Genomic DNA, 57671 nt, shown 5'->3' with positions numbered 1-57671 from the left:
CCCAAGCCGCCTCCGCTTTTCATTGTCTAGCTCCGGCGGCTAGAGGCTCGAGGTCATAAGCCAAACATCCCAAAAAGGCAAAGATCGCCTTTGTGGGATGTTCGACTTATGCTTGTCGCCTCAACCCAAGCCGCCTCCGCTTTTCATTGTCCAGCTCCAGGGGCTTGGGGCTCGAGGTCATAAGCCAAGTCACCCAAAAAGGCTAAAGAGCGCCTTTTAGTGTGACTCGTCTTATGCTTGTCGCCCCAGTGCGAGCCCCTTCCGCTTTTCTTTTGTCTAGCTCCGGCGGCTAGTCCCTCGAGGTCATAAGCTAAATCGACCAAAAAGGCCAAGGACGCCTTTCTGGTCGATTCATCTTATGCTTGTCGGGCCTGCCCAAGCCGCCTCCGCTTTTCTTTTTTATTGTACTTCCCAACAAAATAGGCTAACATAAGCGTAGAGGTATATTTATACAGGATTTAATCCAATGTAAGAGGTGTATGTTCTATGATGAACAAAGGGCAAAGACATATTAAAATCAGGGAAATCATTACGAATAGAGATGTGGAAACGCAGGATGAGCTGGTGGAAAGCCTGAAGAATGCGGGGTTTAATGTGACGCAGGCAACCGTATCCAGGGATATCAAGGAGCTCCATCTTGTAAAGGTTCCGCTGATGGATGGCAGATACAAATACAGCTTGCCGGCTGATCAGCGCTTTAATCCACTTCAGAAATTGAAACGTACACTGACGGATGCGTTCGTGAAAGTGGATCAGGCTGGGCATATGCTGGTGATGAAAACGTTACCCGGAAATGCAAATGCCATTGGGGCTTTAATCGATAATCTGGACTGGGAAGAGATTCTTGGGACCATTTGCGGGGATGACACCTGTTTGATCATTTGCCGCACGGAAGAAGAAACGAAAGTCGTTTCAGAACGATTCTTAGATATGCTGTAAACGATTAACTACGATCATTGGGCTATTATATGCCCTTCATACAAAATCCAATAGGAAGCTTTTCTTTTTCATAATTTTGAGGGGAAAGTTCCTTTTTATTTGAGGTGAATGTTTTGCTACAAGAACTATCAATCAAAAATTTCGCCATTATCGATTCCCTTTCCCTTTCGTTTGAAGAAGGTTTGACTGTATTATCAGGTGAGACGGGTGCGGGTAAGTCGATCATCATCGACGCCATCCATTTGCTCGTTGGCGGCAGAGGGTCCTCTGAGTATGTGCGGCATGGGGAGAAGAAGGCAGAAATTGAAGGGTTATTTATTCTTGATAATGAAACGCACCCCTGCTTTCAGAAAGCGGCAGACTTCGGGATCGAGATCGAGGAAGGTATGATCGTCCTAAGAAGGGATATCTCGAGCACGGGGAAAAGTGTTTGCAGAATTAATGGCAAGCTGGTGACGATCGCCATCATGAGGGAAGTCGGGGCATCTCTTATTGATATCCACGGACAGCACGAACATCAGGAACTCATGAATGAAAGCCTTCATCTTTCCTTATTAGATCAATTCGGAGGGAAGGATATTGCATCCGGTTTATCCAGTTACGGACAAGTCTATAAAGAGTATCTGTCCATCTATAAGCAGCTGAAAAGATTGAATGAAAATGAACAGGAAATGGCTCATCGACTGGATCTCATTCAATTTCAGCTTAAAGAAATCCAGGATGCGAATCTGCAGCTCAATGAAGATGAACAGTTGCAGGAAGAGAAACGGAAACTGATGAACTTTGAAAGGCTTTTTGAAGCGCTTCAGACCTCCTATGACAGCATACAAGGGGAAAGAAAGGGGATGGACTGGGCAGGACTTGCCATGAGCCATCTTGAAACCGCTGCCGAAGTCGATTCACAGTATGAAAAGACGCTTGAATCCGTATCGAATGCGTATTATATTCTTGAAGATGCCGCCCATCAAGTCAGGGGAGGGCTGGATATGCTTGAATTCGAGCCGAATCGTCTGGACCTGATTGAGGCGAGGTTGAATGAAATAAATGGGCTTAAGAGAAAATATGGCTCATCGGTGGAAGAGATTCTGACCTATAGTTCCAAGATCGAAGAAGAAATTGAAACAATCGTGAATAAAGATTCCCATGTTGAACAATTACAAAGTAAATTACAGTCACTTGAAAAAGATTTATCCCTCGAGGCGAAAAATCTTTCCGATACGAGAAAACTTTGGGCGAAGAAATTGACCGCAAGTATTCATGCGCAGTTAAAGCAGCTGTATATGGATAAGACGAAATTCGAAGTCCGATTTGTCAAAAGCGGAGAAAACGAATCCTTCTCTTTTCAACATTTCAAGAAAGATGGTTGGGATACGGTGGAGTTTTATATCTCCACCAATCCTGGAGAACCGTTGAAGCAGCTGTCTAAGGTGGCTTCAGGCGGGGAACTGTCACGGATCATGCTTGCCCTTAAAACCATTTTTTCAAAGCATCAAGGGATTACATCGATCATTTTTGATGAGGTTGATACAGGTGTTAGCGGCAGGGTCGCCCAGGCCATCGCTGAAAAGATTTATCAGGTTGCTGTCCATTCGCAAGTGATGTGCATCTCTCACTTGCCTCAGGTGGCCGCCATGGCCGATTGTCACTTGTTCATTTCGAAAAAAATGTCAGGTGGCAGGACGAGCACAATGGTGAAACGTCTTCAGGAAAAAGATAAGATCAGGGAAATTTCCCGTATGATTTCGGGTGTGGAAATAACTGATCTGACTTTGGAACATGCAAAGGAATTACTTCAATTGGCAGGTTCAATCAAAGAGACATGAAAAGCTATCCATTTCGGGTAGCTTTTTTTTCATGATTACCAGTTATAAATGTAGTCTTTAAAGGCAAAATTAAAACTGTAGCCAATAATAAGTGTTTGTGGATTAGAAGCGAGGAGAGTGAATATATTGAGTTTAGATTGGTTAAGGAAATGTATAGGTGGAATTCTCCTTGTTTCGCTTTGTCTTATTGGTTTTTACAAACCGGTTCAACAGTTTATCGATACTCCGAACTCTGTAAGGATGATGGCAGGGGATCAAGTTGCTCTCCCTAAGGCTGCATCCGTTACAACCATGGGTTCGTCGCATAATGAGCATGTTCAAGTAAGAGAAGGGAAAGGTCAGCTCTCCATCCAGGGGAATTCTGTAGGTAAGGACGAAGTGGTCTTCGAGCTTGCCGGCCTGCCCATTAAAAAGGTCGATGTAGAAGTACTGAAAGATTTCAAAGTGATTCCCGGTGGACAATCCATTGGAGTCAAATTAAATACTGTTGGGGTGTTAGTCGTTGGTCATCATCTGGTGGAAACGGATGGAGGGAAAATGTCTCCCGGAGAAAAAGCCGGCATTCAGGTAGGGGACATGATTACTGAAATTAATGGAACGAAAATTGAAGAACTTGCCGATGTTGCTCCTTTTGTTCAGAAAGCAGGAGAAGAAGCAAAATCTCTAGATGTCGTGATCAAGCGAGATCAAAAGACCGTAAAGACACAATTGCTTCCATTGAAAGAAAAAGGGGACAAAAATTATAAATTGGGCCTGTACATCCGTGATTCAGCAGCAGGTATCGGTACGATGACATTTTATGATCCTAAGTCCAAGAAATACGGTGCCCTCGGCCATGTGATTTCAGATATGGATACAAAAAAACCAATCGTCGTCGAAAACGGGGAAATCGTGAATTCCGAAGTCACTTCGATTCAAAAAGGCACGGATGGAAAACCAGGAGAGAAACTGGCACGCTTTTCATCTGACCGGAACATCATCGGTAACATTAAGCGGAACAGTCCTTTTGGGATTTTTGGTGAATTAAATCAGTCCATTAAAAATGAACTGATGGATAAGCCGATGCCTATCGCGCTGTCTCACCAAGTAAAAGAAGGTCCGGCACAAATCTTAACTGTCGTGGATGGAAAAGAAGTGGAAATGTACGATATTGAAATCGTCAGTACCATCCCACAGAAATATCCCGCAACAAAAGGGATGGTATTGAAAGTGACGGATCCCGAGCTGCTTAAGAAAACAGGTGGAATCGTACAGGGGATGAGCGGGAGCCCGATTATCCAAAATGGGAAGGTCATCGGAGCGGTCACCCATGTGTTTGTCAATGATCCGACCAGCGGATACGGGGTACACATTGAATGGATGCTGAGTGAAGCAGGAATAGATATTTATAAAAAAGATCATAACCGGGCAAGCTGAAAGTGGAAAACCCTTACGAAAGTACCGAAATCGGGTACTTATAAGGGTTCTTTTTTTTGTAGAGCTAGGGGATATCACAGAATTCTTACTCACATCCGTTTGCCAAAGAGAGCTGGTCCTTGATAAAATAAAGAATATTCGACAAACCGAATCAAAAATATCGAATAGGGTCGAAATATAAAGAAATCGTTAGAAAATCAAAGAAAATATAATAATTTTCAAGTTTTTTTCAAAAATAAAAGGAATTTAGGTTGCATTGTCGAAAAAGTAATTTAGAATAAAATTACAGAGATGAATTAATTAGGATTGAGGAGGAAACCTGTAGTGAAATCGATTAAAGTATGTGTTGTGGATGATAACCGTGAGCTGACGTCTTTATTGGAGGACTACATTGCTTCGCAAAATGATATGGAAGTGGTAGGGATTGCCCATAATGGTCAAGATTGTTTAGAATTATTGGATGAAGTCGATCCGGATGTCCTGGTCCTTGATATCATCATGCCCCATTTGGACGGTCTGGCAGTGCTGGAGCGACTTCGTGAAAAGAAGGGCATTCCCAATGTCATCATGCTTACGGCCTTCGGACAGGAAGATGTGACGAAGAAAGCTGTCGACCTTGGAGCTTCTTATTTTATTTTAAAACCATTCGATATGGAAAATCTAGTGAGCCATATAAGACAAGTCAGCGGTAAATCAAACTCAATCATCAAAAAACCTTCCTCATCCAGAATGAATACAGAGCAAAAACCTAGAAACCTGGATGCAAGTATCACGAGCATCATCCACGAAATCGGCGTGCCGGCACATATTAAAGGATACTTGTATTTACGTGAAGCGATTTCTATGGTGTATAACGATATCGAATTGCTCGGATCCATCACAAAGGTCCTTTACCCGGATATTGCCAAGAAATACAATACCACCGCATCAAGGGTGGAACGGGCGATCCGTCATGCGATTGAAGTGGCCTGGAGCAGAGGGAATATTGATTCCATTTCCTCTTTATTCGGATACACCGTCAGCATGTCCAAGGCAAAGCCGACCAACTCGGAGTTCATTGCCATGGTAGCGGACAAACTTCGTCTGGAGCATATGGCTTCTTGAAAGAGTTAGGAATAGGCTGAACACCATTCAAACTGAATGTACAATCGAGCGACCCTGTGAGCCCTTATTCACGGGGTTTTATTATATCAGCGTAATCGACTCCCGGCATTGGCTCCCGCGTCAGTCCCCACAGTAACAAACGCCTTTTTTCGAAAAAAATGGTGGTTTGCCCTTACAGCCTGTCCCTTTACACATAAGATAAAGTGTAGTGCAAAACAACTAAAGGGGGAGGTGAGACCATGGGATGTTATCGTAATAACGATAATGTAGGTGGAGCTTCTGACCGTTGCAGAAACAATAATGTAGCTGGTACTTCCGACAACAACTTCAGAGTTCCTGTCAAAGCTTATATCAGAGGAGAAGATTTCTGTAGAGCCGTTCGCCGTTGCAGAGAGAACGATGTTGCTGGTGAAATGGACAACCGCCGCAGATGCGGATGCCGTTGGTTCTAATCAGGTGCGACCATTAATTCGGAAAAACCCTGAGTTTCTCAGGGTTTTTTGATGATGTTTTTAAAAAGGTTCATCCTTTGAGAAGAGATCAAATAAGTATATAATGAAGTCAGTCATTGGATTCTATAAGTGAAAGAATGTACATATATACAAACGAGGGAAGTGAACTCATGACGCTGATTTTTGCTCACCGTGGATCTGCAGGTACCCATCCAGAAAACACAATGGAAGCTTTTTATGAAGCTGAAAGGGTGAAGGCTGATGGAATCGAATTGGACGTTCAGCTGACCAAAGACGGAGAAGTAGTCGTCATACATGATGAAACCGTTGACCGGACGACAAACGGAAAAGGGTTCGTCAAAGATTATACAATAAACGAAATTCAAAAGCTCCAAGCGAACTTTAAATTTAAGAGTAAATTATTCAAGAAAAACCGTGTCCCCTCATTAAGGGAGGTGTTTCTGTGGTTGAAAGGGAATGAACTCCTTTGTAACATCGAGTTGAAAAACAGTATCATGGATTATCAAGGCCTGGAAGAAAAGGTGATCGGATTGATCAGGGAGTTCAGGTTCGAGGAACGGATCATCATCTCTTCGTTTAATCATTATTCGATTGTGGCATGTTACCGTTTTGAGCCTTCCGTGGAAATCGCGCCGCTCTACTCATCACGCTTATTCATGCCCTGGATCTATGCCCAATCATTAAGGGCGAAAGCGATACACCCCAACCTGAAAGCGGTCAGGGATGAGATGATCATTGAAGCGATGAATAACGGAATCGGTGTCAGACCATACACGGTAAATAAGGTGGATCAAATGGAGAGATTATTGAGTTTGGGCTGCACTGCATTTGTCACGGACTATCCTGAAAAGGCATGGAAGCTGAGGGAAAGTAAAAAAGGCTAGCGCATTTGCAGCGCTAGCCTTTCTTGTTGAATCGGGACTGAACTTTATTGCGTTTACGATCACGGTGCAGTACGAACCCTGCAATGAACCCCAATCCGCAAACAAAAAAGACTAACCCGATAATGAACTGGAGCCAAAGATAAGGGATCGGAGGCTGCAGGATTCCAAACAGCATATCTCTCATCAGCTTAATCCCAAGAGCTGCTAATGCTCCGGGGATCAACATGATAATCAGGGCAATAAAACGGACCATGAGATGCATAACTCCTTTTCGTTTCCATACTAAAATTCTAACTCCAAGCAGAGAATTGTCAAGTTTCGAAAAGTAGTGTAACATTATGGATGTGAAAAAAATTGCACGTCTCGGGGTGAAGAAAGTTGCAAGAGGTTCTAATTGTCGGCGGTGGAAAGGGTGGAACAGCCATCCTGCAAATCCTCCACGAAGTTTCCGTCATGAAAGTGATTGCCGTAGTAGATTTAAATGAAAACGCTTCAGGTATTAAGCTCTCAAAGGAACTTGGTATCCCTGTTGGTACAGATTGGAGACCATTCCTCAGTGACTCTCTGGATATCGTCATCGAGGTGACCGGTGAACAGGAAGTGTTTGAACAGATAAGGGATCATCGTGGAAAGAATACAGTTTTAATCCCTGGAAGTGTGGCTTTCCTTATTTCGAAGCTCCTTGAAGAAAAAGAGGAGCTTATCCATCAATTGACGAGCGAGTCCTTTAAAAGGGATCTTATCTTTAATTCAACGGATGATGGCATGGTCGGGATCGATGATCAAGGCATCGTTATGCTATTTAATAAAAGTGCAGAGCGAATGATCGGAAAGAGTCAGGAAGATGTGATGGGCCTTCATATTTCGGAAGTGATACCTGAGAGTAAGCTGACCAGAACGATCGAAACAAGACGGACAGAAATCAATCAGGAAGTTATCCTTGGGAACGGATTGAAGATCATCTCCAATCGGATTCCGATGATCACAGAGCAGGACGAAATCATCGGTGCCTTTTCGGTGTTTAAAGATATTACCGAAGTGGTGAATCTGGCAGAGGAGATAACCAATCTTAAAGAAATTCAGACGATGCTCGAAGCCATCATCCATTCCAGCGATGACGCGATTTCAGTCGTCGATGAAGAGGGTAAGGGGATCATGATCAACCCTGCTTACACGAGAATCACGGGACTTACCCGGGAGGAAGTGATCGGGAAGCCTGCGACGGCGGATATTTCAGAAGGCGAGAGTATTCATTTGAAAGTGCTTCAAACACGGAGAGCGATCCGTGGGACAAGAATGCGGGTAGGACCGAACCGTAAAGAAGTCATCGTGAATGTGGCCCCCATCATTGTAAACAATAAGCTTAAGGGAAGTGTCGGTGTCATTCATGACATGTCGGAAATACAATCTCTTACCCAGGAATTGGACCGGGCGAGGAGAATCATCCGCACCCTTGAAGCGAAGTATATGTTCGAGGATATCATTGGTGACTCAGAGGAAATGATGATTGCCATCGAGCAAGCCAAGCTGGGTGCGAAAACCCCTGCTACCGTTCTTCTTCGCGGAGAATCAGGGACTGGGAAGGAATTATTTGCCCACGCCATACATAATGCTAGTGACCGTAAATTCAATAAATTCCTCAGGGTCAACTGCGCCGCATTATCGGAGAGCCTTTTGGAAAGCGAATTATTCGGGTATGAAGAAGGTGCATTCTCCGGTGCCAAGCGTGGTGGAAAACGCGGCTTGTTCGAAGAGGCGAATAATGGGAGTATCTTCCTTGACGAAATAGGGGAATTGAGTGCCAATACTCAAGCGAAATTATTGAGGGTCCTGCAGGAAAATGAAATCGTGAGGGTCGGAGGGACGAAATCGATCCAAATCAATGTCCGTGTCATTGCTGCAACCAACGTCAACCTTGAAAAGGGAATAGCCGATGGATCTTTCAGGGAAGATCTGTACTATCGCCTCAACCGGATGCCGATTCAAATTCCTCCGTTAAGGCAGCGTAAATCCGATATTCCACTCATTTCCGAAGCCCTGATTACAAAGATCAACCAGGACTATGGAAGAAACGTCGAGGGATTGTCGGCTACTGCTGTGAACAAGCTGATGAATTATCATTGGCCGGGGAATGTGCGGGAGCTTGAGAACGTGCTGGGGAGAGCCATCATCTTCATGAACTACAATGAAGTCCAAATCGATGGAAAACATTTACCTCAATTAGAAAATACATCAAAACCCCTCGTCAACGCAGCTGAACTTCCGTTTCAAGGAGCGGAAGATCTTGCAACCCAAATTGAAAAGTATGAAAAAAATATAATTCAAACCGTTTTAGAGCAGAATAATGGTAATAAAACGGCTACTGCTAAAGTATTGAATGTATCGGTGAGAAACTTATATTATAAAATTGAAAAATATAACATTGAAATAAATAGCATGAAATAATTTGCAGGGTGCGAAATAATTTGCAGGGTCTATTTCTGACTTTATAAAGCGTTTTCAGGCTTTTGAAGTTGGCACGCTTCTTGCATGTAGTTAAATGGGAACATAATAACAGAAAAAAGGGGTTGAAACGACATACATGAATCTACAATCTTTAGTGGAAAAAGCAACCCGAATTGAAAACTCCACTGTAGCAGTCGCTGCTGCAGAAGATAAAGAAGTCCTTGTGGCTGTTTCCATGGCAGTTGAAAAGAAGATGGCTGACTTTTTACTGTTTGGGGATAAAGAAGAAATCATCTCCATTTTGGATGAGGTTGCCCCACAGCTGATCTCTCACAGCAGTATAAAAATCAAGCATGCTTTCTCTCCTCAAAAAGCAGCGGAACTTGCCGTGAAAGCAGTAAAGGAAAATGAAGCAGGCACTCTTATGAAGGGGAACATCCCTACTGCTGTCATCTTGAAAGCAGTCTTGAATAAAGAATGGGGACTTCGTACAGGGAATGTTTTATCACATGTTGCAGCATTTGAGGTGGCTGGGTTTGAAAGGCTTACTTTCATTACGGATGCAGCAATGAATATCTCTCCTGACCTGCAGCAAAAAGCGCAAATCATCGAAAATGCCGTCGGGGTTGCCCGTTCAATCGGTGTGGAAATGCCGAAAGTAGCTCCTATTGCCGCCGTGGAAGTGGTGAATCCAGCGATGCCGGCTACAGTCGATGCGGCTTCACTCACCATGATGAATCAGCGGGGGCAGATTCGAGATTGCACCGTCGATGGCCCACTGGCACTTGATAATGCCGTTTCCCACCATGCAGCAGAACATAAAGGAATCGAAAGTGAGGTTGCGGGACAAGCGGATATCCTGCTCGTGCCGACGATCGAAACAGGAAATGCCCTGTACAAATCCTTGATCTATTTTGCCAAGGCAAAAGTAGGGGCAGTCATAGCCGGAGCAAAAGCACCAATCGTTTTAACATCCAGAGCAGACAGCGCAGAAAGTAAATTATATTCATTGGCACTGGCTATATGCTCTGCTTCTAATAAATAATCATCAATTCCTAAAAATATAAACCTACAGGGGGAAATAATAATGAAAATTTTCAGCTATATGGAACAATATGACTATGAGCAATTGGTATTCTGTCAAGACGAAGCTTCAGGATTAAAAGCAATCATCGCCATTCACGATACGACACTTGGACCTGCCCTTGGCGGGACCCGTATGTGGACGTACGAATCGGAAGAAGCGGCAATTGAAGATGCACTGCGCCTTGCCAAAGGGATGACCTATAAGAATGCAGCTGCCGGTCTGAATCTTGGTGGAGGGAAGACGGTTATCATCGGTGACCCCCGTAAAGATAAGAACGAAGAAATGTTCCGTGCCTTCGGTCGTTATATCCAAGGTTTAAATGGCCGCTATATCACTGCGGAAGATGTTGGTACGACGGTTGCCGATATGGACTTGATCCACGAAGAAACAGATTATGTAACAGGGATTTCACCCGCGTTCGGTTCATCCGGTAACCCTTCTCCTGTGACTGCTTATGGAGTATATCGTGGAATCAAAGCGGCAGCGAAAGAAGCGTTCGGTACAGATTCACTGGAAGGGAAAACAATCGCTGTTCAGGGGATCGGAAATGTTGCGTACAACATGTGCCGCCACCTTCACGAAGAAGGAGCAAACCTGATCGTGACTGATATCAACAAAGAAGCCGTTCAACGTGCCGTTGATGAATTTGGTGCGAAAGCAGTGGACATCAATGATATCTACGGAGTGGATTGTGACATCTTTGCACCATGTGCACTTGGTGCGATCATCAATGATGAAACGATTCCACAGCTTAAGGCGAAAGTCATTGCTGGAGCTGCAAATAACCAGTTGAAAGAAACTCGTCACGGTGATGCTATCCATGAGATGGGTATCGTTTATGCTCCTGACTACGTGATCAACGCAGGTGGAGTCATCAACGTAGCTGACGAATTATACGGCTATAACAGCGAAAGAGCGATGAAGAAAGTGGAGCAGGTATATAACAACGTAGAACGCGTGATCGAAATCGCTAAACGGGATAATGTCCCAACATACGTTGCTGCTGACCGTATGGCAGAAGAGCGCATCGAAAAAATGCACCGTTCAAGAAGTCAGTTCCTTCAAAATGGACACCATATTCTAAGCAGACGTGGATAAATAGAAAAAAGAACGCTTTGCTTTGTGAAAAAGTGAAGCGTTTCTTCCCGGTTAAGGGAAACATCGAACAGAGTAAGGGGTTATCTATCATAGGGGGAAATTCTTTCATGCAAACATTACAATACAGCTGCCCAAATGGAGGTAACAACAGTGCAGGAAAATAAACATCGAATACTTGTCATTAATCCTGGATCGACATCAACCAAAATTGGTGTCTTTGATGATGATCGCTCTATATTTGAAAAGACGATCCGTCATGAATCAGAGAAGATTAATGAATTTGCAACGATTATCGATCAATATGAATTCAGGAAGAACACCATTCTTCAGACATTGGATGAAGAAGGGATCAATATTTCAAAGCTGAGTGCCGTATGCGGCCGCGGGGGGCTCCTAAGACCGATAGAAGGTGGCACCTATTTAGTGAATGATGACATGCTGAAGGATCTGAAAGAAGGGTTTTCAGGGCAGCATGCATCCAATCTTGGGGGGATCCTGGCATTTGAAATTGCCTCAGGGCTGAATATCCCATCTTATATCGTCGATCCCGTTGTCGTGGACGAGCTGCAGCCCCTTGCCAGAGTTTCAGGATTCTCACTCATTGAAAGAAAGAGTATTTTCCATGCGTTGAATCAGAAAGCAGTGGCAAGAAGAGTGGCGAAGCAAATCGGGAAGAAATATGAAGACCTTAATTTGATCATCACGCATATGGGTGGCGGTATCACGGTAGGGGCACATCGGAATGGGAAAGTGGTGGATGTGAATAATGGGCTGCACGGAGACGGACCATTCAGCCCTGAAAGAGCAGGAACCGTTCCAGCTGGTGATCTGGTTGACCTTTGCTTCTCAGGAGACTATTACCGTGATGAAATCATGAAGAAACTTGTCGGGCAAGGCGGCCTGGTCGGTTATCTTGATACAAATGATGCCGTGAAAGTAGAGAAAATGATAGAAAATGGCGACGAAAAAGCCAAAGCCGTCTATGATGCCATGGCGTATCAAATTGCGAAAGAAATCGGGTCAGCAAGTGCGGTCCTGAATGGCAAAGTCGATGCCATTGTGTTAACAGGTGGACTTGCGTATGGCAAGGACTTTGTCAAAGCGATAAGCGAACGGATTAACTGGATAGCGGATGTCGTTATTCAACCAGGAGAAAATGAACTTCAAGCTCTTGCTGAAGGGGCTTTAAGAGTCTTACGGAACGAAGAAGACTATAAAGTATACCCGGGAAATGTAAAAACAGAAGCGAGAGTATAAGATAGAAGGGGGACTTAAGATTGGCAGAAGAATATGATTTAGTCATTCTCGGGGGAGGTACAGGTGGTTATGTTGCTGCCATCCGTGCTTCTCAACTTGGGTTAAAAACAGCAATCGTTGAAAAAGGAAAGCTTGGTGGGACATGCCTGCACAAAGGATGTATTCCAAGTAAAGCCCTTCTTCGCAGTGCTGAAGTATATGCAACAGCGAAACACAGTGAGAATTTCGGTGTGAAAATCAATGGAGTGGAACTTGATTTCCCTAAGGTTCAGGAAAGAAAAGATGGAATCGTCGAACAACTTCATAAGGGCGTCCAACATCTCATGAAACAGGGTAAAATTGATGTATTTGAAGGCCTTGGACGGATTCTCGGACCTTCCATCTTCTCTCCGATGCCTGGAACCATTTCCGTGGAAATGAACAATGGGGAAGATAACGCGATGCTTATTCCGAAAAATGTCATCGTGGCAACAGGTTCAAGACCACGTTCACTGCCCGGTCTTGATATTGATGGTGAATATGTTTTATCTTCTGATGAAGCGCTTTCACTCGAAGCACTTCCAAAATCGATCATCATCGTTGGCGGCGGCGTCATCGGAATCGAATGGGCTTCCATGCTTTCTGACTTTGATGTGGATGTGACCGTTGTTGAATACGCTGAAAGAATCGTTCCAACGGAAGATCACGAAATTTCTAAAGAAATGCAGCGCCTGATGAAGAAAAAAGGCGTGAAAATCGTAACAAGTGCAAAGGTGCTTCCTGAATCCTTAAAAAAAGAGGACGGAGAAGTTTCAATAAATGCCGAGCATAAAGGAGAAGAAAAATCCTTTACTGCAGAGAAGATTCTCGTATCTGTAGGCAGACAAGCGAACGTTGAGGGCATTGGCATAGAGAACACAGATATTAAAGTGGAAAAAGGCTTTATTGAGGTGAATGATTTCTTCCAGACAAAGGAATCTCATATTTACGCCATCGGCGATGTCATCGGTGGTCTTCAATTGGCTCATGTTGCATCTCACGAAGGGATCACAGCAGTGGAACATATGGCAAACGAAAAGCCTCATCCGATTGACTATTCATTGATTTCAAAATGCATCTACAGTAACCCTGAGGTTGCAAGCGTAGGGATTACAGAGCAGGAAGCGAAGGAAAAGGGATACAATCTTAAGGTCGGTAAGTTCAGCTTCAGAGCTATCGGAAAGGCACTTGTTTACGGAGAATCCGATGGTTTTGTGAAGATCATTGCGGACGAAGATACAGAAGATATCCTAGGGGTTCATATGATCGGTCCTCACGTTACGGATATGATTTCTGAAGCTGGACTCGCTAAAGTACTAGATGCAACACCGTGGGAAATAGCCCACACCGTTCACCCTCATCCATCCCTATCCGAAGCAATCGGAGAAGCAGCACTGGCTGTAGATGGAAAGGCAATTCACTCATAATAAGACAATTCAGGAAAGGTAGGAACCTGTCTATCTTTCCAACATTAGATTATGTAGGAGGTAAACAAAATGGCAGAAAATCGTCATGAAGCGTTAGGACTTTCCAATGAGAAAGTATTAGAAATGTATGAAACCATGCTGCTTGCCAGAAAAATCGATGAGCGCATGTGGTTACTGAACCGTTCGGGTAAAATCCCATTTGTTATTTCATGTCAGGGGCAGGAAGCGGCTCAAGTTGGTGCTGCATTCGCCCTGGACCGTGAAAAAGATTACGTGCTGCCGTACTATCGTGACATGGGGGTTGTATTGACATTCGGAATGACGGCACAGGAATTAATGCTATCAGGTTTTGCGAAAGCAGAAGACCCGAACTCAGGTGGTCGACAAATGCCTGGTCACTTTGGTCAAAAGAAGAATAATATCGTAACGGGTTCATCACCTGTAACGACCCAAGTGCCGCATGCCGTTGGTCTCGCTCTTGCCGGAAAAATGGAGAAGAAAGATGTTGTGACGTTTGTAACGTTCGGAGAAGGGTCTTCCAACCAGGGAGATTTCCATGAAGGGGCAAACTTTGCAGGTGTACATAAACTTCCTGTTATTTTCATGTGTGAAAACAATAAATATGCGATTTCGGTTCCGATTGAAAAACAATTGGCGTGTGAGAAAGTTTCAGACCGGGCCATCGGGTACGGAATGCCTGGAATCACAGTGGATGGAAATGATCCGATCGAAGTATATAAAGCCGTGAAGGAAGCCGCTGATCGTGGACGTCGCGGAGAAGGTCCAACGCTTGTTGAGACGGTTTCTTATCGTTTGACTCCTCACTCCTCCGATGATGATGACAGAAGCTACCGCTCACCGGATGAAGTGGCAAAAGCGAAAACGAACGATCCGATCATCACATTTGGCGCTTATCTGAAAGAGACAGGCGTTATGAATGATGACATTGAGAAAGAAATCAATGATCGTATTATGAAGCTTGTAAACGAAGCAACGGATTATGCAGAAAACGCTCCATATGCTGAAGCAGAATCAGCGATGAAGTATGTTTACGCAGAAGAGAAGTAAGGGGGAATTCAATCATGCCAGTAATTTCATACATTGATGCCGTAACCATGGCAATAAGAGAAGAAATGGAACGTGATGAAAAAGTATTCGTTCTTGGTGAAGACGTAGGGAAAAAAGGTGGAGTATTTAAAGCGACTCACGGTCTGTATGATCAATTTGGTGAGGACCGTGTCATTGATACGCCACTTGCTGAATCAGCCATTGCCGGAGTCGGAATCGGGGCTGCCATGTATGGTATGAGACCAATCGCAGAAATGCAGTTCGCTGATTTTATCATGCCTGCCGTAAACCAAATCATCTCTGAAGCGGCAAAAATTCGTTACCGTTCGAATAATGATTGGAGCTGTCCGATGGTCATTCGTGCTCCTTACGGTGGTGGAGTGCACGGAGCGCTTTATCACTCGCAATCCGTCGAAGCCGTCTTTGCCAATCAACCCGGATTGAAAATTGTGATGCCTTCGACTCCATATGATGTGAAAGGCTTATTGAAAGCGGCCATCCGTGACGAAGATCCGGTATTATTCTTTGAACATAAACGAGCTTATCGTCTGATCAAAGGAGAAGTGCCTGAGGATGATTATACGCTTCCAATTGGAAAAGCTGACGTGAAGCGTGAGGGAGAAGACATCACTGTCATCACATACGGCTTATGTGTTCACTTTGCCCTTCAAGCGGCTGAGAAACTTGCTCAGGACGGAATTGAGGCACATGTCCTGGATTTACGCACCATTTACCCGTTAGATAAAGAGGCAATCATTGAAGCAGCGTCTAAAACAGGTAAAGTACTTCTTGTGACAGAAGACAATAAAGAAGGAAGCATCATGGGTGAAGTTTCTGCGATTATCGCTGAAAATTGCTTGTTCGAGCTTGATGCCCCGGTAAAACGCCTTGCAGGTCCGGACGTTCCGGCTATGCCGTATGCACCGACAATGGAAAAATATTTCATGATTAACCCGGACAAAGTAGAAAAAGCAATGCGTGAACTTGCAGAATTTTAATCACAGTCAACACCAATTAAGCGAAAGCAGTAGGGAGGGTTCCTCATTGGGTATTGAAAATATGAAAATGCCTCAGCTAGGGGAAAGTGTTACAGAAGGTACAATTAGTAAATGGTTGGTGTCACCTGGTGATACCGTTAATAAATACGATCCGATTGCAGAAGTTCAAACAGATAAAGTAAATGCAGAAGTGCCATCTTCCTTTTCGGGTACCATTAAAGAATTAATTGCCGAAGAAGGAGACACACTTGAAGTCGGGGAAATCATTTGCTCCATCGAAATTGAAGGTGGAGGCGCGGCCCCTGCTGAAGAAACTCCGAAAGAGGAGCCGAAAGAAGAAGTTAAAGGATCTGCTCCAGTTAAACCAAAAGCTTCAACAAAAGATAGTGGAAATAAGGCCAGGTATTCGCCAGCCGTATTAAAACTGTCTCAAGAGCATGACATTGACCTGAATCAGGTTGAGGGAACCGGAAACGGCGGCCGGATCACTCGTAAAGATTTAAAGAAGATCATCGAATCAGGCTCAATTCCGAAAGCGGGAGATACACCTGCACCTAAGAATGAAGATCAGGCTCCACAACAAGCGCCGGTGAAAGAATCTGCACCAGAGCAACCAGCTAAACAACAAGCACCTGTAACGAATGTCCCTGTAGTCCCTGGTGATATCGAGATTCCGGTTTCAGGCATCCGCAAAGCGATTGCCTCCAACATGGTACGCAGTAAACATGAAGCGCCTCATGCCTGGACGATGATGGAAGTGGATGTAACCAACCTGGTTGACTATAGAAATTCACTTAAGACAGAATTCAAACAGCGTGAAGGATTCAATCTGACATTCTTCGCATTTTTCGTGAAAGCTGTCGCCCAGGCTCTTAAAGAATACCCGCAAATCAATTCCATGTGGGCAGGGGACAAGATCGTTCAGAAGAAAGACATCAATCTTTCCATTGCAGTAGCTACAGATGATGCACTATATGTTCCTGTGATTAAGAATGCTGACGAAAAAACAATCAAAGGAATCGCCAGGGAGATCACCGAGCTTGCAGGAAAAGTCCGCAGCGGTAAATTGACCTCTCAAGATATGCAGGGCGGAACATTTACGGTGAATAACACAGGGTCATTTGGCTCGGTACAATCGATGGGTATCATCAATTATCCACAGGCCGCGATTCTCCAAGTAGAATCAATCGTAAAACGTCCTGTCGTCATGAATAATGGAATGATTGCCGTTCGTGATATGGTGAACCTCTGTATGTCACTCGATCACCGCGTACTTGACGGTTTGGTATGCGGAAGATTCCTGCAACGCGTAAAAGAAATATTAGAAAATACTTCCAAAGAAAACACATCTGTCTATTAATAGTGATAAGGACCAGCCCTGGGAGGTTGGTCCTTGTTTTTTTTATGTGTGTAGATAAATGGACTTATGACACAAAGGTTTATTATGAGAATATTCGGGAAAAACAAGAAAATTATAACTGGAAGAATATTCTAGATAGTATTTCCTATGACTGTTTAGGTCGTATTTCTATTTTCTCATTCAGGTATCCCGACCTCTGAAACTTCTCACTCATTTTTTCTATTCTTCATTTATCAATAGATGCATTACCTCCACTTTTAGCCTATTAAATCTGAGGATTATACAGAATTATTCCTGAAGTTATATTAAGGGCGTGACTTTATCCTTATGAAATTAAGGAGATTCGTGACTTTTCAATCAATTACTGAATTTTCAGATTTATTTCGACAGCAACTTACAACATTTTACATTGCATCTTGGTTATCTTTGGTTTAACACCTACTATTTTCCATCTGAGGTGTTCAAGGAGGTGTAAGGTTTACCGAATTGATCCAAAAAAGACTGGGAGGGAATTAGATGTCAGGTAGAAAGCGTAAGGCAAGATGGTTGTCCATTGTACTCACCTTAGTCATGTTCGTCCCCTTAATGTTTCCATTCAATGCAGGGGCGGCGAATACCTCACAAGCGGCTCTATCGAAAGAAAAGCCATCCACATCAGCCAATGAGTCAGCAAAAGTAAGTCCACAATCAAAAATCACAACAACATTACAGGAACAATTTAAAAAAGAGAAACAGGTCACATACTTAGTGAAATTCAAGGATCAGGTAGACACAGAGGCAGTAGCTAAAAAGGCGGCTGAAACAGCGAAAAAGCAGAAACTGTCTGCTAATAGTAAGAAATTATTAAAACGGAATATGGTCGTCTCAGAGCTTCGCGCTAAAGCCCTTGAATCTCAAGCAGGAGTGAAAGAATACTTAGCGAAAGAGAAGAAATCAGGTGAAGTGAAGGAAATCAAAGATTTTTATGTTGTAAACGGAATGGCCGTTACAAGTACTAAGAAAGTGATGGAGAAAATTTCAACCTTTGCTGAAGTGGAAAAGATCCTGCCGAATGAAACGAGACAGATTATCCAGCCGGCCAAGGCCAAGTCCTCTTCATCAGCAGTGTTGGATAAAGAAGCACCAAAAAGCCCGGCATCGATCGAGTGGAACATCGATCGGGTTGGAGCACCGGCGGTCTGGGAGATGGGAATCGATGGAGCAGGAACCGTCATCGCCTCCATTGACACCGGGGTACAATGGGACCACCCGGCATTAAAAGAAAAATATAGAGGGTATGACCCTCAGAATCCTGATTCACCCGACAACGAATTCAACTGGTTTGATGCAACCGCAGGACAGAGTGCGCCATATGACGATCAGGGTCATGGAACACACACTGTCGGTACAATGGTCGGGTCTGAACCCGATGGCAGCAATCAGATCGGTGTAGCGCCAGGTGCCAAGTGGATCGCGGTCAAAGCTTTCACGGCGGATGGTGGAACGGATGTTGATTTACTGGAAGCGGGAGAATGGATTCTGGCACCTAAAGATGCTGAAGGAAATCCACATCCTGAAATGGCTCCTGATGTTGTCAATAACTCATGGGGTGGTGGAGCCGGCCTCGATGAATGGTACCGGGATATGGTAAGTGCGTGGAGAGCGGCAGAAATATTCCCAGAGTTCTCTGCGGGAAATACAACGCTATTCAATCCGGGAGGACCGGGATCGATTGCGAATCCAGCTAACTACCCTGAGTCATTCGCAACAGGTGCAACGGATATCAACGATCAATTGGGAAGCTTCTCATTACAGGGACCATCTCCTTATGAGGAAATTAAGCCTGAAATTGCCGCACCGGGAGTGAATATCCGCTCTTCCGTCCCAGGTGGCAATTATGAAGGAGGCTGGAATGGGACATCAATGGCTGGTCCACACGTAACGGCAGTCGCTGCCCTGTTACGACAAGTGGATGCAAGCTTAACAGTGGATGAAATCGAAGAAATCCTTATGTCGACCGCTGTCCCATTAACAGATGGAACATTCCCGGAATCTCCAAATAACGGGTATGGACACGGCTTGGTCAATGCGTTTGATGCAGTATCATCCGTTATGAGCGGAATCGGTAAAGTAAAAGGACAGGTTTCAAAAGAAGGTGATGACACGGAAGCTCCTGTCATCGGTCATGACGCACCACAAGAAGCATTTAAAGAAATGAATCTGCCATTACAGGCAGAAGCAAGTGATAATGTCAGTGTGACGAACGTAACCCTGAATTATCAAAATCAGGATGGTGAATGGGTAGAAGTCGAAGCCGGCAGAACATCAGGGGACTACACATCAGGAACGTATGAAGCGGTCATCCCGGGTGAGGATCTTACAGGAGATCAGGTCACCTACAAGTGGGTTGCGACGGACTTCGGTGGAAATGAAGTCGAATCTGATACGTATACTGTAAACCTGTTACCGGGTATCACAGTTGGATATGAGCAGGACTTTGAAGCAGATCCGACTGGTTGGACATCGTACGGTCCAGGGAACAGCTGGGAGTGGGGCGTTCCGGCGAGTGGTCCGGGAAATGCTTCTTCAGGAGAAAAAGTATATGCCACCAACTTAGACGGAACCTATGACAATAGTGCGAATATGTCACTACAGATGCCTCCGATCGATTTACCTGAAGGAGAGAGCTACCTGCAATTTAAACAGTGGCACGAACTGGAACGCAACTATGACTACGGCCATGTGTTTGTATCCACTGATGGTGAAGAGTGGACACAGGCGCTGCGCGTAAACGGAAATACTGAAGGATGGATAGACGGAGAAGTGGATCTGAGTCAGTATGCAGGTCAACGTGTATACATTGCGTTCAACGTTACCTCCGATGGAAGTGTCACGAAACAAGGCTGGTACCTTGATGATGTAAAGCTTAGCTCGGAATCAAATCTTCCAGCCAAGAAAATGAATCTTGGCCTGAAATCAAAGGATGAAAAGTCATCCTCTGCCTCGAAAAAACCAAGTGTAAATCCAGCTAAGATTACAGTGGAAAATGAAGTGAAGAAAGATGATAAGACGGAGAAATCAGGTCCAGCTCCTGTACTTCTTCCCCTGCAAGCAGAGGTAAGTGTACTGGAAACGGGTCGTTCCGTTTACACAAATCCTGCAGATGGTTCATATGAAATGACTCATGCAGCAGGTGAATTCACATTGCAGGCAACCACATACGGTTACAGGTCTGAAACACAAAGTGTGACAATTGAAGCCGATCAAACATCTACTGCCAATTTCACCCTTGAAGAAATCCCTCAAGGGAATATTACCGGAACCGTCACGAACGAAGTTTCTGGAGAACCGGTTGAAGGCGCAACGGTCTTCGTTCTCGAAGATGCCGTAGTAGAGCCAGTTGAAACAAATGCCAATGGAGAATATGAATTAGAAGCCTATGAAGGGGACTACACTCTTAAAGTGGTTGCGCCTTACTATTATAGTAAGGAAATGAGCGTCACAGTGGAAGGCGGGGAAGTCACAACCGCCGATGTATCCTTAGAACCATTCATCGGGTATCCAGGGGAGATCGGGTACGATGATGGAACAGCAGAAAATGCACGTGCGTTCTATGATGCAGGTAACGGCTGGGCCGTGAAAATGTCCCTTGAAGAAGGAAATGACACGGCACTTGTGACAGGCGGACTATTCCGCTTCTGGGACACTGAATGGCCTGTACCTGGAGGAACTGAATTCCAGGTTGCCGTCTATGACGCTTCTGGACCAGACGGGGCACCAGGGAAGAAAATTGCCGGTCCATTTGATGGAACTGCATTGCGTAATGGTGAATGGACGCATGTGGATCTCAGTGAGCACGGCATCATGGTCGAAGGTGATTTCTATATGGTGTACATCCAGTCTGTACCAAATCCGAATGCACCAGGCCTTGGAACGGATGAAGATGGAGAATATGCAGCAAGGAGCTGGCAGTTCGTCGGCGGCGCCTGGTCACTGGCACCGGAAGATGAGGGTAACTACATGATTCGCGCAACAGTGAATTATGAAGTGACGTCACCTGTCATAACGTCACCGAAGGATGGATCTTTTACGAATAAGGATTCCGTTACGGTTGAAGGGACTTCTGCCCCGACTACGACCGTTCACCTCTTTAATGGTGAAGAGGAAGTAGCGACAGCCGACACAGGTGAGGATGGAACATTCTCTGCTGATGTTTCCCTTCATGAAGGTGAGAATGTATTAACCGCAAAGGCAGCGACGGAACAGGGCATGACGGGACCATCGGATTCAGTGACGGTAACGCTTGATCAAGTGAAGCCGGAACTCGCCATCACATCACCGGAAGATGACATGAAAACAAATCGTGAAGCGGTCACTGTTCAAGGAACCATCGCGGATGAAAATCTTGCATGGGTGAAAGTGAATGGTGAGAAAGCTGCTGTCAAGGACGGAGAGTTCAGTCATCGAATTCTACTGACTGAAGGAGAGAATGTCATCCAAGTAGTAGCGAAAGATAAAGCAGGAAACAAAAAGAAACAAAAGGTAACGGTCTTCGCGAAATTTGGGGACATTGAGATTGAAAATCTTCTTCCTGCAGAGGATAAAGAACTGAAGAAGGGCGAATCCGTCAAGATCGAATTTGACAGTGAGCCTGGATTGGATGCGACATTTGTCATTCAAATGCCTCTGACAAATGCACGCTCCCAAGTGACGAACGCTACTGAACTTCCAATGATGGAAACATCAGAAGGTCATTATGAAGGTTACTATACGGCTACTTCGAATGTGAAGGCGCCGGGAGCCGTGATTGAAGTGAAGATTTCCGATGCTTATGGAAATGTTACGACTCAACGTGCTGAAGGAAAATTGTATATCAATTCAAAAAAATAAGCAAAGTGGGGAGAAGAGTTGGGACGTCCAACTCTTCTTCTTTTTTATGCTCATTCTTCTGAGAGATTGAAGTAAGCCGGTTTTTTTTATATACTAAAATAGTATTAGTATAAACATTTTGAATTTTCAAAGGGGACGCTTGCTTATTTAGAAGAATCGTAATGAAAAGTTATGTAAACGATTACAAAAATGGTTTACGGAAGAGGGGTATTATGAAACTTAGTGATATGAAAAGTCAATCATTCAGTCGTCATACACTGTCAGAATGGGTGGAAGTTGCTGAAAAAGCGCTAAAGGGGAAGGGGATAAGTTCCTTACATACAAGCACATATGAAAATATTGATCTTAAACCATTATTTTTAGCGGAGGACGCACCTCAAATTAATAGGGTGAAAGATTATATCCCGAATATTGATGACAAATTGGAACGCACTCATAAATGGTACATCGCCCAGCCAATCAAAAGGGAATCATGGGGAGAACTCTCATCAGCCGTGAGGGATGCGTTGTCCAGGGGGCAAAACTGTCTGTCGTTTTCCATTGGGGACCTGGACGAGGCTCAGGGCCTGGTGCCATTCATGAACGATATGGGAGGGTTTGATGCTCCTGTTTTTTCGACGGATCAGGCTACATCAATGGCCATCCATGGTATGAAGGACATTCCAGAGAGGAAGGGGATGACAGGGGTTATTGGATACGACCCCATATCAGAGGAAGGATGGTCCGATGAAAGCAGATTGGAACGGTGGCTGAATGTTCTCGAAGGGTCGGTTATGGACTTGTCAGGCGTTAAGGCCCTGATTGTGAATTCAGCTCCCTATCATAACAATGGCGCAAGTGCGACACAGGAGCTTGCTTATGCACTGGGTGAAGGTGTCGCTTATTTGGAGGCGGTTCAGGATAAAGGGTGGGAAATCGAGAAGGCTGCCCAAACCTTACACTTCCATTTTTCAATAGGCAGTCATTTCTTTATGGAAATCGCGAAAATCAGGGCATTTAAGAAACTGTGGCAGGGAGTCTTAACCTCTTACGGCTTGAATGAACAAAGTATCGTAAAGTCCATCAGCATCAGTGCAGAGACCTCCCGATTCAACAAATCGGCGCTGGATTCCTATGTCAACATTCTCCGCGCGGGAGGGGAAGCATTCTCTGCGATCCTCGCAGGGGTCGATTATCTTGTCGTAAGCCCTTTCAATGAGGTGAGCGGCGAAGTGACTCCCCTTGCTGAAAGGATTGCCAGGAACACTCAACTTGTCCTGGGGGAAGAAGCCCATTTGAATAAGGTTCTTGACCCTGCTGGTGGTTCTTATTATGTGGAATGGCTTTCAGATGAAGTAGGAAAACGTGCATGGAAGGAATTCCAGCAGGTCGATAAGGAGGGTGGGATCCTTGCCCTACTTGCTAATGGATCGATAGAAGAGAAGATAAAAGTAGTAAGGGACGCCCGCATCCAGGACTTAGCCACCCGGAAGAACTCCATGATCGGGACCAACATCTATGCAAATCTGGAAGAGACCCTTCCGATTTCTCCAGCAGCGGGACAACGGATCTCTCTTCCTTTTGAAAGAGTAAGAGAGCGGGCACAGAAACTCGGAGGTAATCTCACTGCAGGCCTGATCGGGTTAGGGGAACTGAAAACGTATAAGCCACGTGCCGACTTTGTAAAAGGGTTTTTAGCGACGGGAGGCATTCAGACGCATCAAAGTACAAATTGCTTCTCCAAGGAAGATATCCTCCAATTCGTAGAAGAAACCCGATATCCGTACTATGTGGTGTGCGGAAAGGACGAAGAATATCTTGATAAACTCTCAATGATCACTGAAGCCGTCCATCACGTTGATTCTTCCATTGTGATTGACCTGGCGGGCAGAATTCCTGATGAAAACAGAAGTGAATGGGTCCTTAAGGGATTGAACGGGGCCATCTACAACAAACAGAACATACTTGAAAAACTGGATGCACTATTAACCATTTGGGAGGAGGGGAAAGACAATGAGGAAGCCTGATTGGCAACAAATCAACCCGTATTCGAATGAGGCGGCAGCGGGGGACCATCCCCTTACCGGCACTCCCTACGAAACGAATGAAAAAATCGATATAAAACCTTTATATACAGAAAGAGACTCGGAAAATATTTCTCATGGTGAAGATTTACCCGGCCTCGCTCCGTACACAAGGGGGCCGTATCCGACGATGTATGTGAATCGTCCTTGGACGGTCAGGCAGTACGCGGGGTTTTCAACCGCTGAAGAAAGCAATGCTTTTTATAGAAGAAACTTAAGTATGGGGCAGAAAGGGTTGTCGGTGGCATTTGATTTGGCGACTCACCGCGGATATGACTCGGATCATCCAAGGGTTGTAGGAGATGTAGGGAAGGCCGGCGTCGCCATCGATTCCATCCTGGACATGAAGATATTGTTCGACGGGATCCCCCTTGATCAAATGTCCGTTTCCATGACGATGAACGGGGCTGTTCTGCCCATCCTTGCTTTTTATATCGTGACGGCAGAAGAGCAGGGGGTATCGAAGGAGAAGCTTTCCGGTACGATCCAGAACGATATCTTAAAGGAATATATGGTCAGGAATACGTACATCTATCCACCTGAAACGTCCATGAACATCATTGCGGATATCTTCGAGTATACATCCAAACATATGCCGAAATTCAACAGTATCAGTATTTCAGGGTATCATATGCAAGAAGCAGGGGCACCTGCTGATATTGAGCTTGCTTATACGTTGGCGGATGGTCTCGAGTATGTCAGGACCGGACTTCAGGCAGGGATCGACATCGATTCTTTTGCACCGAGACTTTCATTTTTTTGGGCAATCGGCATGAACTATTTCATGGAAGTGGCCAAGATGAGGGCGGCCAGGAGGATTTGGGCGAAAATGATGAAGACTTTCAACCCCCGGAATCCTAAATCGATGGCGCTTAGGACCCATTCCCAAACATCCGGATGGAGCTTGACGGAACAGGATCCTTATAATAATGTCATCCGCACGTTACTTGAAGCCCATGCAGCTGCGATGGGCCATACGCAGTCGCTCCATACGAATGCCCTTGACGAAGCGATCGCCCTGCCGACAGACTTTTCAGCGCGCATCGCCCGAAATACCCAGCTGTATCTTCAAGAAGAAACGGGCATAACAAAAGTGATCGACCCATGGGCCGGTTCCCACTATGTCGAAACGCTGACTCATCAGCTGATGGAAAAGGCATGGGAGCATATTGAAGAAATCGAAGAACTAGGAGGCATGACGAAAGCAATTGAAACGGGTTTGCCGAAGATGCGCATCGAGGAAGCTGCTGCCAGAAGACAAGCGATGATCGATTCAGGGGACGAATCCATCATCGGGGTGAATAAATACCGTCTGGATAAGGAAGATCCGATTGAAACACTGGACATCGATAATACGGTGGTCAGACAGAAGCAGATCGAACGGATCCAGAAGTTGAAAGAAGAACGGAATGAAGAGAAAGTAACTGAAACCCTCGAAGCTTTGACATATACGGCTGAAACAGGCGATGGGAACCTCCTTGAAAAAGCCGTTGATGCGGCAAGGGCACGTGCCACTCTAGGAGAAATCTCTGATGCGATAGAAAAAGTTTCCGGAAGGCATAAAGCAACGATCCGGAGTATAAGCGGGGTGTACAGTTCGAATTTCTCAAATGAACAGGAAATCAACATCGTGAAGGAGATGACGGAAGAATTTCTGGAGAACGAAGGAAGAAGACCCCGCATCCTCATTGCCAAGATGGGGCAGGACGGTCATGACAGGGGTGCGAAAGTAATCAGCACGGCATTTGCCGATCTTGGATTCGACGTGGACATCGGACCGTTGTTCCAAACGCCTGAAGAAACAGCTCTTCAGGCCGTTGAAAACGATGTTCATGTCATCGGGGTAAGCTCATTGGCCGCCGGTCATAAAACGCTTCTGCCTCAATTAGTGGCGGAACTGAAGAAACTTGGAAGGGAAGACATCCTTGTCGTCATCGGCGGAGTGATTCCAGCGAAAGACTATGACTTCCTTTTATCCAACGGGGCATCTGCCGTTTTTGGCCCTGGAACGATCATTCCTGTAGCCGCACAAAAAGTGATCAAAGAAATTTATGAAGTGCTCGGCTATGAGGAAGTGGCTGAATAATGACAGAGCATCAGTCGGGACGAAAGAAGAAATTTGTGAAAAAGAAAAGGGATCCCGTTTCAATCAGTGACTTAAAAGCCGGGGTCCTGAATGGTGACCGAAGTCACTTAGCGAAAGCCATCACATTGATAGAGAGCAATGCGGAAGAGCATTATGCGTTGGGACAGGAGCTTCTGCAAGAACTCCTCCCCCATACCGGTAATAGTTTCCGGATCGGGATCACTGGCGTGCCGGGAGCCGGGAAAAGTACGTTTATCGAACAATTCGGGGAGATGTTGTGTAACGAGGGGCACAGGGTAGCCGTTCTTGCCATCGATCCAAGCTCCTCTATTTCTGGTGGCAGCATTTTAGGGGATAAAACAAGGATGGAGCAGCTATCCAAGAATCCACGTGCCTTTGTCAGACCTTCGCCAACGGCAGGGACGCTGGGCGGGGTCCACAGGAAAACCAATGAGACCCTCCTTTTATGCGAGGCCGCGGGGTATGACCTCATCATCATAGAGACTGTAGGGGTCGGTCAGAGTGAAGTCATGGTCAGACAAATGGTGGATTTCTTCCTGCTCCTCGTCATTACTGGAGCGGGAGATGAGCTTCAGGGAATGAAAAAAGGGATCATGGAGCTTGCCGACGTGTTGCTCGTGAATAAAGCAGATGGAAAGAATAAGCCCCTCGCTGAAAAGACGAGGAGGGAGCTCAATCAAATCCTTCACTTTCTCATACCCGCCACAAAAGGCTGGAGTTCAAAGGCTTATACCTGTTCGGCGTTGAAAAATGAGGGATTGAAGGAGCTATGGGATGTGGTCCAACAATTCGAAGAGCAGACAAAAGAACAGGGTGTATTCGAAGAAAGAAGGCTTATCCAGAAACAGGAATGGTTCCATACGATGCTGAGGGAAAGAATACTGTCAGACTTCTTCTTCCAAAAAAGCATCAAGTCATCACTTCCCGAGGTGGAAGACCGGGTGAAAACGGGGGATTACACAACTTCACAAGCGGTAGAAGGACTGTTGAAACAATACAAAGCTGCAATACAGGATGGGAATAGTTAATTTTAATTGAAAGATATGGTTTGAAATTGTTATGATAAGGGTACATCATATCCCTTCACTCGTTTTTAGTAGGATATGATTAAGTCAGCGATTAAAGGAGAGTTCAAGTATGGATATAGATTTCAATTTATTAATGAACGACGTTGTCCGTCAAGCCCGTCAGGAAATCGAAACGGCAGGATATACGCAATTAACAACAGAAGAAGAAGTGGACCAGGCTTTTTCTAAAGAAGGTACTACACTGGTCATGATCAATTCCGTTTGTGGATGCGCAGGAGGAATCGCCCGTCCGGCAGCTGCCCATTCCATCCACTTCGATAAGAGACCGGATCAATTGGTCACGGTTTTCGCGGGTCAGGATAAAGAAGCGACTGCAAAAGCACGCAGCTATTTCACAGGTTATCCGCCATCCTCACCTTCATTCGCCCTATTGAAAGACGGAAAGCTCCTGACAATGGTTGAAAGACACGAGATTGAAGGACATGATCCAATGTCTGTCGTGAACAAACTTCAAACGTATTTTGATGAGTATTGTGAAGAGGTATAAAAGTTTGTCAAGTTTCTCACTGGAAAAGTGAGAGGCTTGACGTTTTTTTATTTTTAGAGGAATTATTATTGAGTTTGGAAGGATTCCTTATTTTGTAAAAAAGTGCAATTCCTATTGGAAATGACGCAATAAATGGAAAAATGATGCTATTACTCTCAAAATGACCCAATCATCTCCAGAAATGACGCACTGACGAGGGATCGACATGGTATTCAAACCCGCTCTTACCCGAAAGCTCCGTACTGACCTCCAAAACCCGCATTGAAATACTTCTTATCTATTAGAATCTTACCCGAGAAACCAATTTCAGGATTAAACAATCCATTTTCAGCAGTTTCCAACAGACTTGGATTCGAGCAGTATCCCTATCCATGTATATATAATGAATAAAATATACCAAACACTAACGTTTGTGTATTCAAATCCAGGAACAACCAGCCTGTTATTTTCAGAATATATAATCATTTATTAATATTTATAAAAGGTATTGCATAAATATTGATCTCTGCTACAATACGAATATAGTAATTAATATACATTATATATTATATTTATACATTATAATCCAGGAGGAATCACAATGAAAAAGCTATTATCTCTCGTATTCGTATTAATCCTTTCTACTACTCTGGCAGCATGCGGCGCAGGAGATGACAAGCCCGCTTCCGGGGAATCCAAGAAACTGATCATGGGGACGTCGGCCGATTATAAACCGTTTGAATATGTTGATACGGCCAACAGCGACAAAATCATTGGGTATGATATTGATCTTGCCAATATGCTCGCAGATGAAATGGGATACGAAATCGAAATCAAGGATATGGAATTCAGCGGATTGATCTCTGCCCTGAAAACGGGGCAGGTGGATTTTGTCCTTTCTGCCATGACGCCAACGCCGGAACGACAAAAGAATGTTGACTTCAGTGATGTCTACTACACGGCAAAAGATATGATCATCTCGACAAAGGAAAGCGGTATTCAAAGTGAGAAAGATCTGGATGGGAAAACGGTGGGAGTTCAATTAGGCTCGATTCAACAGGATGCTGCAGAAGAACTTTCAAAATCCATCAAGCTGAAAGTGGACACGCGTGATCGTATTCCTGAACTGATCCAGGATCTTCAAAATGGACGCTTTGACGCCATCATTATCGAAAATACAGTGGCAAACGGTTATTTGGACAAGAATGACGAGCTTCAAGGAAATACGATGAATGTAAATGAAGAAGAGGCAGGTTCTGCGGTTGCCCTTCCAAAGGACAGCGAACTGACAGGTAAATTCAATGACGCTATGAAGAAACTTAAAGACAGTGGAGAGCTGAATAAACTCGCTGAAAAATGGTTTGACGGAGAACAGTAGATCGATGAAGGGCTAACCTCTAATCCGGTTAGCCCTTCCTATTACATGCCAGATTACAACTTTGGAGGGGATCAATATGCCACTAGATTTTGAACAACTGATTCCTTCGATCCCCTTTATTTTGGAAGGATTGAAGGTCACACTTAAAATTGTCGCGTTAGCAGGGGTGCTCGGGTTCCTATTCGGTATTCTTCTTGCCCTTTGTAAAATTAGTTCCATCAAACCTTTAACCCTGTTTGCGGATCTGTACACATCCATATTCAGGGGAACTCCGCTGGTCCTTCAGCTGATGATCATCTTTTACGGATCGCCTCAGCTTTTTGGGACACAGATTGAACCTTATTACGCAGCGATCCTCGCTTTTTCCCTTAATTCGGCTGCCTATATTTCTGAAATCATCCGTGCCGGGATCAATGCAGTGGATAAAGGGCAAACGGAAGCCGCGATGGCTCTTGGAGTGCCTTACCGATTGATGATGAAAGACGTGATCCTGCCTCAGGCGATCAAAAATATCCTCCCTGCGTTGATGAACGAATTCATCACGCTCACCAAGGAATCCGCCATCGTCACGGTTATCGGGGCTGCAGATGTGATGAGACGTTCATACATGGTTGGAAGTGACTTGTATTCATTCTTTGAACCGCTTTTATTCGCAGGACTGATCTATTATGTACTCGTTATGGTTCTGACTTTGCTAGGAAAAATGTTGGAAGGGAGACTGCGTGGAAATGATTAAAGGAGAACAGATAACCAAGTCGTTTGGAAAGCTTCAGGTATTGAAGGGAATCGATTTCTCTGTTGAGAAAGGGGAAGTCGTCGCATTGATCGGTCCATCGGGTTCAGGGAAATCCACTTTATTGCGGTGTTTGAATCACCTGGAAGAACCTACATCGGGATCGATTTACTTTGAAGGAGGCATTGTGAAGGGGAAATCGATCAACAAGGTAAGGCAGGAGGTCGGCATGGTGTTTCAACATTTTCACCTCTTTCCTCATATGACTGCCTTGGAAAATGTGATTTATGCCCCAATGAAAGTAAAGGGCCTGAGCAAAGCGGAAGCGACGAAATTAGGGACGGACCTCCTGACGAAAGTCGGTCTGAAAGAAAAGAGCGATGAATACCCGACCCGTTTATCAGGAGGGCAGAAGCAGCGTGTGGCCATTGCGAGGGCACTTGCCATGGAACCGAAAGTCATGTTATTCGATGAACCGACGTCAGCCCTTGATCCCGAGATGGTGAAAGAGGTTCTGGACGTGATGAAGTCACTTGCTCACACAGGGATGACGATGATCATCGTGACCCATGAAATGGGCTTCGCAAGGGAGGTGGCAGACAGGATCCTTTTCATGGATGATGGAAAGATTATTGAAGAAGGAGAACCTCAAGCCTTTTTCTCCAACCCGCAAAGTGACAGGGGAAAAGGATTCCTTGAGAAAATATTATAATTATGGGGGGTTAACGGATGAAAACGTTAATCCTTCTTTTTATGTTCAACCCTGTTTGTGGTATTCTAGAGTAGCTAAAAAATGAAGTAGTTAGGAGAAAGATGAATGTTTCGAATCGGATATCGGACACTTAAGACAGGAATCGGCACCGCGGCTGCCATCAGCATCGCCCAGTGGTTCCACCTGGATAATTTCGTATCAGCCGGGATATTGACGATCCTGTGCATTCAGAATACGAAGAAGAAATCGGTGAATGCTTCATGGAGCCGCTTTTTGGCGTGTGTGATTGCCATGGTTTTTTCTGCCGCATTTTTCGAATTCCTTGCCTATAACCCGGCGGTCATCGGTTTGCTGCTTCTTGTGTTCATTCCCATCACCGTAAGCTTGAACATCAAAGAGGGGATTGTCACAAGTTCCGTCATCATCCTTCATGTATACTCAGCGGGACATGTCACCCTTGGCCTTTTTGAAAATGAGCTTGGAATCATCGTGATCGGGATCGGGATTGCCCTCTTGATGAATCTGTATATGCCGAGCGTCGATAAAAAAATGATTCAATATCAGGAAAAAATCGAAGCGAACTTTTATAAGGTTTTCTGTGAGATGATCAACTATTTAAAGACAAATGACAGCAATTGGGACGGCAGGGAAATCACTGAAACGGAGCAATTACTCAAAGAGGCAAAGACGATTGCCTTTAAAGATGTGGAAAACCATTTTTTAAGGGATGAGAACTTATATTATTTATATTTCAAAATGAGGGAAAAACAGTTTGAAATCCTTCAGCGCATTCTGCCGATTGCGACAAATATATCGTTAACCGTCGAGCAGGGCCATCGCATCGCAGATTTCCTGGAAGAACTGAGCGATCATATCCACCCGGGGAATACGGCGCTCTTTTACTTGAAAAAACTGTACGATATGAAAGTGGAATTCGAGCAGATGGAGCTGCCGAAAACGAGGGAAGAGTTTGAAACACGTGCCGCCCTTTATCAATTTGTTCAGGAAATGGAACAGTACCTCCTCCTGAAAAGTTCGTTCAAAGGAATAAAAAAGGAGGAAAGTGAAGCAAACTACACCTAAAACATGAAAAAGGTGATAGGATGCGTTTACTTCTTGCCATCATATTGTTTGCTTCACCCATCTGGCCACTCGGCAGAAATCCGATCCCGGGTGATCCGTTTATCATCGTGAACAAGGAAACGAATCAATTGGCGTATATAGACAATGGGAAGATACAGGCTACCTTTCCCATCGCTACAGGAAAAACGGCTGAGCTCACTCCGGAAGGGTTGTTTAATGTCACAGTGAAAGCCAAGAACCCCTATTACCGTAAGAAGAACATCCCTGGCGGGGACCCGAGAAACCCTCTCGGAACCAGGTGGATCGGTTTCGATGCAGAAGGGACGGATGGCAGGATCTACGGAATCCATGGGACGAACCGGCCATCGAGCATAGGGAAGTATATTTCCAATGGATGTATCCGGATGCATAATAGGAACGTGGAATATTTGTTTGACAAAGCACCCATCGGCACCAAAGTGCTCGTGGTGAAAACGAAGAAAAGCCTCAATCGGTTGGGGAAAGAATATGGGGCACTAAAATGAAGAGGAGCTGCTGATCGAAGGTTTCGAAAAGCAGCTCCTTTTAGTTACTATTTTTATAATAAGAATGACAGTCCTGCCATGATCGTTGATGCAATCATCGCAAACAGCATCACAAATACAATGATCTTTTGCATTTTTTTATTACCCATCATATCGCTCCATTCTTCCACATAAGCGTGAGATAATTTTCATCTCTATTTTAACGTGAATTATGGGAGAAGACAACCACCCGAATAAAAGAAAACGCTTTAATTATTCGTGTCTATAGGAGGAAATTCGACAACAAGTATGGAATACTATATGGGTGGAGCATGCAAACAACAGGGGGATGATAGGGATGAAAAAGGTAGATCATATCGGAATAGCAGTTTCATCAATAGACAATGTTCTCGCATTTTATGAAGATACTCTCGGTCTTTCACTACTGAAGATCGAAGAAGTAGAGAATCAAGGTGTCAAGGTGGCATTCATGGATGGCGGAAATCTGAAGCTCGAGTTACTTGAGCCACTACATAAAGAAAGCCCGATTGCGGCATTCATAGAAAAAAAGGGTGAAGGGATTCACCATATAGCCTTCGGTGTAGAAGGAATCGAAGAGCGCATAAAGGAACTCCAGACCAAAGGGGTACGGATGATCAACGAAACGCCAAAGCCTGGTGCCGGCGGGGCATCTGTCGCGTTCATGCATCCGAAATCAGCCCACGGCGTTTTATACGAACTTTGCGATAAATCCAACATCAAAGGGGAGTAATCATATGGATATTTATGAAAAAATCAATGAATTATACGACCGTAGAAGAGAAGTGGAGCTTGGCGGCGGCGATGAAAAAATTGACAAGCAGCATGAGAAAGGGAAGCTGACAGCGAGGGAACGGATCGATATCCTGGTTGATCCTGGGAGCTTTGTGGAGCTGAACCCATTCATCGAGCACAGATGCTCGGACTTTGGACTTGAAGGGGTACAGGGGCCTGGTGACGGGGTCGTGACAGGTTACGGCAAAGTGAACGGGAAACCGATATACTTATTCTCCCAGGATTTCACCGTGTTCGGTGGTGCACTTGGAGAAATGCACGCGAAGAAGATTTCCCATGTAATGGATCTTGCCGTCAAGAATGGTGCTCCGTTCATCGGACTGAATGATTCTGGCGGGGCAAGGATTCAAGAAGGTGTCGTTTCTTTAGATGGCTATGGACACATCTTCTATCGAAACGCCGTCTATTCAGGTGTCATTCCGCAAATATCCGTCATCATGGGCCCTTGTGCCGGTGGAGCGGTTTACTCCCCTGCCATCACGGATTTTGTCTTTATGGTGGATGAGACGAGCCAAATGTTCATCACTGGACCTAAAGTCATTGAAACCGTGACAGGGGAAAAAATCAGCTCGGAAGATCTCGGTGGGGCAAAGGTTCATAACTCCATCAGCGGAAATGCCCATTTCAGGGGGAAAACGGAAGAAGAGGTGTTACAAGAGGTTCGAAGGCTATTAACTTACCTTCCTCAAAATAATGAAGAGAAGCCTCCCCGTTTAGAAGTGGATGAAGATGATGATTACCGTGCCAACTTAACGGACCTGATTCCATTTGATGCGATTCGTCCTTATGACGTCCGTACCGTCATCAATGATATCGTCGATGAAGGAAGCTTCTTGGAGGTTCAGAAGGAATTCGCCAAAAATATCGTTGTGGGGCTTGCCCGCATAAAAGGCGAAGTTGTCGGACTAGTATGCAACCAGCCGAAGTTCATGGCGGGTGGTCTTGATATCGATTCTTCCGACAAGGCGTCCCGGTTTATCAGGTTCTGTGATTCCTTCAATATTCCTCTCATTACGTTTGAGGATGTTACGGGATTCTTCCCTGGGATCAAGCAGGAACATGGAGGGATCATCCGTCATGGTGCCAAGATTCTATACGCATATTCTGAAGCGACGGTCCCTAAAATGACCGTGATCTTAAGGAAAGCGTATGGTGGAGCGTATGTGGCACTGAATAGTAAATCAATCGGTGCGGATCTGGTCTTTGCCTGGCCGAATGCGGAAATCGCCGTCATGGGACCTCAAGGAGCAGCAAATATCATTTTTGCCAGGGAAATTGCAAACAGTGATCATCCTGAAGAGCTTCGCGAACAAAAAATCGAAGAGTACCGTGAAAAATTCGCGAATCCATACGTCGCCGCGTCACGTGGAATGGTGGATGATGTCATCGATCCACGTGAAACCCGGATCAAATTGATTCAAGGGTTGGAAATGATGAGAAACAAACGGGAAGAACGACCAAAGAAAAAGCACGGCAATATCCCATTGTAAAAGGTGTACCATTTGTTGAACGGAGTTATTCACGCTATACTATAGGAGTGAATACATATTTGTGGAGGTCTACTAATGATTAATGAAGAGCGTTTATTAAATGAATTCCTGGAATTGGTGCAGATCGATTCTGAAACGAAAGAAGAAGCGGAAATCGCGAAAGTATTGACCAAAAAATTCTCCGATCTTGGAGTAGAGGTATTCGAAGACGACACGATGGGAGAAACGGGCCACGGTGCCGGTAACCTCATCTGTACTTTAAAAGGGAATAAAGAGGGCGTGGATCCCATTTATTTCACTTCCCATATGGATACAGTGGTCCCCGCCAAAGGGGTAAAGCCTACTCTTAAAGAAGATGGCTTCATTTATTCCGATGGAACAACCATACTCGGAGCAGATGACAAAGCGGGTCTTGCCACTATGCTTGAATCCGTGCGTGTCCTTAAGGAAAACAATATTTCCCACGGCGACATCCAGTTCATTATCACGGTTGGGGAAGAATCCGGTCTCGTTGGAGCAAAAGCCCTTGATTCCTCACTTGTTAAAGCGAAATACGGTTTCGCTCTTGATAGTGACGGGAAAGTCGGAAACATCATCGTAGCAGCACCGACACAGGCTAAAGTGAAGGCAACGATCTTCGGAAAAACCGCACACGCAGGCGTAGCACCTGAAAAAGGCGTTTCTGCCATCACGATTGCAGCGAAAGCCATTTCTAAAATGCCACTTGGCCGTATCGATGAAGAAACGACAGCGAACATCGGCCGTTTTGAAGGCGGGAAAGCAACGAATATCGTATGCGAACAAGCCGATATCCTTGCTGAAGCCCGTTCACTGGTTCCTGAAAAAATGGAAGCACAGGTAGAAAAAATGAAAGCTGCCTTCACTTCCGTTGCCGAGGAAATGGGCGGGAAAGCGGAAGTCGAAGTACAAGTCATGTACCCAGGCTTTAAGTTCAAAGACGGTGACGAAGTAGTGGAAGTGGCAAAACGTGCGGCGAAGAAAATCGGTCGCCCAAGCGAGCTGCTGACAAGCGGAGGCGGAAGCGACGCCAACGTCATCGCCGGATTCGGAGTACCGACCGTCAATCTCGCAGTAGGCTACGAAGAAATCCACACGAAAAGCGAAAGAATGCCAGTAGAAGAACTAAACAAACTCTCTGAAATGGTCGTAGCCATCATACAAGAAGTCGCTGGGGAATAGAAAAGCGGAAGGGCTTTGCCCAGAGGCGACAAGCATAAGACGAACATACCGGAAAGGCGCCCTTTTGCCTTTTTGGTATGTTTGACTTATGACCTCGAGCCTCTAAGCCCTGTAGCTGGACAATAGAAAAGCGGAGCCGGCTTGGTCAGGCCCGACAAGCATAAGATGAATCCGGCAGAAAGGCGTACTTTGCCTTTTGGACGGATTTAGCTTATGACCTCGAGGGCCTAGCCGGCGGAGCTGGACAAAAAGAAAAGCAGAAGGGCTTTGCCCAGAGGCGACAAGCATAATATCCAAATGTCCACGAACCAATGGTAACCCTTTCGGTTCGTGGACATTTTTCTTCTTTCATATCAGCACCTACCTTTCTGAAATATGGTACATTAGTAGTATACATATCCGAAATGCGAGAGGAGACGTTTTACATTGCCGAAAGTAGTTGTATTTCATGCCGGAAAAGAAGAATATGCTCTGCCGATTGAGAACGTAGTATCGATTGAAAAAGTGGAGGAAATCAGGGCGATCCCACACTTACCCCCATTTGTCCTCGGACTTGTAAAGGTCAGGGGAGAGCTGATTCCGGTCCTTGATTTAGGGAACATCCTTTATAACACCCCTGCAATTGCTGAAAAAGGAATGTTTCTCCTGGTCGTCCAGACGAAAACGATGCAGGTCGGTTTGGTCGTGACAGAAGCAAAGGAAATCCTTGAAGTACCAGATGAATCGATTACAAACGTCGGTTTACTTGCTTATTCGAAAACAACCTATTTTTCAGGTATCATCAATCTTGAAGATACCCTTTTAACCCAGATCGATCCAGATGTTTTAGTAGAGAGCTTAGAAGGTATAAAAGAAATAAAGGATTATGTGAACGAGCAAAAAACACATCAAAACTAGAAAAAGAAAGCCGCGATTGAAATGATTTCACACTATCCCAAAAACGGACGAGTGATTCTTCATGTTGATATGAACAGTTTTTATGCCTCTGTAGAGATGGCCTACGATCCTACTCTTCGGGGGAAACCACTGGCTATAGCCGGGAACCCCCAGGAAAGACGGGGCATCATCGTGACATGCAGCTACGAAGCCAGGGGCTTTGGAGTGAAAACGACGATGCCTCTTTGGGAGGCAAAAAAATTATGTCCGGAACTGGTCATCATGACACCCAACTTCGACCGTTACCGTGCCGCCTCAACGGGAATATTCGATATCCTCAGACAATATTCAGAATTAGTGGAACCCGTTTCGATTGATGAAGGGTATCTGGATATAACGGATTCCTTCGAGAAAGGAACTCCATTACAAATTGCCTCAGACATTCAGGCCCAGATCAAGGGTCAGTTAGACCTTCCTTGCAGTATCGGTGTTGCGCCCAATAAATTCCTGGCCAAAACGGCGTCGGATATGAAGAAGCCTATGGGGATCACGGTTTTGCGTAAGCGTGATATCCCGAACAAGCTGTGGCCGCTCCCTGTCATTGAAATGCACGGGATTGGTCAGAAGACTGCCGAGAAGCTGAATTCAATCGGTATCCATACGTGCAGCGATCTTGCCCATGCCAATGATATCCAGTTGAAGTCACTGTTAGGTATCAACGGACTCCGTCTTAAAGAGCGAGCCAATGGAATCGACAGAAGGAATGTGGATCCCGAATCGATTTATGATTACAAAAGCGTGGGAAATTCCACTACCTTACCGAAGGATACAACGAATCAGCATGAGCTTTTACTTGTTGTAGAAAAGCTCTGTACGAAGGTCTCGTCACGACTTCAACAAAAAGATGTACTTGGGACGACGATCCAGCTGATGATCCGGGATAAATTCAGGAAGACCATCACAAGGAGCAAAAAGGTTGCAAACCCCATCTATAAAAAAGAAGACTTATATCATCATGCGAAAGACTTATTCCTGAAGCACTGGGATGGGGATCCCGTCCGGCTCCTGGGGGTCACGGCACAGGATGTTGTGGAGAAAAGCGAAGCCACGGAACAGCTGGACTTATTTTCTTATAAGAAAATCGCCGAAAAGGAACCACTCTTCAACGTATTATCCAAACTCCATGATAAGTTTGGGAAAGATTCCATCTCTCAAGGGGTAAAAGCTAAGAACAAGAAAAAGTCTTATGATTCGAAACAGGATACAAGCTTCAACAAAGACTTTTTAAGGGAATGACAGCTGTAAAAGGGGACACCTTATAACAAATAACATACTTCTCAATCGGATTATTTGCACCGGTGACCCTTTCTTGTTAGATTGAAATAGACTCCGGTCATTAATTTGATGAAACGGAAGAAGTAATAAAATCATTATTTTATAGATGAAAGGATGTTGATGTTATGGCTCAGGAAATTGGTGTTATCGGATTAGCCGTTATGGGAAAAAACTTGGCATGGAATATTGAAAGCAGGGGGTACTCTGTTTCTATTTACAATCGTTCGAGTGAGAAAACGGATGAAATGATGAGCGAATCGAAGGGCAAGAATGTCAATCCTACATATACAATCGAGGAATTCGTCAATTCATTGGAAAAGCCTCGGAAGATTCTTCTGATGGTCAAGGCGGGAAATCCGACTGATGCGACCATCGAACAATTAAAACCCTTCCTTGAAAAAGGAGACATCCTGATCGATGGGGGAAATACGTTCTTCGAGGATACTCGTCGACGCAATCAGGAACTAAGCGAACTCGGCATCCATTTTATCGGGACGGGTGTGTCCGGTGGGGAGGAAGGCGCCCTGACAGGTCCATCCATCATGCCTGGAGGACAGAAGGAGGCATATGAGCTCGTTGCCCCTATCCTGAAAGATATCGCAGCGAAGGTCGACGGAGATCCATGTACAACGTATATCGGTCCAGATGGCGCAGGTCACTATGTGAAAATGGTGCACAATGGCATTGAATACGGAGATATGCAGCTGATCGCGGAATCCTACTTCCTGATGAAAAATGTCCTTGGCTTAAGTGCGGAAGAACTTCATGAAGTGTTTGCCGACTGGAATGAAGGTGAGCTTGACAGCTATCTCATCGAAATCACAGCAGATATCTTTACTAAGAAAGATGATGAAACCGGCAAGCCGATGGTGGATGTCATCCTCGATAAAGCAGGTCAAAAGGGGACGGGTAAATGGACGAGCCAAAGTGCATTGGATCTCGGTGTTTCCTTACCGATCATCACCGAGTCTGTCTTCGCCCGCTTCATTTCAGCGATTAAAGATGAACGTGTGAAAGCGAGTAAGATGCTGAAAGGTCCAGATACGAAACCGTTCGATGGCGATAAGAAAGCATTGGTCGAATCGATCCGTAAAGCTCTTTATATGAGTAAGATCTGTTCGTATGCTCAAGGCTTCGCCCAAATGCGTTCTGCGTCTGATGAGTACAAATGGGATCTGGAGTACGGAGATATCGCTATGATCTTCCGTGGAGGATGCATCATCCGTGCACAGTTCCTGCAGAAGATTAAAGAAGCATATGACCGTGAATCCAATCTTACTAACCTTTTACTCGATCCTTACTTCAAAGAAATCGTCGAAAGCTATCAATACGCACTCCGCGAAGTCATCAGTGTAGCTGTCCAGAATGGCGTACCGGTTCCAGGCTTCTCGGCAGCCCTATCTTATTATGACAGCTACCGTACAGAAACGCTTCCTGCGAATTTGATCCAGGCTCAGCGGGACTACTTCGGTGCTCATACCTACGAACGTGTGGACAAAGAAGGCATTTTCCATACGGAGTGGATGAAATAATTGAATGATTCATGCCCCTTTCTAATGAAGAGAGGGGCTTTTTTACGTGAATTTTCTGAGAATCCACTCCAAAATGAGCTGGTATATGTTACCATTATATTACATATTCAGATAGGGGTGGCGAGATGCTTCAATCGATTAAAGAAAATATAGCCAAAGTCATGATTGATAAAGAGAATGAGATAGAGTTAATGATCATTGCCTTATTGAGCGACGGCCATGTGCTGCTGGAAGATGTCCCGGGTACAGGGAAGACCACCATGGCAAAATGCTTTTCAAAGAGTATCGATGGAACGTTCAACCGTCTGCAATTCACCCCGGACACCCTCCCTTCCGATATTGTCGGACAGGAATATTTCGACGTGAAAACGAGTGACTTTAAAGTCAGGAGAGGACCGGTATTCAATAATGTCCTTCTTATCGATGAAATCAACCGGGCAGTACCCCGTACTCAGTCGGCACTACTGGAGTTAATGGAAGAAAAGACAGTGACCCTTGGTGGAGTCACCTACCATTTACCACAACCTTTCTGCGTCATCGCCACTCAGAACCCCTTTGACTCCGTAGGTACGTTCCCATTGCCGGACGCGCAGCTTGACCGCTTTCTAATGACGATCAAACAAGGGTACCCGACACCTGAAAAAGAAAAAATGATGTTAAGGAGATTCCGTGCATCCAATCCCCTTGAAGCCATCGGGAGTGTCATCTCCATTGATGAAATTCTCCAGTTAAAACAGAGTGTAAAAGATGTCCTTGTATCGGAGGAAATAGAGGATTATTTGATGGACATCATTCAACAGACGAGGCAGCATCACTATGTGGATGTCGGGGTGAGTCCCCGTGGATCCATTGCCTTCATGAGGGCTATCCAGTCAAGGGCCTTCCTGTACGGAAGGGATTTCTGCACGCCGGAAGATGTGAAGGAACTGGCACTGCCTCTATTGGCTCACAGAATTTCGTTGAATGTGGAGGGGGAAGTGAAGTCATCGAAAGAAGCAATCATACACGAAATCCTTGACCTCACCTCCGTCCCGGTTGAAACACCATGAAAATCCATAAGGAACCACCCTTTATCTTCGCGCCACTGGTCTTGATCTTGAACGTGATCCTGCTCATCATCAGCAGTTTCGCAGGGTATAGTTTCCTTGTGTTTCTTTTCTTCCTGATTCTTTCTTTCGCTCTATTCTCGAGGATTTATTTGAACATCCAACAACATGAAATCTCGTGGAGCGTAAAGAAATATCATGATGCCTCAAGCATTGACGAAGCGGTCACATGCTATATTGAGATCAGGAATGATTCCGTGCTCCCTTTGTATCGTTTTAAAATAAACATAGAGACCAGAAGTGACCGTGACCTCGTGTTCGCAAGCATTGATGGGGAGAGCAGCATGTACTCACTGTCCCTGGATCTCCCGGCTAAATCTCAAAAGACGATACCTCTCGTCCTAAAGGGAAAAGGCAGGGGGATCCATCATTGGAGCAATCTTGAATTTGTACTGGCAGATCCGCTGTCCCTGCGAACGTATCGTGTGGAATATGGGGAGGACGACCTCCCCTCATTCAAAGTTCTACCCCGGATAGGAAAGATCCATGACTTGAAGCTGAAATCTATGCTTCAGGGATATAAACAGACCAATTACTCCCTGTTTCTGGATGAGACAAGCATCATAGGGACCAAAGAGTATGAAAACGAAAGTTTCAGGCATATCCACTGGCTTGCGACGGCCAAAGAAAACAAGCTTCTCGCAAAAAAATATCAAAAAGTCCACGGAGATATCTATTCCATCTTCCTTAACATGGTCGGAGCGGGTCAGTTTCACCTCAGAAAGGATATGGAGGAGCTGATTGAGTACACCGTATCGGTCTGCCTGTATTTAATTAAAGAGGGCTGCAAGGTGGAACTATGGGTCAACTATGCCACCGAACAACATGACGTCTTGAGCCTCAGAAACGACTTTGACCGTACACAACTGAGGAAGCTGATCGAGACCCTTGCACTCATCAATCCTAATGGGAGATTCTTCTCAACCGACCGCTTCTATCAACTTTCACTGAAGGCTAAAGATAGCAAGTCACTCGGCTTGGTCATCGGAACTCCTCCTGAAGCGATCAGGCGTGAACAGCTATTGCATATCAAACAGTGATAGAGAGGGGGTTGCCATGATGAAAAAAGTAGGGATAACAGTTCTTTTTATTCTCATCTGTGCATTTGCAAGCTTGGTATTGATGGAAGTCTTTAATGAAACGACTGGGAGGATCAAGGGATTTTACTATGTAGAGGATCACGGTGGAGAAAGGGATCTCAATCTGGGTCCCGGAAAAGAAGGCAGAACGATTTCTGAAAGGCGACTTGATAAACCGATTGTTGTGGATGAATATCTACCATGGATTGGGGACCCTTTTTCAGGTGAAATTGGATCTGGGAAAAGATTTATGTATGTAGCAAAGAAATACGGGATCCTAGTGGTTCTAGCGTTTGTTTGCCTCTTCTGGTATCTTCGGCATAAGAAAAAAAGGAAAGTGATAAAAGAAGATCCTGCAGAAACATCTGTCAGCCGATATACAGTTAATAAAGATCAATTAGAAGGTGCCGATAAGATGCCCTTTACCCTCTCAGATGAAAAGTTGAACGAAATCCGCCAGATGGTAAAAGACTGGGAGACCCGTTTAAACACCTTAAATAGAAAAAAGCATCATGAAACTATCCAGGAGTGGTTCAAACGGATAAATGGACCAGCAGAAATCATACCGGTTTATGAAAAGGTGCGCTACGGTGATAGACCATTTACCCATAAGGAATTGCAACTATTGAAGGAATTCTTAAGATAGGATTGAAAATCCGTTGGTAAGATGACACCAACGGATTTTTTACGATAAAATAAATGAGGCAATACTTATATTCTATGTTTGGAAAGGAGTCTTTATTATGGAAGGAAATAAGAAGTCATTTGCGACCATCGATGAATACATTGCTCAATTTCCAGAAAACGTCCAAGAGCACTTACAATCCTTGAGAGAAGTGATTAGAGAGACAGTCCCTGAAGCACAGGAGAAAATCAGCTATCAAATGCCTACCTTTGCCCTGCATGGAAATCTAGTGCATTTTGCGGCTTATAAAAATCATATAGGTTTCTATCCTACTCCAAGTGGAATCAATGCCTTTAAAGATAAAATGACAGGGTATAAGACTGCAAAAGCGACTGTTCAATTTCCGCAAGATGAGCCGATGCCCTATGAATTGATTCAAAAAATCGTAAAATTCAGGGTTGCGGAAAATAAAGAGAAATCGAAGAATAAAACAAATAAGAAAAAGTAGCTTGATTTTCACACGATGAATCATTAAATAGGGGGGAGTTTATGAGAAGAATATCATTATCAAACGGACAAGTGGTAGAGGTCGACTGCCTAAGCTGCGCATTGACAAGCGGGTTAATCCAACCTGATGGGGGTGTGGTATATGAAACGGATTATTTCCATGCACATCAGGATGTAGCTTATCCAATCAGGGGATTGATCATATTAGCTTCCAAACGTCATATTAAGTCGTTTGATGAACTCAATGAAAAAGAAAAAATAGATTACATAACGATTTTATCTAGAATCAGACAGGCACAAAGGGATGTGTTGGGCATTGAATATGTTTACTATTTTTACAATGAAGATACCACCCATCATTTCCATACGTGGATGGTTCCCCGTTATGATTGGATGTATGACTTTGGCCGTTCGGTGGAGTCCCTCCGCCCGGTACTCCTCCATGCGAGAAATGAGATGAACGATGACGAAAATGTTAAGGAAGTGATGGAAGCGATTCATGCCCTTACGAGAGAATTACATAGAGGGTGAATGGGCCGGCTCGAAACAGATTTCTATGATTTTCTGCACGGGTTTGAAATAATGAAACTGCATCAAGAAAAGAGGAGGTATTTAAATGAGTCAAACGAATACATCGACAGAACCATTATTCAGGCCTTTCCATAGTGAGAAGTTACAATTGTCCAACCGCACAGTGATGGCGCCTATGACACGGGGGTTTTCTCCAAATGGGGTTCCCGGTGAAGATGTTGCCGCCTACTATCGCCGCAGAGCTGAAAATGATGTAGGATTAATCGTCACAGAAGGAACGGGAATCAATCACCCCTCTTCTGTTTCAGGAGCGAGCATCCCTCTGTTCCACGGGGAAGAATCACTGAACGGCTGGGCCCAAGTTGTAAAAGAAGTCCATCAAGCAGGAGGCAAAATCGTTCCACAGCTTTGGCATGTAGGGATGACCCGCAAAAAGGGAGAGCTCCCAAATGAAGCAGCAGTGCCTGTTGGACCATCGGGACTAAGCCTTTCAGGTAAAGAAATCACGGAGCCTATGTCGGAAGAGGAAGTCGTCCAGATGGTGGAAGCGTATGCCCAAGCTGCTGCAGATGCGAAACGCATAGGCTTCGACGGCATAGAACTGCACGGGGCACATGGATATTTAATCGATCAGTTTTTCTGGGAGAATACAAACCGTCGTACTGATCGTTATGGAGGAGACCTTGAAGGCAGAACCCGGTTTGCCATTGAAGTAATTGAAGCCTGCAGACGCGAAGTGGGCCCGGATTTCCCGATCATTTTCCGTTTTTCACAATGGAAAATGAATGATTTCAATGCAAAGCTTGCAACGACACCAGGTGAACTGGAACGGTTCCTGGAGCCTCTTGTGAATGCAGGCGTGGATATTTTCCATTGCTCGACACGCCGATTCTGGGAGCCGGAATTTGAAGGGTCTGACTTGAACCTTGCCGGCTGGACGAAAAAGCTGACAGGTAAACCCGTGATATCGGTTGGATCGGTTGGACTGGATGGTGAATTCACAAGCTTCTCAGGTGCGGGTACGACAAGCCTGGATGGTCTGATCAATAGGCTGGACAGTGGGGAATTCGACCTGGTCGCCATCGGTCGCTCACTCCTGCAGGACCCTGAGTGGGTAAGGAAAGTGGAAGAAGGCAAAGCGGATGACCTGTTGCCGTTTGATAAGGAAGCGTTGAAAAAATTATATTAAATCAGTAATTGGTGTCTCTTTAAATGAGGCACCTTTTTTTGTGTTTACAATAAAAAAACTCCCCGGCAATTAGCCGGAGAGTCCAGTCCTATATTTAACATTTAACGCTTATCCGATCATTTCATCAAACAACAGCACACGTGCCGGTGATGCATCGGTGTTTTGAATTTTCAGGGGTGCCGCCACCATGAAGTATTGGCCGGCTTTGATGTCTTTTAACTGAAGGCCTTCCATGATGATGACGCCGCTTCCCATCAGGCTGCGGTGAGTCGGGTGACCTTCCTGGGCCCGCTCGATTCCAAGGGCATCAATCCCGACACCTGCAATCTTTTTCTCAGCAAGGTATGCGGCAGCATCTTCTGCCACATAGATGAAGTCAAAGTTGAATTCAGTATCCCATGAATTCTTCGTTTTGAAGAGGATGAAGTCATTCTCTTCAATCTCCAACCCTTCAATATCCTTCAGGCTGATCTTTTCATCGACTTCTGTTACATCAAATACTTTGACAGGGCGGACGAGCTTCTCGATATCGATCGATTCTATTGTCTCGCCGTCGTTGATCATGTGAAGGGGAGCATCGACATGAGTTCCTGTATGAACATCCATTGAGAGTCTTGACTCCGTCACATGGCCGTTCGTATTTGTCTCAATTGTCGGTTGTTTTTCAGGTTTGTTCTTGTACACGGGCATCCCGTTAAAGATCGGGGCTGTTACGTCATAAATTTTCATTGGTTCCACACCTTTCTTAGCATTGGTCTACATCAAGGTTGGCAATTGGCCACCAGGAGAAGCCGTCTTTTGCCAGCAGATTGTCAGCGGCTTTCGGGCCCATCGAACCTGCTTCGTAGTTCGGGAATTCCCCGTCACGAGTATGTTCCCATACTTCAGAGATTTTGTCGACGAATGCCCAGGATAGTTTCACTTCATCCCAGTGTGTGAAATTCGTGGCATCTCCACGCAGACAGTCGAATAAAAGTTTTTCATAAGCTTCCGGTGTGTTCATTCCATCCACGCTGTTGTTGGCAAAGTTCAGCTTCACCGGAGTCGTTTCGATGTTCTGTCCGGATTTCTTCACGTTCAGGTGAAGGGTGATCCCTTCTTCCGGCTGGATGTGAATGACCAGCAGGTTAGGGGCCAAAGGCTTGTCCGGGTTGTAATACAGGTTCATTGGGATATCTTTGAACTGGATGACGATCTTCGTTGATTTGGTTTCCATTCTTTTTCCTGTGCGGATATAGAATGGCACACCTGCCCATCGGAAATTATCAATCATCAACTTACCGGCAACATAAGTTTCCGTATTGGACTGATCATCGACGTTCTCTGCTTCGCGGTAGCCAGGAAGATCTTCATTCCCTGCTTTTCCGGGACCATATTGTCCTCTAACGAAGTAATCCTTGACTTCATCCTGTTCAAATGGACGAAGGGAACGTAATACACGGACTTTTTCACTGCGGATTTCATCCGTCGTCAGTTTGATTGGCGGCTCCATGGCAAGTAAGGCAACCATCTGAAGGAGATGGTTTTGCACCATATCGCGAAGGGCCCCGCTTTTTTCATAATAGCGCCCGCGGTCTTCCACACCAAGCTCTTCAGATGAAGTGACCTGGATATTGGAGATATAGCGGTTGTTCCAGAGTGGTTCGAACATGGCGTTGGAGAAACGAATGACTTCGATGTTCTGCACCATTTCTTTACCAAGGTAGTGATCAATACGATAGATTTGATCTTCAGAGAACGATTCACGGATTTGGCTGTTCAGTTTTTCAGCTGAAGGAAGATCGTGACCGAACGGCTTTTCAATCACCAGTCTTTGGAAACCGTTTGTATCGGTTAATCCTTGATTTTTCAACTGCTCTGTAATCGTTCCGAAGAATTCAGGCGCCATAGCTAAGTAAAATACACGGTTGCCTTCCAATTCATATGTTTCATCCAGTTCATCGGATAAGTTCTTTAGTGCTTTGTATGAATCACTGTTTGAAACGTCATTCGGTTGGTAATAGAAATGGGAAACGAATTCATCGATGTTTTCATTGCTGCCTAACGCCTTATGTACCGATGTTTTGACGTGTTCCTGGAATTCTTCATTTGACCATTCCCGTCGCGCTACACCTACAACGGCAAAACGCTTGGAGATTTTCCCTTTACGGAACAAATGATAAAGAGACGGATAGAGTTTTCTTTTGGCTAAATCACCAGTTGCTCCAAAGATGGTAATCAGAGATGTTGGTGTCGTTGAATTATTCAATGTCATGACCTCACTTTATCTTGTTGTAACCCTTATTTATGCGTTTCTTCTTATTTAATATCCTATACAATTACTTAATTTTAAAGACTTATGTTTCATTTAGCAAATTATATGCTGAGGACTTTTTCTGCGTATATGGATGAAAACGTTTTATCTTTTTGGTAAACATCTTCGTCATTATGTTGGCTTTAATTTTCATTCTTATGACTGATTTTCCGGGAGAGGGTAAAAAGAAGGTGATTATGCTAAAATGGAGACAGAATAGCTCATCTGAGGAGTGAATACAATGGAATTATTATTTTTAGGGACGGGTGCCGGAGTTCCTGCCAAACTCCGCAACGTTACCAGTATCGCCTTGAAATTATTGGAGGAACGTGGTGCGGTCTGGCTTTTTGATTGTGGGGAAGCGACCCAGCATCAAATTTTACATACAAGCTTGAAACCAAGAAGGATCGAAAAGATTTTCATTACCCACCTGCATGGTGATCACATATACGGGCTGCCGGGGTTACTCGGGAGCCGCTCCTTCCAAGGAGGGGAGACAAAACTGACGGTATACGGCCCTAAGGGGATCAAAGAGTTTATCGAGGTTTCCCTCTCGGTCAGCAGGACCCATCTTCAATATCCCCTTGAAGTGGTGGAAATCGAGGAAGGGGTCATCTTTCAAGATGAAGGGTTCAGTGTAGAAGCAATGGGACTCGACCATGCTCTTCCTACTTTCGGTTATCGTGTAGTTGAAAAAGATAAGCCCGGTGTCCTGCAAGTGGATCAATTACGTGATAGGGGCGTTCAACCGGGGCCCCTATATAAGAAATTAAAATGTGGTGAAACGGTTCGGCTGGAAGACGGAAGGGAGATTGATGGAAAGGATTTTCTCGGACCTTCGATTCCTGGACGGGTGGTCACGATCCTTGGAGATACAAGGGTTTGTTCCAATGCGGTGGAACTTTCTAAGTCAGCAGATGTCATGGTTCATGAAGCGACCTTCAACCGGGATCAAGAAGAGATGGCCCGGGAGTATTACCATTCCACTACAAAACAAGCAGGAGAGACGGCTCTCTTAGCCGGGGCACGTCGCCTGTTTCTGACCCATATTTCTTCCCGGTATGCAAAGGAATCATGGGAAGAACTGGAGAAGGAAGCAAGGGACGTCTTCGCGGAAAGCTATATGGCAAGGGATTTCATGGAATACGACATACCTTTAAAGAAATAGGGGGCAGAATGATGAAAGAGATCTATATCGTACGACATGCGAAAGCGGATGGTCAGCCTTTTCATGCACCGTTAACGGAGGACGGCGAACGTCAGGCACGTCAATTAGCGTCCTTTTTAGAAAACCGATCCATTCAAGCGATTTATTCAAGTCCCTTCATAAGGGCATTGGACACCATCGCTCCTTTTGCTGAACGTTCAGGCCTCCGGGTCCAGGAGGACAAGAGATTGGGAGAAAGGGTGCTGAGCGATGAGGATCTTCCAGATTGGATGGAAAAGTTGAAGATGAGTTTTGAGGATTTTTCTCTCTCATTGCCTGGTGGGGAGTCCAATAAAATGGCGATGGAGCGGGCAAGGTCCTTCTTAGATGAAGTTATGGGAAAGGAAGAGGATCACGTTGTCTGTGTGAGTCATGGTAATTTAACGACGCTGCTTCTCAGGTTATTTGACGAAAACTATGGATACAATGAACTGTTCGCTCTGTCCAATCCCGACGTCTACATCGTCAGGCTGGAAGGAGACCGCGCTTCTGTACAGCGTATTTGGGAGTAGGAAAGGCAGTTTAAACAGAAAAAGGGGAATCGAGATGAATTCATTTACATTTGAACATATTTATAATCCGGGACATATTATTTCTGAAAACGCTCTTTATCGACATATTCATTATCCGGAAATGCTGACTAGGTATGATAGTAACTTTCTTGCATTCAAGAAGGAGCCGACTCTTGAAGAATTTATTGAAGCTGCCCGTTTTTTACGGGAATTCCATGACGCAAAGGGGCAGAAGCATGTAAAGTTTCTTTTTCCTCAAGATTACAAACCTTCGGAAGAACTGATGGATTATTTTAACCAAGAGGGATACGACGGCGGATTCAATGAGCTTTATTCGATTGACCCCGATCAATTCCCATCGCCGGAAGTGAATGCTGACATAGAAGTCAAGAAAGTGGGCAAGGAAGAACTTCAGGATTATCTTTCTTTTCAGTACGAGCAGGATTTGGACTATGGTCCGGATTTTGCCGACCAAAAGGTGGATATGCATAAGCGGAATTTTGAAAATCCCCGTATAATACAACTTCTGGCTTTCTATAAAGGGACGCCGGCGGGATCCGTGGATGTGATCATCGAAGAAGATTCAGCGGAAATAGACGGATTGATGGTTCACGAATCGTTTCAAAAGAAAGGGATCGGAAGCAGGCTGCAGCGGGATGTCATGGAACGGTTCCCTGACAAGTTTATCATCCTGGTGGCAGATGGGGAAGATACGCCAAGACTGATGTACCAAAAACAGAATTATGCTTGTTTAGGTTTCAGGTACGAAGTGCAGAAAGTGTATAAATAAAAGAGAGCGTGGAACCTGGGGGTTCCACGCTCTACTAATTTACCAGCCGCGCTCATACTGTTTAGGTGCTTCGATTTCGACACCCAACTCTTTCGCTGCCGTTCTCGGCCAGTATGGATCCCGCAGAAGTTCACGTGCAAGGAGGATCAGGTCCGCCCGTTCGTTTTGCAGGATCTCTTCCGCCTGGATGCCTGTAGTGATCAGTCCGACCGCTCCTGTGTCAATGTCTGCCCCGTTCTTGATCGTCTCGGCAAGCTTCACCTGATAGCCGGGGAATACCGGTATGCGTGCAGGTACAAGGGCGCCGGAGCTGACATCGATCAAATCGACGCCTTGCTCTTTCATCCATTTTGCAAATACCACATAGTCTGCAATGTCCAGGCCATCTTCGTTATAATCTTTGGCAGATACCCTCACAAGGAGTGGTCCGTCCCATACTTGTTGAATCCCGTCAATGATTTCACGGAGGAAGCGGTAGCGGTTTTCTGCCGATCCACCATATTCATCGTTTCGTTTATTGGACAGTGGAGAGAGGAACTCATTGATGAGATATCCGTGGGCTCCGTGAACCTCGATCACATCAAAGCCTGCTTCCTTCGCTCTTTCAGCCCCTTTGATGAATGCGGTGATGGTTTCTTTAATATCATCCCCTGTCATTTCAACAGGTGTTTTCATTTCATCATTAAATGGAATGGCAGATGGAGCCAGGATGTCTCCTTCAAGGACCGCTTTTCTTCCGGCATGTGCCAGCTGGATTCCTGTTTTAGCCCCCTGTTCTTTCATCAGTTCCACTAACTCTTTTAAGCCTTCAATATGTTCGTCATCCCAAATCCCTAAATCCTGTGGTGAGATTCTTCCCTGGGGCGTAACCGCCGTCGCTTCTTGAATGATGAGTCCGACTCCGCCGACAGCACGGCTCGTATAGTGGGTGCGATGCCAGTTTTCGACTTTACCATCTTCATTGTGGGAAGAGTACATGCACATGGGTGCCATGACGATTCGGTTCTTCATTTCAACATTTTTAAGCGTGTATGGTTCGAATAGCTTTGCGTCCATTTCCAATCACCTTTCCATAAAGAATTTATTTCGGGTATCTAAACAGTACACCAAGAGTATAACAACAACCCTTTTGCCGGAAAAGGAATGTGCTCTACTTTCTTTTCTCTCTTAGCTCTTTCAATGGATAAATCGTCCCTCGCCATTCGATCCCGCCTCTTCTAAACGTCAGGAACGTCGCCCTGGCTATGGAATAGATGAATAACAAGGCAGTGACGGGCAGGGAGAGGATGAGGAGGGGAGACTCATTCGTCATCTCCTTTATGACTTTGAAATAGGTGATGAAAATCAGTAGAATGATCAAGATGCTCACGGTCCGGTTCAGGGGGTCCCCTGTGAAGATCGTCAAGAAAGGAAGGACCGTGGAGCAGAACACCCCCGTCATGGCAAATACTACAAGAATGATGGAGTAATGGAGCCCGGCAAATGTATTCTTCTCAAGACCCTGCATGGCCCCTTTCAAGGAGTGATACCACTCCACCTCCAGCGAATGAAGGGCAGTGAGTAACCCTTGTCTTTTCCCGCCTTTTTTAATATGGATGCCAAGCTGAAGATCGTCATCGGGCATGTGCTTGATCTTTTCGTGTGTACCGATTTCCTCATAAGCAGAACGTGTGATCAGATTGAATGCTCCGATCCCCACCCCTATCCCTGAAGAAGGGTCATTCGCTTTCCAAGGCCGTTTATAAAAAGAGAAACCGAATAAAAAGAAGGCCACAAAGCTTTTTAACCAGAATGTCTTTGATTTAATGTTGGGGGCGAGGGTGAGATGATCGAGCTTCTGAGATTGAAAGACTCCGACAGCCCGGGACAGGATGGCAGGGTCTTTATACAGGACATCTGCATCGGTGAACAGAATAAGTGAACCTTTTGAGAGGAGGTATCCTTTATATAATCCCTGATTCTTTCCGAGCCATCCTTTTTCCAGTGTATCGATATGGAGCACGCGGATCCGCTTGTCCATTTTTCCCAGCCTTTCTAGTTTATCTGGTGTGCGATCCGTTGAACGGTCATTGACAAGAATCCATTCAATCCGTTCATAGTCCTGCTTGAGTTGGGATAGAATGCTGTCTGTGATCGCTTCTTCTTCATTCCTCGCAGGCACGATGATGGAGAGAAGCGGGCCGCTCGCCGTGCCCGGAAATCCTTCAAGGGAAGAAAGTTTACCCAACCCTCTCCACACCTCGATGGAAAGAACGATCCAGACGACAAGGACTGCAATGAGTATAATGAGGAGTAGATTCATCTGTGTCGACCTTCTTTTTTGCTTTGATTGTATCACTGAAACGGTATCCCCCGCGAATCATGATTGGCTGTAGGTTTATTTTTTCAAAGAATTCTCCTTTAATTCATGTCCGAGTGTTTGAGAGCGGTTATTTGCGGAAGAAATGCACTGGAAAAATGCATCTCTTACTTGATGGTCTTCCAACGCAGCGATTCCCGCTTCGGTCGTTCCACCTGCACTGGTCACATTCCTTCTTAATTCCCGGGCTTCCAATCCGGATTCTGAAAGCATGGCGCTTGCTCCAGCGATCGTCTGGGTAACAAGGCTTTCAGCGAGGCCTTCTTCCAGTCCCAATTCTACTGCAGCATGTTTCAGTATTTCCGCCACATAATAGATATAAGCCGGCCCGCTTCCTGATAGAGCCGTGATCAGGTCCAATTTCTCTTCTTCTACCTCCGCCGCTATGCCGACAGACTGAAATAGCGTTTTCGTCCATTCCTTCTGGGAGGGTGAGATATATTGATTGAAAGCTACCGCCGTTGCTGACTTTCCCATGGCTGCACTTGTATTCGGCATGGCTCTTGCGATGGCTCCTTTAAAGGCGAGCCTGTCGCTTATATGTTCCATGGCGATGCCTGCCAGTACAGAGATGATCAGAGTATTCTCAGAAAGGTAGGGTCTGATGGAATCTGCTGCTTCATGAAAGTCCTTTGGTTTCATGGCGAGGATGATAACATCATATCGTGACGCCCGGTTTACCTTCCGGATACAGAATTCCTGAATGATTTCATTTAAACGCTCCTGATTGGCACGATTGGTTACATATACTTCCTCATTATTCAATACTCCCGCTTTCAGTGCGCCCCTCATTAAAGCATGAGCCATCGACCCTGCTCCGATAAATAATGTCTTCATTCGCTCATTCCCCCTTCTGTTTTTGAAAAAAAAACAGACCCTTTCATCCATAAAGGACGAAAGGGTCTCGCTTCCGTGGTACCACCTTGTTTTGTCCATCTTCTATGAAGAAGATGAACACACTCCATTTCCATTAACGCTGGACGACGTTCTGCTTTAAGACGCTCAAAAGTCAGGTTCACAAATAGAGAGGACGACGGTGCCTTTCAGCCGGTGGGCCCCGATCTCTGACATCATCTATTCATTACTAGTCTTTCTCATCGCTTTATCGTATATCATTATGTAATAGGATGAATGGATTAAATCTATATTATAGGTGATTATCGTAGAAATACAGCTTATCTGTCAAGGGTTTATTTTTAGTATATTCACACTTTTTAAAAATGACATCATGCTGAAAAAAATGTACACTAGGTAATGAAGGATCATTCATTTTCTGGAAATGAGTGACAAAACGGGAAGGTACCGTATTGTCTGTACCTTTTTATTATGAAGAATGTGGTGAAACTATGACAACTTTAGTGAATGATATCGCAAAAATCACACTATCCACTCCTTTTGCCGTGGGAGATGTGAATGTTTATTTAGTCAAGGGAGATGCCTTGACGCTGGTGGATGCTGGCCCTCTTACAGATACGGCCTGGATGCAGCTCTCTGAACAATTGTCTCTTCTAGGTTACACACCTCAGGATATCGAACAAATCGTCCTGACCCATCATCATCCAGATCATGCAGGCCTGCTTGATCGTTTCTCATCCGGCGTCACGATATATGGTCATAACTATAACCGGTTCTGGCTTCAGCGTGACGACCATTTTCATGAAGTGTATGACCGTTTTTTCACTGAGCTCGCCTTGGAATCAGGGCTGCCCGAAGAGTATCTCCCGGCCATCCCGAGGTTCAAGAATCCATTGAAATTCATGGGGAACCGAAAGCTGGATGTGGCGATAGGAGAAGGGGACAGGATCCCAGGAATGGAAGGGTGGCAGGTCATTGAAACCCTTGGTCACGCCCAGAGTCACATATCCTTTTATCGGGAAAGTGATGGTGTTCTGATAGCTGGCGACCACATACTTGCCACCATTTCACCCAATCCCCTCATTGAACCGCCATTTGAAGGGGAGAGTAAGCGTTCAAAGCCGTTGTTACAGTATAATGCTTCATTGAAAAAACTTTTCGATTTTCCGATTTCCCTTGCTTATACAGGACACGGAGACAACGTTACGGATGTTCATGGATTGATTCCGAGGAGATTGGGGAAACAAGATGAAAGAGCAAGAGGTGTATTCGACATGATCAATGGAAACCGCGTGACTGTATTTGAGATATGCATGAAGTTATTCCCCTCCGTGTATCGGAAGGAGCTCGGTTTGACATTGTCGGAGACCATCGGGCAATTGGATTATTTGGAATCTAATCACTATATACAGAAAGAAAAGCATGAAGGAATCTATTATTATTTTGCTTAGGAAGATGTGACTTACATGAACAGAAGAATCGAAGGAAAAACGATTATCATTACCGGGGCATCGGGGGGAATAGGGGAGCAAATGGCCATAAAGGTTGCGGAGAATGGCGGGAATCTTGCGTTGATAGCACGTCGCGTCCATCTGCTCCAAGCATTGAAGGAAAAGCTGACAACAAAATTCAACTGTAAGGTGGAAGTATATCCTTTAAACGTAACGGATTATGATAAAATTCCCAGCGTTTTCACTACCATCAGGAAGGACTTTGGTTCGATCCATGCCCTGATCAATAACGCAGGATATGGAATCTTCCAGGAAGCACATGAAACCTCCTTCCAAGATGTAAAAGGGATGATGGATGTGAATGTTCTTGGTCTGATGGCATGTACAGGGGAAGTCCTTCCTTACATGCGTGAACAAGGGTTTGGCCACATCATCAATATCGCATCTCAGGCAGGGAAGTTTGCCACTCCGAAATCAAGTGCCTATTCCGCTTCCAAGCATGCTGTCCTCGGATATACGAACAGTGTCAGGATGGAAGCGAAAAGATACGGCGTGAAGGTGACGGCGGTGAACCCCGGTCCAATCGCCACCGACTTCTTCTCCATTGCCGATGAAACCGGCACGTATGTGAAGAATGTGGAGAAGTTCATGCTTGATCCTGCATTTGTCGCGGAGACAGTGGTCGATTCGCTTTTTACCAATAAAAGAGAAATCAACCTGCCCCGATGGATGAATATAGGAAGCAAGTTCTATCAATTATTCCCATCTTTTGTCGAAAAAGTAGGAAATAACCTTTTTTTCAAAAAATAGTGAAACCAAACAGTGCCATCAATCGTCTAATATAATAAGGGGGGAGTCTATGAAGAAATGTTTGACTGTTATGATCCTTTGTTCCTGTATACTGTTCACCGGATGCGGGCCATCAGCATCTGTCAATTCTCAGGCCAGCACAGATTTCATAGGCTTTGTCACCCAATTGGAAAACAATCAGGTGCTGATCAATGACGTTTGGTTTTCTTTCGATCAACAAACTGTCATGTTGACAGATCAAGATAAAAAGCTTCATAAAGAGGATATAGAGATGGGCAGAAAAGTGAATGTGACGTTTAATGGGGAGATGCAGGAATCCTATCCCAGAAGGGCTTCGGCGGATCAACTGGTGTTTCTGACAGACAAAGAAAGCAAAATCGAAGAGACTGTCGTGAAATTAGTCATGAGTGATCCCCGGTTTTCACAGGTTGTCATCCAATCCATTGAAAAAAATCCCACCGGTCTCTATTCGTTACGATTCAAAGATCTTTCCCTCGACCGTGATGTCCATGTGATGGTGAATGTCGAGAATGAAAGGGTCATTGTGCCGATACATACTTCTACCAAATAACAAAGAAGAAAGCGTCGATTACACCTCGACGCTTTCTTTTTTTTTTTGAGGTTACACCTTAGGGAAGAAGGGTATGCATGAGAGAGTGGGAAATATTTTGCGTTAAGCGGCTAGAATTTTTGTTTCAGAGGAAAACTATGATTACTGTCGGAAAAAGGATGTGGGTGTATGATAGGGATTCTTTTAGCCCTGATCCCCGCGGTCGCGTGGGGAAGTCTTGTGTTTGTAAGTGTAAAACTTGGAGGGAATGCCTACAGTCAAACGGTCGGGATCACGGTTGGTTCCCTGCTGTTTGCGATTGGAGTCTTCTTCATCAAGTCCCCTGAGTTAACATTATTTGTGTGGGGCATCGGGTTTATTTCCGGCGTCTTCTGGGCTGTCGGGCAAGTGAACCAGCTGGCCAGTGTAAAATTCATCGGCGTTTCGAAAACCGTCCCGATTTCAACGGGAATGCAGCTGATTGGAACGACGCTCTTTGGTGTTCTGGTATTTAAAGAATGGAAAACGACTGAAACGATCCTCCTTGGAAGCGGGGCTGTGCTGGCTCTGATCATCGGTGTCGTCCTCACCTCATTCACACAGAAGTCCGAAGGGGATGAAGGCTCTCAACTGAAAAAAGGTCTGTTGACGCTGCTCCTTTCCAGTTGTGGATACATAGCCTATGTCGTCATATTAAGATGGTTTGATATTGACGGATGGCAAGCGATTTTACCACAGGCAATCGGTATGTTCATCGGAGCCGTTGTCATCACATTCAGGCATAAGCCATTTAACAAATATACGGTTCGAAATATTTTAACCGGACTTATGTGGGCATCCGGGAATCTCGGATTGCTTCTTGCCCTGCCCCGGATCGGTGTGGCGACAAGCTTCTCCCTTTCCCAAACGGGAATCGTCATTTCCACTCTCGGTGGTTTGTTCTTCTTAGGGGAAAAGAAATCGAAAAAGCAAATCCTCCTCGTCATCGCAGGGTGTGTCCTGATCATCATCGGCGGGGTTCTATTGGGCTTTACGAAAGATTAAGGAGGAATGGGACATGTATACAGATTTAACGGATAAGGTTGTCATCATAACGGGTGCCGCTACTGGTATAGGAAAGGCGATTGCTAAACGGTTTGCCTCTGAAGGCAGTAAGGTGGTCATTAATTATTTCAAAGAAGAAGAAAACCCTGAAGGACTGGTAAAGGAAATCGAAGAAGCAGGTGGGACAGCCTCCATCATTCAAGGGGATGTGTCAAAAGAAGAGGATGTCCAGGGGTTTGTCCGATTTGCTCATGACACGTATGGCCGTCTGGATATTTACGTGAACAATGCGGGAATCGAAAATGAAGTTCCGTCTGAAAATCTGCCGATTGAAGATTGGCAAAGGGTCATCAACACAAACTTGACAGGTACATTCCTCGGTTGCCGTGAAGCGGCGAAATACATGCTCGAGCATGGCATCAAGGGATCGATCATCAATGTATCGTCTGTCCATGAAATCATCCCGTGGCCTCACTTCGCTCATTATGCAGCCAGTAAAGGTGGAGTGAAACTGCTGATGGAAAGCCTGGCGCTGGAGTTTGCACCAGATGGGATACGGGTGAACAATATTGCTCCAGGGGCCATTGATACACCCATCAATGCCGAGAAATTTTCCGATCCCGAAAAGAAAAAAGGAGTGGAGAAACTCATTCCCCTTGGCTACATCGGAGAACCTGAACAGGTCGCTTCCTGCGCCGTTTTTCTAGCCTCCGATCAGGCAAGCTACGTCACGGGTACGACGCTCATCGCCGATGGGGGCATGACTAAATACCCAGGATTCCAAGCTGGAAAAGGTTGATGAATGAGAAGGTAAGTCCAAAATCACAAAAATGATTTTGGACTTATTTTTTTTTGCTCTGATTTTGCTGTACGTCAGCCTTTGTGTAAAACACCATTATGCTTGTCGCCTCTGCCCAAGCCGCCTCCGCTTTTCTTTGTCCAGCTCCGGCGGCTAGAGGCTCGAGGTCATAAGTCAAACCTGCCAAAAAGGCAAAGGACGCCTTTCCGGCAGGTTCGCCTTATGCTTGTCGCCTCTGCCCAAGCCGCCTCCGCTTTTCTTTGTCCAGCTCCGGCGGCTAGAGGCTCGAGGTCATAAG

51 protein-coding genes are annotated in these 57671 nt (G+C 45.1%); 44 read left to right on the top strand and 7 right to left on the bottom strand.

Features of this window, described 5'->3' with window-relative positions; translation table 11 throughout:
* Positions 1–489 precede the first annotated feature (489 nt).
* From ahrC to NQ095_RS01580, 5 genes are all read left to right on the top strand, one after another.
* Positions 490–939, top strand: coding sequence for a transcriptional regulator AhrC/ArgR (ahrC, locus tag NQ095_RS01600; protein WP_060672439.1), 450 nt, complete (start codon positions 490–492; stop codon positions 937–939).
* 113 nt (positions 940–1052) lie between these two features.
* A complete protein-coding gene (gene recN, locus NQ095_RS01595; RefSeq protein WP_258261763.1) occupies positions 1053–2762 on the top strand; it encodes a DNA repair protein RecN in 1710 nt (569 codons plus the stop codon).
* Positions 2763–2888: 126 nt separating this feature from the next.
* Complete coding sequence (gene spoIVB / locus NQ095_RS01590; protein ID WP_258261762.1) at positions 2889–4178, top strand: SpoIVB peptidase; 1290 nt, start codon at positions 2889–2891, stop codon at positions 4176–4178.
* Between the two features lie 324 nt (positions 4179–4502).
* A complete protein-coding gene (spo0A, locus tag NQ095_RS01585) occupies positions 4503–5282 on the top strand; it encodes a sporulation transcription factor Spo0A (protein ID WP_258261761.1) in 780 nt (259 codons plus the stop codon).
* Positions 5283–5904: 622 nt separating this feature from the next.
* Positions 5905–6639 carry a glycerophosphodiester phosphodiesterase gene (locus NQ095_RS01580; protein ID WP_258261760.1) on the top strand — a complete coding sequence of 245 codons (735 nt, stop codon included), beginning with the start codon at positions 5905–5907 and terminating at the stop codon, positions 6637–6639.
* A gap of 13 nt (positions 6640–6652) precedes the next feature.
* On the opposite strand, the gene NQ095_RS01575 is transcribed toward NQ095_RS01580, so the two are convergent.
* Positions 6653–6892 (bottom strand): DUF2627 domain-containing protein, encoded by a 240-nt coding sequence (locus tag NQ095_RS01575; protein WP_258261759.1) that lies wholly within the window; start codon positions 6890–6892, stop codon positions 6653–6655.
* A 125-nt stretch (positions 6893–7017) separates the two neighbouring features.
* On the opposite strand from NQ095_RS01575, the gene NQ095_RS01570 reads away from it, so the two are divergent.
* The 18 genes from NQ095_RS01570 to NQ095_RS01485 all read left to right on the top strand — a co-directional run bounded on the left by NQ095_RS01570 (position 7018) and on the right by NQ095_RS01485 (position 32420).
* Entirely contained in the window at positions 7018–9084 is a 2067-nt protein-coding gene (locus NQ095_RS01570; RefSeq protein ID WP_258261758.1) for a sigma 54-interacting transcriptional regulator, read from the top strand.
* Positions 9085–9220: 136 nt separating this feature from the next.
* Positions 9221–10129, top strand: a complete 909-nt coding sequence (gene yqiS, locus NQ095_RS01565; protein ID WP_258261757.1) for a phosphate butyryltransferase — start codon at positions 9221–9223, stop codon at positions 10127–10129.
* Between the two features lie 42 nt (positions 10130–10171).
* Positions 10172–11269, top strand: coding sequence for a branched-chain amino acid dehydrogenase (gene bcd, locus NQ095_RS01560; RefSeq protein ID WP_060672231.1), 1098 nt, complete (start codon positions 10172–10174; stop codon positions 11267–11269).
* A 135-nt stretch (positions 11270–11404) separates the two neighbouring features.
* Complete coding sequence (gene buk / locus NQ095_RS01555; RefSeq protein WP_375162791.1) at positions 11405–12526, top strand: butyrate kinase; 1122 nt, start codon at positions 11405–11407, stop codon at positions 12524–12526.
* Positions 12527–12546: 20 nt separating this feature from the next.
* A complete protein-coding gene (gene lpdA / locus NQ095_RS01550; RefSeq protein WP_258261755.1) occupies positions 12547–13971 on the top strand; it encodes a dihydrolipoyl dehydrogenase in 1425 nt (474 codons plus the stop codon).
* Between the two features lie 69 nt (positions 13972–14040).
* Entirely contained in the window at positions 14041–15039 is a 999-nt protein-coding gene (locus tag NQ095_RS01545) for a thiamine pyrophosphate-dependent dehydrogenase E1 component subunit alpha (protein WP_258261754.1), read from the top strand.
* A gap of 14 nt (positions 15040–15053) precedes the next feature.
* Entirely contained in the window at positions 15054–16037 is a 984-nt protein-coding gene (locus tag NQ095_RS01540) for an alpha-ketoacid dehydrogenase subunit beta (RefSeq protein ID WP_258261753.1), read from the top strand.
* Positions 16038–16083: 46 nt separating this feature from the next.
* Positions 16084–17397 carry a dihydrolipoamide acetyltransferase family protein gene (locus tag NQ095_RS01535; RefSeq protein WP_258261752.1) on the top strand — a complete coding sequence of 438 codons (1314 nt, stop codon included), beginning with the start codon at positions 16084–16086 and terminating at the stop codon, positions 17395–17397.
* Positions 17398–17913: 516 nt separating this feature from the next.
* The gene (locus NQ095_RS01530; RefSeq protein WP_258261751.1) at positions 17914–22266 is read left to right on the top strand and encodes a S8 family serine peptidase; all 4353 of its coding nucleotides are present in this window, start codon (positions 17914–17916) and stop codon (positions 22264–22266) included.
* Between the two features lie 212 nt (positions 22267–22478).
* Positions 22479–24272, top strand: coding sequence for a methylmalonyl-CoA mutase family protein (locus NQ095_RS01525; RefSeq protein WP_258261750.1), 1794 nt, complete (start codon positions 22479–22481; stop codon positions 24270–24272).
* Positions 24259–26415, top strand: a complete 2157-nt coding sequence (gene scpA / locus NQ095_RS01520) for a methylmalonyl-CoA mutase (protein ID WP_258261749.1) — start codon at positions 24259–24261, stop codon at positions 26413–26415. The genes NQ095_RS01525 and scpA overlap by 14 nt, the downstream gene beginning before the upstream one ends.
* Positions 26415–27464, top strand: a complete 1050-nt coding sequence (meaB, locus tag NQ095_RS01515; protein WP_258261748.1) for a methylmalonyl Co-A mutase-associated GTPase MeaB — start codon at positions 26415–26417, stop codon at positions 27462–27464. The genes scpA and meaB overlap by 1 nt, the downstream gene beginning before the upstream one ends.
* Positions 27465–27573: 109 nt before the next feature.
* Positions 27574–28011 carry a BrxA/BrxB family bacilliredoxin gene (locus NQ095_RS01510; RefSeq protein WP_258261747.1) on the top strand — a complete coding sequence of 146 codons (438 nt, stop codon included), beginning with the start codon at positions 27574–27576 and terminating at the stop codon, positions 28009–28011.
* Between the two features lie 580 nt (positions 28012–28591).
* The gene (locus NQ095_RS01505; protein ID WP_258261746.1) at positions 28592–29368 is read left to right on the top strand and encodes a transporter substrate-binding domain-containing protein; all 777 of its coding nucleotides are present in this window, start codon (positions 28592–28594) and stop codon (positions 29366–29368) included.
* A 76-nt stretch (positions 29369–29444) separates the two neighbouring features.
* Positions 29445–30104: an amino acid ABC transporter permease gene (locus NQ095_RS01500; protein WP_258261745.1), complete on the top strand. Its 660-nt coding sequence runs from the start codon at positions 29445–29447 to the stop codon at positions 30102–30104.
* Positions 30097–30813, top strand: coding sequence for an amino acid ABC transporter ATP-binding protein (locus NQ095_RS01495; protein WP_258261744.1), 717 nt, complete (start codon positions 30097–30099; stop codon positions 30811–30813). The genes NQ095_RS01500 and NQ095_RS01495 overlap by 8 nt, the downstream gene beginning before the upstream one ends.
* A gap of 105 nt (positions 30814–30918) precedes the next feature.
* Positions 30919–31896, top strand: coding sequence for an aromatic acid exporter family protein (locus NQ095_RS01490; RefSeq protein WP_258261743.1), 978 nt, complete (start codon positions 30919–30921; stop codon positions 31894–31896).
* 20 nt (positions 31897–31916) lie between these two features.
* A complete protein-coding gene (locus tag NQ095_RS01485) occupies positions 31917–32420 on the top strand; it encodes a L,D-transpeptidase (RefSeq protein WP_258261742.1) in 504 nt (167 codons plus the stop codon).
* A 53-nt stretch (positions 32421–32473) separates the two neighbouring features.
* On the opposite strand, the gene prli42 is transcribed toward NQ095_RS01485, so the two are convergent.
* Positions 32474–32572 carry a stressosome-associated protein Prli42 gene (gene prli42, locus NQ095_RS01480; protein ID WP_258261741.1) on the bottom strand — a complete coding sequence of 33 codons (99 nt, stop codon included), beginning with the start codon at positions 32570–32572 and terminating at the stop codon, positions 32474–32476.
* Positions 32573–32757: 185 nt separating this feature from the next.
* Between prli42 and mce the strand changes: the two genes are divergently transcribed.
* The 12 genes from mce to NQ095_RS01420 all read left to right on the top strand — a co-directional run bounded on the left by mce (position 32758) and on the right by NQ095_RS01420 (position 44703).
* The gene (gene mce / locus NQ095_RS01475; RefSeq protein ID WP_258261740.1) at positions 32758–33171 is read left to right on the top strand and encodes a methylmalonyl-CoA epimerase; all 414 of its coding nucleotides are present in this window, start codon (positions 32758–32760) and stop codon (positions 33169–33171) included.
* Between the two features lie 4 nt (positions 33172–33175).
* A complete protein-coding gene (locus tag NQ095_RS01470) occupies positions 33176–34723 on the top strand; it encodes an acyl-CoA carboxylase subunit beta (protein WP_258261739.1) in 1548 nt (515 codons plus the stop codon).
* A 75-nt stretch (positions 34724–34798) separates the two neighbouring features.
* Positions 34799–35923, top strand: coding sequence for a tripeptidase T (locus NQ095_RS01465; protein WP_258261738.1), 1125 nt, complete (start codon positions 34799–34801; stop codon positions 35921–35923).
* A gap of 426 nt (positions 35924–36349) precedes the next feature.
* Positions 36350–36820 (top strand): chemotaxis protein CheW, encoded by a 471-nt coding sequence (locus tag NQ095_RS01460; RefSeq protein ID WP_258261737.1) that lies wholly within the window; start codon positions 36350–36352, stop codon positions 36818–36820.
* A 21-nt stretch (positions 36821–36841) separates the two neighbouring features.
* Entirely contained in the window at positions 36842–38095 is a 1254-nt protein-coding gene (locus tag NQ095_RS01455) for a DNA polymerase IV (protein WP_258261736.1), read from the top strand.
* A 164-nt stretch (positions 38096–38259) separates the two neighbouring features.
* Positions 38260–39666 carry an NADP-dependent phosphogluconate dehydrogenase gene (gndA, locus tag NQ095_RS01450; protein ID WP_258261735.1) on the top strand — a complete coding sequence of 469 codons (1407 nt, stop codon included), beginning with the start codon at positions 38260–38262 and terminating at the stop codon, positions 39664–39666.
* A 125-nt stretch (positions 39667–39791) separates the two neighbouring features.
* A complete protein-coding gene (locus NQ095_RS01445; protein WP_258261734.1) occupies positions 39792–40715 on the top strand; it encodes an AAA family ATPase in 924 nt (307 codons plus the stop codon).
* Positions 40712–41812 carry a DUF58 domain-containing protein gene (locus NQ095_RS01440; protein ID WP_258261733.1) on the top strand — a complete coding sequence of 367 codons (1101 nt, stop codon included), beginning with the start codon at positions 40712–40714 and terminating at the stop codon, positions 41810–41812. The genes NQ095_RS01445 and NQ095_RS01440 overlap by 4 nt, the downstream gene beginning before the upstream one ends.
* Positions 41813–41828: 16 nt before the next feature.
* Positions 41829–42497, top strand: coding sequence for a hypothetical protein (locus tag NQ095_RS01435; protein WP_258261732.1), 669 nt, complete (start codon positions 41829–41831; stop codon positions 42495–42497).
* Positions 42498–42594: 97 nt separating this feature from the next.
* Positions 42595–42984: an iron chaperone gene (locus tag NQ095_RS01430; RefSeq protein ID WP_258261731.1), complete on the top strand. Its 390-nt coding sequence runs from the start codon at positions 42595–42597 to the stop codon at positions 42982–42984.
* 41 nt (positions 42985–43025) lie between these two features.
* A complete protein-coding gene (locus NQ095_RS01425; RefSeq protein WP_258261730.1) occupies positions 43026–43514 on the top strand; it encodes an HIT family protein in 489 nt (162 codons plus the stop codon).
* 85 nt (positions 43515–43599) lie between these two features.
* A complete protein-coding gene (locus NQ095_RS01420; protein WP_258261729.1) occupies positions 43600–44703 on the top strand; it encodes an NADH:flavin oxidoreductase in 1104 nt (367 codons plus the stop codon).
* Positions 44704–44811: 108 nt separating this feature from the next.
* Here the strand turns inward: NQ095_RS01420 and NQ095_RS01415 are convergent, their stop codons facing one another.
* Both NQ095_RS01415 and zwf read right to left on the bottom strand, forming a co-directional pair.
* The gene (locus NQ095_RS01415) at positions 44812–45432 is read right to left on the bottom strand and encodes a cyclase family protein (protein ID WP_258261728.1); all 621 of its coding nucleotides are present in this window, start codon (positions 45430–45432) and stop codon (positions 44812–44814) included.
* Between the two features lie 16 nt (positions 45433–45448).
* Positions 45449–46957: a glucose-6-phosphate dehydrogenase gene (gene zwf / locus NQ095_RS01410; RefSeq protein ID WP_258261727.1), complete on the bottom strand. Its 1509-nt coding sequence runs from the start codon at positions 46955–46957 to the stop codon at positions 45449–45451.
* A 280-nt stretch (positions 46958–47237) separates the two neighbouring features.
* Between zwf and rnz the strand changes: the two genes are divergently transcribed.
* Genes rnz through NQ095_RS01395 form a run of 3 tightly spaced genes read left to right on the top strand, consistent with a single transcriptional unit; the run spans position 47238 to position 49505 of the window.
* Entirely contained in the window at positions 47238–48164 is a 927-nt protein-coding gene (gene rnz / locus NQ095_RS01405) for a ribonuclease Z (RefSeq protein ID WP_258261726.1), read from the top strand.
* Between the two features lie 8 nt (positions 48165–48172).
* Positions 48173–48715, top strand: coding sequence for a histidine phosphatase family protein (locus tag NQ095_RS01400; RefSeq protein ID WP_309137593.1), 543 nt, complete (start codon positions 48173–48175; stop codon positions 48713–48715).
* Positions 48716–48749: 34 nt separating this feature from the next.
* Positions 48750–49505 carry a GNAT family N-acetyltransferase gene (locus tag NQ095_RS01395; protein ID WP_258261725.1) on the top strand — a complete coding sequence of 252 codons (756 nt, stop codon included), beginning with the start codon at positions 48750–48752 and terminating at the stop codon, positions 49503–49505.
* Positions 49506–49544: 39 nt separating this feature from the next.
* On the opposite strand, the gene namA is transcribed toward NQ095_RS01395, so the two are convergent.
* The 3 genes from namA to proC all read right to left on the bottom strand — a co-directional run bounded on the left by namA (position 49545) and on the right by proC (position 52701).
* Positions 49545–50561, bottom strand: a complete 1017-nt coding sequence (gene namA, locus NQ095_RS01390) for an NADPH dehydrogenase NamA (RefSeq protein ID WP_258261724.1) — start codon at positions 50559–50561, stop codon at positions 49545–49547.
* A 94-nt stretch (positions 50562–50655) separates the two neighbouring features.
* Positions 50656–51807: a glycosyltransferase family 2 protein gene (locus NQ095_RS01385; protein ID WP_258261723.1), complete on the bottom strand. Its 1152-nt coding sequence runs from the start codon at positions 51805–51807 to the stop codon at positions 50656–50658.
* Between the two features lie 75 nt (positions 51808–51882).
* Positions 51883–52701, bottom strand: coding sequence for a pyrroline-5-carboxylate reductase (gene proC, locus NQ095_RS01380; protein WP_258261722.1), 819 nt, complete (start codon positions 52699–52701; stop codon positions 51883–51885).
* Between the two features lie 22 nt (positions 52702–52723).
* Here proC and NQ095_RS01375 point away from each other — a divergent pair, with 22 nt between their 5' ends.
* The 6 genes from NQ095_RS01375 to NQ095_RS01350 all read left to right on the top strand — a co-directional run bounded on the left by NQ095_RS01375 (position 52724) and on the right by NQ095_RS01350 (position 57373).
* Positions 52724–52861, top strand: a complete 138-nt coding sequence (locus NQ095_RS01375) for a hypothetical protein (protein WP_258261721.1) — start codon at positions 52724–52726, stop codon at positions 52859–52861.
* Between the two features lie 349 nt (positions 52862–53210).
* On the top strand, positions 53211–54170 hold the full coding sequence (locus NQ095_RS01370) for an MBL fold metallo-hydrolase (RefSeq protein ID WP_258261720.1): 960 nt from the start codon (positions 53211–53213) through the stop codon (positions 54168–54170).
* 15 nt (positions 54171–54185) lie between these two features.
* Complete coding sequence (locus tag NQ095_RS01365; protein ID WP_258261719.1) at positions 54186–54980, top strand: SDR family NAD(P)-dependent oxidoreductase; 795 nt, start codon at positions 54186–54188, stop codon at positions 54978–54980.
* Between the two features lie 49 nt (positions 54981–55029).
* A complete protein-coding gene (locus tag NQ095_RS01360; RefSeq protein ID WP_258261718.1) occupies positions 55030–55551 on the top strand; it encodes a DUF3221 domain-containing protein in 522 nt (173 codons plus the stop codon).
* 171 nt (positions 55552–55722) lie between these two features.
* The gene (locus NQ095_RS01355; RefSeq protein ID WP_034760584.1) at positions 55723–56574 is read left to right on the top strand and encodes a GRP family sugar transporter; all 852 of its coding nucleotides are present in this window, start codon (positions 55723–55725) and stop codon (positions 56572–56574) included.
* A 13-nt stretch (positions 56575–56587) separates the two neighbouring features.
* Complete coding sequence (locus NQ095_RS01350) at positions 56588–57373, top strand: glucose-1-dehydrogenase (protein WP_061809700.1); 786 nt, start codon at positions 56588–56590, stop codon at positions 57371–57373.
* Positions 57374–57671: the final 298 nt, after the last annotated feature.

Origin of the sequence: Rossellomorea sp. SC111, from assembly GCF_024733565.1 — a bacterium.
Classification (GTDB): Bacteria; Bacillota; Bacilli; order Bacillales; family Bacillaceae_B; genus Rossellomorea.
Note: the sequence above shows the minus strand (reverse complement) of the source record. Positions and strands in the feature narration are given on the sequence as shown.

Coding starts and splice junctions, on each gene's coding strand:
- NQ095_RS01415 (WP_258261728.1), bottom strand. CDS start 45,432: ATGAAAATTTATGACGTAACAGCCCCGATCTTTAACGGGATGCCCGTG.
- NQ095_RS01580 (WP_258261760.1), top strand. CDS start 5,905: ATGACGCTGATTTTTGCTCACCGTGGATCTGCAGGTACCCATCCAGAA.
- namA (WP_258261724.1), bottom strand. CDS start 50,561: ATGGACGCAAAGCTATTCGAACCATACACGCTTAAAAATGTTGAAATG.
- NQ095_RS01470 (WP_258261739.1), top strand. CDS start 33,176: ATGGATATTTATGAAAAAATCAATGAATTATACGACCGTAGAAGAGAA.
- NQ095_RS01500 (WP_258261745.1), top strand. CDS start 29,445: ATGCCACTAGATTTTGAACAACTGATTCCTTCGATCCCCTTTATTTTG.
- NQ095_RS01490 (WP_258261743.1), top strand. CDS start 30,919: ATGTTTCGAATCGGATATCGGACACTTAAGACAGGAATCGGCACCGCG.
- NQ095_RS01540 (WP_258261753.1), top strand. CDS start 15,054: ATGCCAGTAATTTCATACATTGATGCCGTAACCATGGCAATAAGAGAA.
- prli42 (WP_258261741.1), bottom strand. CDS start 32,572: ATGATGGGTAATAAAAAAATGCAAAAGATCATTGTATTTGTGATGCTG.
- NQ095_RS01350 (WP_061809700.1), top strand. CDS start 56,588: ATGTATACAGATTTAACGGATAAGGTTGTCATCATAACGGGTGCCGCT.
- NQ095_RS01420 (WP_258261729.1), top strand. CDS start 43,600: ATGAGTCAAACGAATACATCGACAGAACCATTATTCAGGCCTTTCCAT.
- mce (WP_258261740.1), top strand. CDS start 32,758: ATGAAAAAGGTAGATCATATCGGAATAGCAGTTTCATCAATAGACAAT.
- NQ095_RS01530 (WP_258261751.1), top strand. CDS start 17,914: ATGTCAGGTAGAAAGCGTAAGGCAAGATGGTTGTCCATTGTACTCACC.
- NQ095_RS01525 (WP_258261750.1), top strand. CDS start 22,479: ATGAAACTTAGTGATATGAAAAGTCAATCATTCAGTCGTCATACACTG.
- meaB (WP_258261748.1), top strand. CDS start 26,415: ATGACAGAGCATCAGTCGGGACGAAAGAAGAAATTTGTGAAAAAGAAA.
- NQ095_RS01455 (WP_258261736.1), top strand. CDS start 36,842: ATGATTTCACACTATCCCAAAAACGGACGAGTGATTCTTCATGTTGAT.
- NQ095_RS01400 (WP_309137593.1), top strand. CDS start 48,173: ATGATGAAAGAGATCTATATCGTACGACATGCGAAAGCGGATGGTCAG.
- NQ095_RS01425 (WP_258261730.1), top strand. CDS start 43,026: ATGAGAAGAATATCATTATCAAACGGACAAGTGGTAGAGGTCGACTGC.
- NQ095_RS01360 (WP_258261718.1), top strand. CDS start 55,030: ATGAAGAAATGTTTGACTGTTATGATCCTTTGTTCCTGTATACTGTTC.
- gndA (WP_258261735.1), top strand. CDS start 38,260: ATGGCTCAGGAAATTGGTGTTATCGGATTAGCCGTTATGGGAAAAAAC.
- NQ095_RS01510 (WP_258261747.1), top strand. CDS start 27,574: ATGGATATAGATTTCAATTTATTAATGAACGACGTTGTCCGTCAAGCC.
- zwf (WP_258261727.1), bottom strand. CDS start 46,957: ATGACATTGAATAATTCAACGACACCAACATCTCTGATTACCATCTTT.
- NQ095_RS01495 (WP_258261744.1), top strand. CDS start 30,097: ATGATTAAAGGAGAACAGATAACCAAGTCGTTTGGAAAGCTTCAGGTA.
- NQ095_RS01485 (WP_258261742.1), top strand. CDS start 31,917: ATGCGTTTACTTCTTGCCATCATATTGTTTGCTTCACCCATCTGGCCA.
- NQ095_RS01445 (WP_258261734.1), top strand. CDS start 39,792: ATGCTTCAATCGATTAAAGAAAATATAGCCAAAGTCATGATTGATAAA.
- proC (WP_258261722.1), bottom strand. CDS start 52,701: ATGAAGACATTATTTATCGGAGCAGGGTCGATGGCTCATGCTTTAATG.
- NQ095_RS01465 (WP_258261738.1), top strand. CDS start 34,799: ATGATTAATGAAGAGCGTTTATTAAATGAATTCCTGGAATTGGTGCAG.
- NQ095_RS01505 (WP_258261746.1), top strand. CDS start 28,592: ATGAAAAAGCTATTATCTCTCGTATTCGTATTAATCCTTTCTACTACT.
- ahrC (WP_060672439.1), top strand. CDS start 490: ATGAACAAAGGGCAAAGACATATTAAAATCAGGGAAATCATTACGAAT.
- buk (WP_375162791.1), top strand. CDS start 11,405: ATGGAGGTAACAACAGTGCAGGAAAATAAACATCGAATACTTGTCATT.
- rnz (WP_258261726.1), top strand. CDS start 47,238: ATGGAATTATTATTTTTAGGGACGGGTGCCGGAGTTCCTGCCAAACTC.
- NQ095_RS01365 (WP_258261719.1), top strand. CDS start 54,186: ATGAACAGAAGAATCGAAGGAAAAACGATTATCATTACCGGGGCATCG.
- NQ095_RS01575 (WP_258261759.1), bottom strand. CDS start 6,892: ATGGTCCGTTTTATTGCCCTGATTATCATGTTGATCCCCGGAGCATTA.
- NQ095_RS01435 (WP_258261732.1), top strand. CDS start 41,829: ATGATGAAAAAAGTAGGGATAACAGTTCTTTTTATTCTCATCTGTGCA.
- NQ095_RS01545 (WP_258261754.1), top strand. CDS start 14,041: ATGGCAGAAAATCGTCATGAAGCGTTAGGACTTTCCAATGAGAAAGTA.
- NQ095_RS01430 (WP_258261731.1), top strand. CDS start 42,595: ATGGAAGGAAATAAGAAGTCATTTGCGACCATCGATGAATACATTGCT.
- yqiS (WP_258261757.1), top strand. CDS start 9,221: ATGAATCTACAATCTTTAGTGGAAAAAGCAACCCGAATTGAAAACTCC.
- NQ095_RS01440 (WP_258261733.1), top strand. CDS start 40,712: ATGAAAATCCATAAGGAACCACCCTTTATCTTCGCGCCACTGGTCTTG.
- bcd (WP_060672231.1), top strand. CDS start 10,172: ATGAAAATTTTCAGCTATATGGAACAATATGACTATGAGCAATTGGTA.
- NQ095_RS01385 (WP_258261723.1), bottom strand. CDS start 51,807: ATGAATCTACTCCTCATTATACTCATTGCAGTCCTTGTCGTCTGGATC.
- NQ095_RS01370 (WP_258261720.1), top strand. CDS start 53,211: ATGACAACTTTAGTGAATGATATCGCAAAAATCACACTATCCACTCCT.
- scpA (WP_258261749.1), top strand. CDS start 24,259: ATGAGGAAGCCTGATTGGCAACAAATCAACCCGTATTCGAATGAGGCG.
- NQ095_RS01395 (WP_258261725.1), top strand. CDS start 48,750: ATGAATTCATTTACATTTGAACATATTTATAATCCGGGACATATTATT.